At 35.3% G+C, this 57,671-nt stretch carries 60 protein-coding genes (1 of these 60 running past the window's edge); 7 read left to right on the forward strand and 53 right to left on the reverse strand.

Annotation, left to right across the window (positions count from 1 at the left end; translation table 11 throughout):
• From DWY01_RS02715 to DWY01_RS02810, 20 genes are all read right to left on the reverse strand, one after another.
• Positions 1 to 5,363 (reverse strand): InlB B-repeat-containing protein (locus DWY01_RS02715; RefSeq protein ID WP_199519846.1); only part of this gene is annotated, 5,363 nt, incomplete at its 3' end.
• 167 nt (positions 5,364 to 5,530) lie between these two features.
• A complete protein-coding gene (locus DWY01_RS02720) occupies positions 5,531 to 6,013 on the reverse strand; it encodes a dUTP diphosphatase (RefSeq protein WP_117992830.1) in 483 nt (160 codons plus the stop codon).
• On the reverse strand, positions 6,006 to 6,467 hold the full coding sequence (locus tag DWY01_RS02725) for a DNA-deoxyinosine glycosylase (protein ID WP_117992832.1): 462 nt from the start codon (positions 6,465 to 6,467) through the stop codon (positions 6,006 to 6,008). The genes DWY01_RS02720 and DWY01_RS02725 overlap by 8 nt, the downstream gene beginning before the upstream one ends.
• Entirely contained in the window at positions 6,452 to 7,750 is a 1,299-nt protein-coding gene (gene rimO, locus DWY01_RS02730) for a 30S ribosomal protein S12 methylthiotransferase RimO (protein WP_117992835.1), read from the reverse strand. Before rimO ends, DWY01_RS02725 begins: the two co-directional genes overlap by 16 nt.
• Positions 7,747 to 8,685, reverse strand: a complete 939-nt coding sequence (locus tag DWY01_RS02735) for a 3'-5' exoribonuclease YhaM family protein (RefSeq protein WP_117992837.1) — start codon at positions 8,683 to 8,685, stop codon at positions 7,747 to 7,749. The genes rimO and DWY01_RS02735 overlap by 4 nt, the downstream gene beginning before the upstream one ends.
• Positions 8,682 to 10,649, reverse strand: coding sequence for a glycosyltransferase (locus DWY01_RS02740; protein WP_117992840.1), 1,968 nt, complete (start codon positions 10,647 to 10,649; stop codon positions 8,682 to 8,684). The genes DWY01_RS02735 and DWY01_RS02740 overlap by 4 nt, the downstream gene beginning before the upstream one ends.
• Positions 10,650 to 10,652: 3 nt before the next feature.
• Positions 10,653 to 11,693, reverse strand: a complete 1,041-nt coding sequence (locus DWY01_RS02745; protein ID WP_117992842.1) for a lysylphosphatidylglycerol synthase transmembrane domain-containing protein — start codon at positions 11,691 to 11,693, stop codon at positions 10,653 to 10,655.
• A gap of 8 nt (positions 11,694 to 11,701) precedes the next feature.
• Positions 11,702 to 12,760, reverse strand: a complete 1,059-nt coding sequence (locus DWY01_RS02750) for a glycosyltransferase family 4 protein (protein ID WP_117992845.1) — start codon at positions 12,758 to 12,760, stop codon at positions 11,702 to 11,704.
• A 283-nt stretch (positions 12,761 to 13,043) separates the two neighbouring features.
• Positions 13,044 to 13,361, reverse strand: coding sequence for a hypothetical protein (locus tag DWY01_RS02755; protein WP_117992847.1), 318 nt, complete (start codon positions 13,359 to 13,361; stop codon positions 13,044 to 13,046).
• Between the two features lie 90 nt (positions 13,362 to 13,451).
• Entirely contained in the window at positions 13,452 to 14,282 is an 831-nt protein-coding gene (locus DWY01_RS02760) for a PTS system mannose/fructose/sorbose family transporter subunit IID (RefSeq protein WP_117992850.1), read from the reverse strand.
• A gap of 2 nt (positions 14,283 to 14,284) precedes the next feature.
• A complete protein-coding gene (locus DWY01_RS02765; protein ID WP_117992852.1) occupies positions 14,285 to 15,124 on the reverse strand; it encodes a PTS sugar transporter subunit IIC in 840 nt (279 codons plus the stop codon).
• 56 nt (positions 15,125 to 15,180) lie between these two features.
• On the reverse strand, positions 15,181 to 15,672 hold the full coding sequence (locus tag DWY01_RS02770; protein WP_117572206.1) for a PTS sugar transporter subunit IIB: 492 nt from the start codon (positions 15,670 to 15,672) through the stop codon (positions 15,181 to 15,183).
• 55 nt (positions 15,673 to 15,727) lie between these two features.
• On the reverse strand, positions 15,728 to 16,156 hold the full coding sequence (locus DWY01_RS02775) for a PTS sugar transporter subunit IIA (protein WP_117992854.1): 429 nt from the start codon (positions 16,154 to 16,156) through the stop codon (positions 15,728 to 15,730).
• Between the two features lie 237 nt (positions 16,157 to 16,393).
• Complete coding sequence (locus DWY01_RS02780) at positions 16,394 to 17,698, reverse strand: sugar ABC transporter substrate-binding protein (RefSeq protein WP_243001948.1); 1,305 nt, start codon at positions 17,696 to 17,698, stop codon at positions 16,394 to 16,396.
• Positions 17,698 to 18,357 (reverse strand): response regulator transcription factor, encoded by a 660-nt coding sequence (locus DWY01_RS02785; protein WP_117992857.1) that lies wholly within the window; start codon positions 18,355 to 18,357, stop codon positions 17,698 to 17,700. The genes DWY01_RS02780 and DWY01_RS02785 overlap by 1 nt, the downstream gene beginning before the upstream one ends.
• Positions 18,350 to 19,660, reverse strand: coding sequence for a sensor histidine kinase (locus tag DWY01_RS02790; protein ID WP_117992859.1), 1,311 nt, complete (start codon positions 19,658 to 19,660; stop codon positions 18,350 to 18,352). Before DWY01_RS02790 ends, DWY01_RS02785 begins: the two co-directional genes overlap by 8 nt.
• Positions 19,657 to 20,637, reverse strand: a complete 981-nt coding sequence (locus DWY01_RS02795) for a sugar ABC transporter substrate-binding protein (protein ID WP_117992861.1) — start codon at positions 20,635 to 20,637, stop codon at positions 19,657 to 19,659. The genes DWY01_RS02790 and DWY01_RS02795 overlap by 4 nt, the downstream gene beginning before the upstream one ends.
• Positions 20,638 to 20,685: 48 nt before the next feature.
• Positions 20,686 to 21,015, reverse strand: coding sequence for a hypothetical protein (locus tag DWY01_RS02800; protein WP_117992864.1), 330 nt, complete (start codon positions 21,013 to 21,015; stop codon positions 20,686 to 20,688).
• Complete coding sequence (locus tag DWY01_RS02805) at positions 21,008 to 21,781, reverse strand: HAD-IIB family hydrolase (RefSeq protein WP_117992867.1); 774 nt, start codon at positions 21,779 to 21,781, stop codon at positions 21,008 to 21,010. Before DWY01_RS02805 ends, DWY01_RS02800 begins: the two co-directional genes overlap by 8 nt.
• Entirely contained in the window at positions 21,781 to 22,323 is a 543-nt protein-coding gene (locus tag DWY01_RS02810; RefSeq protein WP_117992870.1) for a hypothetical protein, read from the reverse strand. Before DWY01_RS02810 ends, DWY01_RS02805 begins: the two co-directional genes overlap by 1 nt.
• A gap of 79 nt (positions 22,324 to 22,402) precedes the next feature.
• Here DWY01_RS02810 and DWY01_RS02815 point away from each other — a divergent pair, with 79 nt between their 5' ends.
• The gene (locus DWY01_RS02815) at positions 22,403 to 22,837 is read left to right on the forward strand and encodes a PaaI family thioesterase (protein ID WP_117992872.1); all 435 of its coding nucleotides are present in this window, start codon (positions 22,403 to 22,405) and stop codon (positions 22,835 to 22,837) included.
• Positions 22,838 to 22,863: 26 nt separating this feature from the next.
• On the opposite strand, the gene dnaJ is transcribed toward DWY01_RS02815, so the two are convergent.
• From dnaJ to DWY01_RS11485, 7 genes are all read right to left on the reverse strand, one after another.
• Complete coding sequence (dnaJ, locus tag DWY01_RS02820) at positions 22,864 to 23,976, reverse strand: molecular chaperone DnaJ (protein ID WP_117992874.1); 1,113 nt, start codon at positions 23,974 to 23,976, stop codon at positions 22,864 to 22,866.
• A 67-nt stretch (positions 23,977 to 24,043) separates the two neighbouring features.
• The gene (dnaK, locus tag DWY01_RS02825) at positions 24,044 to 25,849 is read right to left on the reverse strand and encodes a molecular chaperone DnaK (protein WP_117992877.1); all 1,806 of its coding nucleotides are present in this window, start codon (positions 25,847 to 25,849) and stop codon (positions 24,044 to 24,046) included.
• A 13-nt stretch (positions 25,850 to 25,862) separates the two neighbouring features.
• Positions 25,863 to 26,429, reverse strand: coding sequence for a nucleotide exchange factor GrpE (gene grpE / locus DWY01_RS02830; RefSeq protein WP_243001949.1), 567 nt, complete (start codon positions 26,427 to 26,429; stop codon positions 25,863 to 25,865).
• Positions 26,407 to 27,459 (reverse strand): heat-inducible transcriptional repressor HrcA, encoded by a 1,053-nt coding sequence (gene hrcA / locus DWY01_RS02835; protein ID WP_117992882.1) that lies wholly within the window; start codon positions 27,457 to 27,459, stop codon positions 26,407 to 26,409. Before hrcA ends, grpE begins: the two co-directional genes overlap by 23 nt.
• 124 nt (positions 27,460 to 27,583) lie before the next feature.
• Complete coding sequence (locus DWY01_RS02840; protein WP_147332151.1) at positions 27,584 to 27,844, reverse strand: hypothetical protein; 261 nt, start codon at positions 27,842 to 27,844, stop codon at positions 27,584 to 27,586.
• A gap of 118 nt (positions 27,845 to 27,962) precedes the next feature.
• Positions 27,963 to 28,124: an Rpn family recombination-promoting nuclease/putative transposase gene (locus tag DWY01_RS02845; RefSeq protein WP_117992887.1), complete on the reverse strand. Its 162-nt coding sequence runs from the start codon at positions 28,122 to 28,124 to the stop codon at positions 27,963 to 27,965.
• Between the two features lie 51 nt (positions 28,125 to 28,175).
• On the reverse strand, positions 28,176 to 28,319 hold the full coding sequence (locus DWY01_RS11485) for a hypothetical protein (RefSeq protein WP_158553642.1): 144 nt from the start codon (positions 28,317 to 28,319) through the stop codon (positions 28,176 to 28,178).
• Between the two features lie 503 nt (positions 28,320 to 28,822).
• On the opposite strand from DWY01_RS11485, the gene DWY01_RS02855 reads away from it, so the two are divergent.
• From DWY01_RS02855 to DWY01_RS02865, 3 genes are read left to right on the forward strand one after another with little or no spacing between them, the layout of a single operon-like run.
• The gene (locus DWY01_RS02855; RefSeq protein ID WP_117992889.1) at positions 28,823 to 29,509 is read left to right on the forward strand and encodes a DUF975 family protein; all 687 of its coding nucleotides are present in this window, start codon (positions 28,823 to 28,825) and stop codon (positions 29,507 to 29,509) included.
• Between the two features lie 12 nt (positions 29,510 to 29,521).
• Positions 29,522 to 30,022, forward strand: a complete 501-nt coding sequence (locus tag DWY01_RS02860) for a flavin reductase (protein ID WP_117992891.1) — start codon at positions 29,522 to 29,524, stop codon at positions 30,020 to 30,022.
• Positions 30,003 to 30,776: a polyphenol oxidase family protein gene (locus tag DWY01_RS02865; protein ID WP_199519848.1), complete on the forward strand. Its 774-nt coding sequence runs from the start codon at positions 30,003 to 30,005 to the stop codon at positions 30,774 to 30,776. The genes DWY01_RS02860 and DWY01_RS02865 overlap by 20 nt, the downstream gene beginning before the upstream one ends.
• A gap of 7 nt (positions 30,777 to 30,783) precedes the next feature.
• Here the strand turns inward: DWY01_RS02865 and DWY01_RS02870 are convergent, their stop codons facing one another.
• Both DWY01_RS02870 and DWY01_RS02875 read right to left on the reverse strand, forming a co-directional pair.
• Positions 30,784 to 31,068, reverse strand: a complete 285-nt coding sequence (locus DWY01_RS02870) for a hypothetical protein (RefSeq protein ID WP_117992894.1) — start codon at positions 31,066 to 31,068, stop codon at positions 30,784 to 30,786.
• 113 nt (positions 31,069 to 31,181) lie between these two features.
• Positions 31,182 to 31,439 carry a hypothetical protein gene (locus DWY01_RS02875; RefSeq protein WP_117992896.1) on the reverse strand — a complete coding sequence of 86 codons (258 nt, stop codon included), beginning with the start codon at positions 31,437 to 31,439 and terminating at the stop codon, positions 31,182 to 31,184.
• A 157-nt stretch (positions 31,440 to 31,596) separates the two neighbouring features.
• Between DWY01_RS02875 and DWY01_RS02880 the strand changes: the two genes are divergently transcribed.
• Positions 31,597 to 32,364, forward strand: coding sequence for a DeoR/GlpR family DNA-binding transcription regulator (locus tag DWY01_RS02880; RefSeq protein WP_117992899.1), 768 nt, complete (start codon positions 31,597 to 31,599; stop codon positions 32,362 to 32,364).
• Between the two features lie 3 nt (positions 32,365 to 32,367).
• On the forward strand, positions 32,368 to 33,126 hold the full coding sequence (locus DWY01_RS02885) for a DeoR/GlpR family DNA-binding transcription regulator (RefSeq protein ID WP_117992902.1): 759 nt from the start codon (positions 32,368 to 32,370) through the stop codon (positions 33,124 to 33,126).
• Between the two features lie 11 nt (positions 33,127 to 33,137).
• Here DWY01_RS02885 and DWY01_RS02890 read toward each other — a convergent pair whose 3' ends face one another.
• On the reverse strand, positions 33,138 to 34,298 hold the full coding sequence (locus DWY01_RS02890; protein ID WP_117992905.1) for a cation diffusion facilitator family transporter: 1,161 nt from the start codon (positions 34,296 to 34,298) through the stop codon (positions 33,138 to 33,140).
• A 136-nt stretch (positions 34,299 to 34,434) separates the two neighbouring features.
• Between DWY01_RS02890 and DWY01_RS02895 the strand changes: the two genes are divergently transcribed.
• Positions 34,435 to 35,286: an HAD-IIB family hydrolase gene (locus tag DWY01_RS02895; RefSeq protein ID WP_117992907.1), complete on the forward strand. Its 852-nt coding sequence runs from the start codon at positions 34,435 to 34,437 to the stop codon at positions 35,284 to 35,286.
• Between the two features lie 149 nt (positions 35,287 to 35,435).
• Here DWY01_RS02895 and DWY01_RS02900 read toward each other — a convergent pair whose 3' ends face one another.
• From DWY01_RS02900 to DWY01_RS03010, 23 genes are all read right to left on the reverse strand, one after another.
• Positions 35,436 to 35,822 (reverse strand): DUF956 family protein, encoded by a 387-nt coding sequence (locus DWY01_RS02900; RefSeq protein ID WP_117992910.1) that lies wholly within the window; start codon positions 35,820 to 35,822, stop codon positions 35,436 to 35,438.
• 18 nt (positions 35,823 to 35,840) lie between these two features.
• Positions 35,841 to 36,758 carry a PTS system mannose/fructose/sorbose family transporter subunit IID gene (locus DWY01_RS02905; RefSeq protein WP_117992912.1) on the reverse strand — a complete coding sequence of 306 codons (918 nt, stop codon included), beginning with the start codon at positions 36,756 to 36,758 and terminating at the stop codon, positions 35,841 to 35,843.
• A 23-nt stretch (positions 36,759 to 36,781) separates the two neighbouring features.
• Positions 36,782 to 37,600, reverse strand: coding sequence for a PTS mannose/fructose/sorbose transporter subunit IIC (locus tag DWY01_RS02910; protein WP_117992915.1), 819 nt, complete (start codon positions 37,598 to 37,600; stop codon positions 36,782 to 36,784).
• A gap of 18 nt (positions 37,601 to 37,618) precedes the next feature.
• Positions 37,619 to 38,599 carry a PTS sugar transporter subunit IIB gene (locus DWY01_RS02915; RefSeq protein WP_117992918.1) on the reverse strand — a complete coding sequence of 327 codons (981 nt, stop codon included), beginning with the start codon at positions 38,597 to 38,599 and terminating at the stop codon, positions 37,619 to 37,621.
• 199 nt (positions 38,600 to 38,798) lie between these two features.
• A complete protein-coding gene (locus DWY01_RS02920; protein ID WP_117993074.1) occupies positions 38,799 to 39,632 on the reverse strand; it encodes a PRD domain-containing protein in 834 nt (277 codons plus the stop codon).
• 5 nt (positions 39,633 to 39,637) lie between these two features.
• On the reverse strand, positions 39,638 to 41,677 hold the full coding sequence (locus DWY01_RS02925; protein ID WP_243001950.1) for a PTS transporter subunit IIABC: 2,040 nt from the start codon (positions 41,675 to 41,677) through the stop codon (positions 39,638 to 39,640).
• A 131-nt stretch (positions 41,678 to 41,808) separates the two neighbouring features.
• Entirely contained in the window at positions 41,809 to 42,393 is a 585-nt protein-coding gene (locus DWY01_RS02930; protein WP_117992922.1) for a class I SAM-dependent methyltransferase, read from the reverse strand.
• A 1-nt stretch (position 42,394) separates the two neighbouring features.
• Entirely contained in the window at positions 42,395 to 43,312 is a 918-nt protein-coding gene (locus tag DWY01_RS02935; RefSeq protein WP_243001953.1) for a transketolase family protein, read from the reverse strand.
• On the reverse strand, positions 43,309 to 44,157 hold the full coding sequence (locus DWY01_RS02940) for a transketolase (RefSeq protein ID WP_256268606.1): 849 nt from the start codon (positions 44,155 to 44,157) through the stop codon (positions 43,309 to 43,311). Before DWY01_RS02940 ends, DWY01_RS02935 begins: the two co-directional genes overlap by 4 nt.
• Positions 44,158 to 44,254: 97 nt before the next feature.
• Positions 44,255 to 46,081 (reverse strand): 1,4-alpha-glucan branching protein GlgB, encoded by a 1,827-nt coding sequence (gene glgB, locus DWY01_RS02945; RefSeq protein ID WP_117992928.1) that lies wholly within the window; start codon positions 46,079 to 46,081, stop codon positions 44,255 to 44,257.
• Between the two features lie 103 nt (positions 46,082 to 46,184).
• Positions 46,185 to 47,150 (reverse strand): tRNA dihydrouridine synthase DusB, encoded by a 966-nt coding sequence (gene dusB, locus DWY01_RS02950; protein WP_117992930.1) that lies wholly within the window; start codon positions 47,148 to 47,150, stop codon positions 46,185 to 46,187.
• Positions 47,143 to 48,027, reverse strand: coding sequence for an Hsp33 family molecular chaperone HslO (gene hslO, locus DWY01_RS02955; protein WP_117992933.1), 885 nt, complete (start codon positions 48,025 to 48,027; stop codon positions 47,143 to 47,145). Before hslO ends, dusB begins: the two co-directional genes overlap by 8 nt.
• Positions 48,028 to 48,125: 98 nt before the next feature.
• The gene (ftsH, locus tag DWY01_RS02960; protein WP_117992935.1) at positions 48,126 to 50,078 is read right to left on the reverse strand and encodes an ATP-dependent zinc metalloprotease FtsH; all 1,953 of its coding nucleotides are present in this window, start codon (positions 50,076 to 50,078) and stop codon (positions 48,126 to 48,128) included.
• Positions 50,079 to 50,088: 10 nt separating this feature from the next.
• Positions 50,089 to 50,628: a hypoxanthine phosphoribosyltransferase gene (hpt, locus tag DWY01_RS02965; protein ID WP_117993080.1), complete on the reverse strand. Its 540-nt coding sequence runs from the start codon at positions 50,626 to 50,628 to the stop codon at positions 50,089 to 50,091.
• Between the two features lie 49 nt (positions 50,629 to 50,677).
• On the reverse strand, positions 50,678 to 51,862 hold the full coding sequence (gene tilS, locus DWY01_RS02970) for a tRNA lysidine(34) synthetase TilS (protein WP_117992938.1): 1,185 nt from the start codon (positions 51,860 to 51,862) through the stop codon (positions 50,678 to 50,680).
• Between the two features lie 7 nt (positions 51,863 to 51,869).
• The gene (locus DWY01_RS02975) at positions 51,870 to 52,418 is read right to left on the reverse strand and encodes a hypothetical protein (protein WP_117992941.1); all 549 of its coding nucleotides are present in this window, start codon (positions 52,416 to 52,418) and stop codon (positions 51,870 to 51,872) included.
• A 49-nt stretch (positions 52,419 to 52,467) separates the two neighbouring features.
• Positions 52,468 to 53,535, reverse strand: coding sequence for an MraY family glycosyltransferase (locus DWY01_RS02980; protein WP_243001951.1), 1,068 nt, complete (start codon positions 53,533 to 53,535; stop codon positions 52,468 to 52,470).
• The gene (locus DWY01_RS02985; protein ID WP_117992943.1) at positions 53,532 to 54,470 is read right to left on the reverse strand and encodes a rod shape-determining protein; all 939 of its coding nucleotides are present in this window, start codon (positions 54,468 to 54,470) and stop codon (positions 53,532 to 53,534) included. Before DWY01_RS02985 ends, DWY01_RS02980 begins: the two co-directional genes overlap by 4 nt.
• Positions 54,457 to 54,663, reverse strand: a complete 207-nt coding sequence (locus DWY01_RS02990) for a DUF1146 domain-containing protein (RefSeq protein WP_117992946.1) — start codon at positions 54,661 to 54,663, stop codon at positions 54,457 to 54,459. The genes DWY01_RS02985 and DWY01_RS02990 overlap by 14 nt, the downstream gene beginning before the upstream one ends.
• A gap of 3 nt (positions 54,664 to 54,666) precedes the next feature.
• Complete coding sequence (gene ispE / locus DWY01_RS02995) at positions 54,667 to 55,500, reverse strand: 4-(cytidine 5'-diphospho)-2-C-methyl-D-erythritol kinase (protein ID WP_117992948.1); 834 nt, start codon at positions 55,498 to 55,500, stop codon at positions 54,667 to 54,669.
• Positions 55,472 to 56,341 carry a 16S rRNA (adenine(1518)-N(6)/adenine(1519)-N(6))-dimethyltransferase RsmA gene (gene rsmA / locus DWY01_RS03000; protein ID WP_117992950.1) on the reverse strand — a complete coding sequence of 290 codons (870 nt, stop codon included), beginning with the start codon at positions 56,339 to 56,341 and terminating at the stop codon, positions 55,472 to 55,474. Before rsmA ends, ispE begins: the two co-directional genes overlap by 29 nt.
• Complete coding sequence (rnmV, locus tag DWY01_RS03005; RefSeq protein ID WP_117992953.1) at positions 56,338 to 56,862, reverse strand: ribonuclease M5; 525 nt, start codon at positions 56,860 to 56,862, stop codon at positions 56,338 to 56,340. The genes rsmA and rnmV overlap by 4 nt, the downstream gene beginning before the upstream one ends.
• On the reverse strand, positions 56,846 to 57,671 hold the 3' portion of the coding sequence (locus DWY01_RS03010; RefSeq protein ID WP_117992955.1) for a YitT family protein. 59 nt of this gene lie beyond the right edge of the window; 826 of the gene's 885 nt are visible here — the last part of the coding sequence; the start codon falls outside the window, past its right edge — the gene reads right to left on this strand; the stop codon is at positions 56,846 to 56,848. The genes rnmV and DWY01_RS03010 overlap by 17 nt, the downstream gene beginning before the upstream one ends.

Genomic DNA, 57,671 nt, shown 5'->3' on the forward strand with positions numbered 1-57,671 from the left:
ATTGACTTAGGAGTGATTGTTAACTTTCCATCCTCTACTCTGAATGTTACATTGCCATAGTTTTCATTGTTGTTTGTGAAATCTTCTGGCTTCAATCCCATATAGTATGTACCAGCTTCTGTACCCTTCACTTCATCATTTCCACTGAATGTGAAATCAGATTCTGTATATGTACTTCCTTCAGTAATAGATACATCATAACCTTTGACGCTCTTTTCAGTTCCAGTATATTCAAATGTATCTTTACGTCCAGTAATTACGACTACAACCTCACCATCTTCAGCTGTGACTGTCAATTTACCAAATTCTTTAGTAATAATGTAGTTAGAAGCTTTTGTATTTGACTTCAATTCATAAGTAAATGTGTTATTACTTGTACCTTTTTCAGTCTGGCTTCCAGTTACATTGTAAGTAGCACCTTCTTCTTTAACAAATCCATCACCACCAATAGTTACATTACTATTTGTCAATGGAGTCTTATCATAAGGCTTAGAATCATTTGCACTTGTCAATGTTACATTACGTTTAGTGATTTCATAAGAAGTCCTTGCTGTTCCTGTATAGTTTCCAATACCTGTGATTGTTACTTCAACTGTACCTGCGTTGACTGCTGCTGTATAAGACAATGTGTAATCTACATTTTCAACAAGTGTTGCACCTGTCTTTGTATCTTCTACAGTTGGCTTGTTCTTCTGCTCTTCGCCATTGTACATTGTATCGCTAGGCTTAGTTACCTTAATACCCGTCTTCTCATCTTCTGGATCAATTGACTTAGGAGTTACCTTCAACCAACCATCTGTTACTCTAAATGTTACATTTGTGAAGTTAGCACTTGTGTTATTGAATTGAGTTGCATTCAATCCCATATAAGAAGTTCCTTCTTCTTTACGAGATGCCTTGGCAGTTCCTTCAAAATGAATTGCTTCTTCTGGATATAATGCATTCGAAATATTTGTATACTCGTAGCCTTCTACTTCATGTGTGTTTCCATTATAAGTTTCAGTCTTTGTCTTACCTTTGATTTCAACTAGGACATTATCTGTCACTGGAGTAATGCTTAACTTTCCTTCTTTTACAACGATTGAATAGTTATCTGGATTGAACTTATTCTCTGTTTTATAAGTAATTGTATTTGTCACTGAACCTTCTTCGACATTTGTAACAGATCCAGTTGCCTTTACATCACTTACTTCACCATTCACAAAGCTTCCTGTCATCTTTACATCCGGTCTAGTTAATGGAGTTCCATCATAAGGTTTAGATTTTGTTTCACTCTCTAATGTAACACTTCGCTTATCAATAACTAATTGACCTTCTTCAGCAATTACAAATTCAACATTCGCAAAGTTTGTATTCTTGTTTTCAAAGTCTGCCACATTGATTTGCATATCATATGTACCAGCATTTGTTCCACTTACTTTTGCCGTTCCATTAAATTTGAAATCATCTGCTGTATACAGAGGATTACTAATAGATTTTACATCATAACCTTCTACCGTCTTCTTATTACCATCATAAGTAAATGTTCCACTATGTTCCTTAATATTAACAGTTACTTTTTCTGTAGAAGCATCAATACTTAATTTACCTTCATCTTTAACGATAGTATAGTTATTAGGATTGAACTTATCTGATGTTTTATAAGTAATTGTATTTGTTACTTTACCTTCACTAACATTTGTGACAGATCCAGTTGCCTTAATATCACTTACTTCACCATTCACAAAGCTTCCTGTCATCTTTACATCAGGTCTTGTTAATGGAGTTCCATCATAAGGCTTAGAAGCTGTTTCACTCGTTAATTTAACTTCACGCTTAGAAATTGTTAATTGTCCAGGCACTACATTGACAACAACTTTTTCTGTAACGTCCTTACCATCTTTTGTAACCTTAGCAGTACCCTTGATTTCAGTTTTATATTCGCCAAAATCAGTACCAGTAGCTTTTGCAGATAAACCAGTAATAGTATAGCCATCAGTTACATCTTTAAAGCCTTCAATCGATTGAGCTTCACCATTGTATGTAACTGTATTACTATTCGCAACTAATGTAATGACTGTCTTTTCAATCCAAGTCGCATATAGAACATTTTCACCATCTACATCTACATGTACGCTCTGTCCAGCTGCATAAGTAGCTTTACCATTATCCGCATCATCCTTAGATGTTGCCCAACCTGCAAAGTAATATTCTTTACCTTCTGTTTCTGGAGCTTGATAGCCTAAATCTTTTTCAGATTTTAATGTAACACTTTCGTTATTCTTAACTGGTACTGTCTGAACACTACCACGACCATTACCTGGATTATAACTCATTGTTGTTGAGGATTCTTCATTACCCCAAATAGCTTTCAATGTAATAATGTTATCATCATTTGCCAAATCCTTATTTACTTCAAATGCATCTCCAGGATGATATAAATTTCCATTTAACTTCCATCCTAAGAATTTCTTTTTTGAAGTTGTTGTCGCATTCTTAGCTACGGTAACCTTAGCTCCACCCGCATAGATATTACTATCCGTTGGAACTGTTGCCTTTGATCCTTCTGTACCAGGATCATAAACAACTTTTAATTCACCATTGTATAGCCACTTACCAATAACACTTGTATCCTTTGTGATTGCTTCATTTGTGTTATATGCATCACTCGTAATATTTCCATTACCATCTGCATAATACCATCCGGCAAATGAGTAATCACTTGTCGTTGTTGCACTTGGCAATACTGTATTGGCAATTGTACCAGCCGCAACTTTTTTAGTACCCTTATCTACTGTACCTTCAGGATTATTCAAGTTATAAGTTAAGCTGATCTTCTTAGCTGTCCATTTTGCGTATAGAGTCACATTTTGTGCTGGCATCTTCTTACCATTAAAATCAAATGCTTCCCCTTCACAAAGTTCATTATCATGCCAACCATCAAATTCATAATAATCCGGCAATGAGCCAGGTCTTACAGGAGTATAGTTCTCACTTGAAATACTTTGTTCATACTTCTTAGAAACAGTCTTATCTTGTTTACCATTGTTAATAAACTTTAAGTTATAAGAATTACGAGTATAGTAGAACTTAGCTCCATCATATCTTTTACCTATCTTTGTACTTGGCCCTTCATTGAAAGTATAACCTTTTAACGGATACTGATCTTCTTCAGTTACAGTAGTACCATAATAACTACCAGGAGAAGCATCTTTATGATCCAATTTATATTGAATACCATCCATTTGAACTGTGCCTGTTTCTCCAGGTAAGACTTGTACATAGTAAGATGCAGTTTCAGTACCATAACCTGTTTTAGGACCATAGAACTTTGCTCCATATAAAGGCATTGTAGCTATGTTTGCTTGGAATGTACTTCCATTTGGCTTAGTAAGCCAAGACGAACTTTCATTCTTTGTAGGCCATTGTTTACTAATATCCTGACCGTATTTAGCTTCAATAGTTAAATCTTTATATTGAGTCCTTCCTCTCACATCGAAGAATTCCACTTTATAAATATTTCTCTTATAGTAAACACTAACGATTGTAGATCCATCACCCTTGATTGTCTTTTTAGTTACTGGCTGTGCTGTAAATCCATCATAAGATTTTGTCTTTGCGTTTGCTTCTTTACCAGTCGTACCAGTTTTGTTTTCAGATTCATGGAATGAATATCCATCATCATCTGCATTTTCCCACCAGTGAATAACTGTATAGCTAACTTGTGCTTCTTTCCAACGTGCCTTTAATGTCATTGGAGACGTCACTGTTGCACCATTCTCTACTTTAGATAATCCATTGTACCAACCATCAAATGAATAACCAGGTTTTGTAGGTGTTGTAGATTTATTCAAAGTAAGCTTGTCACCATGTAATACGAATTGAGAATCAACAATAGATCCACCATCTGAATCAAATGAAATCCAATAACCTTCTTTAATGATTGCGTATACATTAATAGATGTTTTGTCTGTTGGAACTGCAATACTATCTGCAATATTTGCAGTACCATTCTTTTTGGCTGCCCAACCAACGATTTTATGCGTTGCATCTACTTCATAAGAAATATTCGTAAAATCATGTGCTTCATGATCGGATACTTTTTCAGTACGCATGATCTGTGTTCCAGCTGGATTATAGAAGTAAACATATAATGCATCTTCATATTTTGCTGTAATTTCACGAGTTGTTGTCTCAGTGATTGTTAATGCTGTATTGAAATCTTCAAACTTTGTTTCACCATCATACCAGCCAACAAATACTTTTCCATCCATATCTGGAGCTGTTGGAGTAATCAGTGTATCACCTGTTTTAACAGTCTGTGTACTTACGATGTTTCCATTCGCAACAAAATTAAATGTTGTTAGTGGAACTTCATTTTCACCCGTAATAACATAAATTGAGAAGTGATTTGTATTAAAGCTTTGTGTATTTGTCGCAACCTCAGTGACTGCACTCGCATCATCTGATACGTGATAAACATTGATTTCATCACCATTGACAGCTGCATTTTCAAAGCTAATATTTACAACACCATTTGGTTGAATTTCAACACCATCTTTATTAACGATAATTACATCTAAAGCAATTGCTGAATCAACCTCTTTATTCTTTTCAGAAACAGTTTCCTTAACTGCATTTAAAATAGCCTTTCTTGCAACATTCTTAACTACAAGCTTTGAGTCTCTTGGTAAAACACCCTCAGCTGCAGTTGCATGTACTGTTACATTTCCAGCTGTAGCACTTTCATCAAATGCAGGATACTCCGGCAATTCCTCTTTTACTTCCGTTTCCGGATCCGGGTCTGCCTCAGCATCATCTTCACTTGCTTCTTCCGTCTTTGTTTCTTCTGTCTTAGTTTCAGGTTCATCTACTTTTTCAACATTATTATTTTCAACTACTTTAGCCCTGTAAATGAACTTAACACTATTTAAAGCAGAAGTCGCATCAAGATTTACTTGATTTGCTGCCACTGTCTGTGAATTATTAATGACTACATCCTTTAATGTATAACCATCAAAATTCAACATTACACTTGTATCTGTATTTAAATTATGATTTAAATCAAAATCACGCAATGCAGCCGTCTTTAAGATGGTTCCATCTTCAGCTACATAACTTAATTCTACAGATTGAGTTTCAGCTTCAACAGGTGTAGCTACAGCATCCGACTGTGTATTTTCAGTCGTTACTGCTTCAGGTTCTGGTGCTTCCTCTTGTGGTGTACTTGTTTCTACAGTTTCATTCGTGTTAGCGCTTTCAACAATAGTTGAATCCGTCGCTTCTTCCACTGCATTTACACGGTAAGAGTCTGCTAGTCCAAACTGAATAGCCATCGCAAATGATAATGCGATTGATGCCGCTCTTTTCAAATTCTTTAGCATATAAAGCCCTCCTTTTCTAATTTATTAGGTAATGTTTCCTTTCCATCATCTGATTTTAGTATAGGCTTCATAAGGTTATAGACCGGTTATATAATCCGAAAATCATCTTTTTTTATAACAAATTTTAAACAAAAAAAGATCTATTGTCTTTAGGACAATAGACCTCATTATTTTCCTGAACTACCTAACTTTCCGGCCATTCTTTCAGACTCCATAGATTGAAGTTTTTCGAAAGAAATTTCTTCACTTTCTAACTGAGGCATTCTTAATAAAACGCCCTGACAAATAGCCTTTTCATAAGGATATATGATTGCTTCTTCGTTATATTCAGCATCTGCCTTTTTAATGACCACTCTTTTTGTATTCAAGTTTGTGACAGGCGCCATATATTCTCCACGATAACCAGAATCAATGACACCACTTCTCTGTGCAATTCCCTTTGTTCCTGTCGAACCACGCTCTTTTAAAATCATAACGAACTCTGGATCAAACGCACTCGCAACACCTAATGGAACTAACTTTGTTTCATGAGGCTCGATTACCATATAATCCTCGTCGAAGCATGGATATAAATCATAGCCTGCATCTTCATAGCGTTTTTGTGGCACCTTAGCCTCTGGCTTTACTTTTGCCCAATATAATTTATTCATAAATCTCCTTCTTGTATATTTTTACTAAGTCTTCTAAAGAAAACCTGGCATTTGCGCTGGAAGTCGAAGGACAATACACTGTTTTAATATCTGGAAAATATTTTTTCATAGTATTGTAGCTTGTTCTTCCATTACAAATAATCTTATCTATATTCTTATATGTTTCCAATAATCCTTGTATATCATTTGGCTCAATATCCTTAATTTCACTATCCGCACTTGTCTTTCTAATACAAGAATGACAAATATCCCAAAGTGCAATATGCGATGTTTTTAATAATTTTATCTTATCACTTTCCTGATAAAGCTCTTCTAAGACTTTCCAAAACCTATTTGTCTTATTCGCATAATACATCTGTTCCTTTAGACTAATGACACTTGGCATGGAACCCACGATCAATATTTTTGAATCCTCAAAGACAATGGGATCCAATCCAACTATTCGCTTACACATGTACCATAAACATCGTAAGATTTGGCATCTGTGATCTTAACCTTCACAAAAGTACCTAGCTCTAATGGCTCTTCACTTGTGAAGATAACCTGACCATCCACTTCATCCGGTGCATCCGCAGCACTTCTTCCACGATAACGATCCACCAAGCCTTCTTTTTCTTCAACCAAGACCTCAATGATATTACCAATCTTTTCCTCATTTTTCTCTTTAGAAATTTCTTCCTGCACAGCCATCAATCTTGCCAAGCGCTCATTTTGAACAGCCTCATCAATCTGTCCATCCATATCATAAGCTGGCGTATCCTCTTCTTGAGAATAAGTAAAAGCGCCCATACGATCCCATTTAATTTCCTTAATAAAATCTACAAGTTCTTCAAATTCCTCTTCCGTTTCTGTAGGGAAACCAACAATCATAGTTGTACGCAAAGTTGCGTTTGGAAACATTGTATGAATCTTATCTACAACCTTTAATACATCCTCTTTTGGACCTCTACGATTCATTAATTTCAACAAACGATTATTCGCATGCTGCATTGGAATATCAAAATAAGGAACGATTTTTTCACTCTCACTCATTGCCTGCAAGACATCATCCACAATTTCATCGGGATACATGTATAGAACACGAATCCAATGTAAACCTTCTACCTTTGATACTTGTCTCAATAATTCAGGAAGCATCAATTCTCCATAATTATCCAAACCATATTTTGTCGTATCCTGCGCAATCAATGTTAACTCCTTAACACCAATACTTGCCAAATGATTGACTTCTTCCATAATATCCTCAATTGTACGTGACTTTTGATCTCCACGAATCAAAGGAATCGCACAATAAGCACAACGATTTGAACAACCATCACTAATTTTCACATATGCCTGCCAAGGATTTCCTGTAATCACTCTTTCGGCCTTATCCAATAATGTATCTGAACCTAAGATTTTTTGTAGTTGACTCGCCAAAGTATTATATTCACGAATTGGGATAACCGCATCAATTTCAGGAATTTCTTCCCTTAAAGTATCCGTATATCTTTGTGCTAAACAACCACACACAATCAGCTTCTCTAAATTCTTCTCTTTATACTGTGCCATTTTGAAAATCGTATTGATACTCTCTTCTTTAGCACTTTCAATAAATCCACAAGTATTCACAATAATGGCTTGGGCATCCTTTGGATTGGCAACAATCTCATGACCACCCCTCTTGATCATACCCATGATTTGTTCAGAATCCACTAAGTTTTTACAACATCCCAATGATACAAAACCTATTTTCATTCTTCGTTATCTCCTTTTCGATGATAAATCATACGACCTTCTAACGCAAAGACACGAGGTCCAAAATGACCTGGCTGCGTTGTATCTAAACTTTGTTTCATCATATACATACGCGCATCTAAGTTATCTAACAAAGTTAAAACTTCTGCTTCTGGAATCATTGGCAGAACTGGAGAACCAAACTCCATCTTTCCATGATGGGATAAAACCATATGTTTCAATAATAAAATATTCTCTTTATCATTGACTCCAAGCTTTTCAGCCACACGATCCAAGCGATTATTCATAATACTGATATGCCCCAATAAATTTCCCTCATTTGTATATTCAGGTAGTACAGGACCGCTCAACTCATCAATTTTTCCAATATCATGCATCAAAACACCTGAAATCAACAAGCCTTTGTCTAACCATGGATATTGTTTACAAATATCTAAAGCAACACGCGCCATACTAATAGAATGGTAAGCAAGTCCACCTACAAAATTGTGATGATTTCTTGTTGCGGCTGGATATGTATAGAATAGATCCTTTGTTTCTTCTAATACTTGTTCAACAACACAATATAAATTTGAGTCTGTGATTTCTTCCATCAAAGACTTCACTTCTTCTTCCATCTCTTTACGAGTCATAGGAGCAAGTCTTACATAGTTTGAAATGTCTTCATCTTCTAAGACAGTCATCTTTCTAACTCTTAACTGAACTGCATTTCTATGAATAATTGAATCTCCAAATACATGCACGATCTGTCCTGCCTTATACTGTTCAATCTGTTCATTTGTCAAATTCCAGAATTTTGCATCTAGAACACCCGTTGCATCCTCTAAAATCAAAGATAAATAAGGTGTATCCTTAACTGTTTTACCCTTATCACACTTTGAAATCAAACATTTAATTTCTACTTTTTGTTCCTGAGTAATCTCATTAATTCTCATTCACTTTCCCCTTCCAAAACCTCTTTTATTGCTGATATACTAAAACCTTTTCTTACACAATACGTCTGAATCTTCTGATTTCGTTTTGGCTGATCAAAAGACGCATATAAACGCTTAGCCTTCGAAATCGTTTTTAATAAAGCCTCATCATCATTTTCATCTAATTCAATAGATTCTGATACTTGTTTGGCAATCTCCAATGAATACCCTTTTGTGACTAGCTTATTCACCAATGTCTGTCTTTGCATACGCAAAGATTGTTCCTTAATGGAATGTGTTAAGCGACGTGCTAATTTTACCGCATTGCTACGCTCCGTTTCTTCATCCAAGCTATCCAACGCTTCATCAATTAAGCTATCTTCAACACCTGCTTTTTTTAACTTTTGATAAATCTGCATTCTAGGCTGTCCATAAGAATGCCATACCTGTGCCTTATCAAATGCATATTCACGATCATCAATCCAATGACGTTCCATAAATTCATTCACGATTTCTTCAGCCTGATCTTCATCTAGACTCAAATATTTCTTGCCATATTGAACCATTTGATAAGAAGTATAATCATTGGAAAGCACGCGCTTCTTCATTAATTCAAACGCCTTATAGAATAACTGCATATCCAAATAATTGTCAATCATATATGCATCTAACATTGTATCCTTTGTGATTTTCAAGTCAAAGAAATCATCTGTAGGAATCATAACTTTAACCGGTTCTTTATCACAATCTCGAACAACTGTTAAGCGAACAAAATCATCCACCATACGAATACGCTCTACATGATAAGCACGTTTATAATCATCAATTGCCTGATTATAAACACTTAATGCTTTGTGCGCAAACATACTCTCTGTATATGGTGCTGTTTTAGAAACACAATAATCTCTTAATGCATCTCTTTCTTCTTTTGATTTACTGAAGAAACTATCCCACTTCTGACTCAATTCATTCGCATCATCAAAATAATAGCCTGACCTTCCTTCATCTACTAACTCTTTTAATACTTCATCACGACGACCAAACACTAAAAGGCCACTCGCTAAAGCTTCAATATAAGTCATACCTTGTGTTTCAGATAAGCTAGCCGATACAAAACAATCAAAGGCGGCATAATAATAAGCGATATTCTCCTTAGGAATCCTACCTGTAAAATGCACTCGATCTGTAACATTATACTTTTCAGCAAGATTCTGATAATACTCCATATCTGTACCACCACCTACAATCACTAAATGTAGATGTGGATCTGCATTCTTGCTAATCGCTTCAATCGGAATCTCGATTGCCTTCTCCTTGGCAATACGTCCTACAAAGACAACAATATGGTCTTCTTGACTAAAGCCTAATTCTTTACGAATACTTTGAACTCTATTTTCATCCAAATTCTTACGATCATATTCCGATAAATCTAAGCCTGTTGGCACAATATAGATTGGTGCTATGACACCATATTGTAGTAAAGCCTGCTTCGTCTTATCACTCGGTGCAATCACTGCCTGAGAACCATTCGCCATCACACGTGAAAAAGTACGAATCATACTCTTTCCTAATTTTTCCACCGAGTCAAATTCAAGCGGATTAAAATAATGCGTATAATCCTCGTACATCGTATGATATGTATAAACAATTGGAATATGTAATGCCTTCGCCATCTGACGACCAAACATACCTACTCCCGCTTCCGTTTGAATATGAATCACATCTAGATCCATCTTTTCAATATAGGCATCGGCACTGAACTGTAAAGGACTCGACATTTTATATCCATAAAACTTTTTAATTTCAAGACCCGGCAAACGAAGAATATGACCATCCTCATCCTCCACAATTTTTGAACCCTTATGATTCGTAATCACAAATACAGTATGCCCTAATTCTTCTAAAGCGTGTTTAAGGGTTGCCACACTTGAAACAACCCCATTAATATCTGGTAAATATGCATCTGTAAATAATCCAATTCGCATATACTACATCCCTTCTAAATCTATCTTGTTTTCTTTTCTTGCGTAATAATTCTTAACAAACACAAACAAAATTCCACCAATAATCAAAACAATATGATACGTAGAAAAACGCCACAAAACAAGTACTGCACCCGTTAGATTCTTCATCAAGTTATTAAATAAGAGTGAGAAAACAACTTCTGTACCACCACTTGCTCCTGGAATCGGAATAAAGCTATTGGCCATTGTGACAAAGCTTGATAAAGCCATGACATCAATAAACTCATTCATTTTAAGTGGAATGTGCAAGGCAATCGCAATCACAAAAGGTAAAGAATAATATAAGGATAAACGCACAACATTTATACATACACAAAGAAAAATACTTTTTTTATCTTTTGCGAGAACCTTAATCTCACGTGTAAAGCTTGTGACTTGTAAAGTCCATGAATCCAACGTTTTCTCTGGATTCTTTAAAATATGTATTTTAGAAAGTATTTTAACTAAACTACGCGAAAGCTTAATATAAATATTTGGAAATAACGCAATCGTATAAAGTGCAATGACAACGATCGCATTAATAATATATCCTAATAATATGATATTGAACCATGCGGACTGTGCGCTATAATAGGCAAATCGCAAAAGAAACAAAATCGAGACATAAACCATCATTGTCGTCTGATAAATAATAAAGTCAGCCCATAATAAGCTTGCTCCATCACTCACTTTAATTCCTTGTTTTTTCATAATATAAGCTTGAACAAATTGTCCACCCGTACTACTCGGTGTTATACCCGAAAAAAAGGAACCAATAAAAGCCACAAGAACACCTTTTCCCGGTGTATAGTGATCCGTATATTTTCTTCCAAGCACATAATATACTAGACCCCAGACCGCAGTAAAAAGAACTCCCCATAATAAAACAATGACAAGGCTTAACAGATTCATTTGTGAAATGCACTTTAAAACCTGATCAAAATTATCCTTTAGGGCAAACCATAGGGCAAAACCCGTCAAAGCAAGAATAAGTAACAGATTTAGTACGTATTTCTGTTTTTTCATAAAAACCCCTATTTTTTCTTACTTAACAATTCCTCTTGTTTATCCTTATAAGCACTTAAATAGAATTCACGCCACATATTCAATACATGTTCCTTCGAATAGAACTCACTCAACATGCGACTCTCATTTTGATACTTCGCATACACATCTGGATTTTCCTTTAACTCTTGTAAGCATTGTTTAAATCCATTATTATCATCTGCATGCATATAACGATCAAATAAAATATCTTTATATAAATCTAAATCACGAAGCACTAATGGCACATGTAAATTCACAGCTTCTAAAATAGTCATTGGAAATAATTCATTATAGCTTGGCACAAAAAGTACATCCGCCATATTATATAGATCCACCATTTCTTCTCTAGGAACAATACCCAAGAATTTACAATTTTCAGGTGGATTTTCCTGTAGCTTCTTCAATTCTTCATACCCATCCGTAATACGACCAAATGAGAATCCTCCTGCCCATACAAATTGAACATCTGGCATTTCTTTTGCGACATTCACAAAATCAAGAACACCCTTACGCGTTTGTACCTGTCCAGCTCCCAATACAACAAAGGCATCTTTAGCTACACCATATTTTTCACGAATAGAAGCGCATTCCTCATCGGATTTACGATAGAATTTCTCCTTAGATACATAATTAGGAATATAATAAATTTTTTCTCGATCAATACCATATTCTACTAATGCATCAATAAAACTAGGATTTACAACTACCAAACGATCCGCACTCTTATAGAATTGAATCAAATAAGAACGGAATACATTTAATAAAGGTGCTGGAATTTTTAGACTTCCTTCTAGTGTATCCGGTAAGAAATGGCAATATGCCACATTCACTGCTTTATGATTTTGCATCTTTACATAGAAAGTAGGGTCTACTGTATGGAAATGCTGAATATCTGGTGTTTTAATCCAGTTATTGATTCCAACTTCGAAAATGTCACTAGCTCCTTCTTTAATCAGATTCACCTGTTCTTCGTAGGCACTGCCTACGCCTTGGCCATCTACTTTATCTGCACTTGAATACATTATAATTCGTATTTTATCTTCCATAAAAATTACACTTCTTTCATCCTTATTATTATATCGCATCTACTATTTGTATGTCCAACTTTCAAGAAAGCAAATGAAAAGCCCCTTCAGCGGGGCTTCTCAAGAAAGTTTTAAGAAAGGGAATTTGATTATGAAGTGAGCCACTAACTTTGGCTCAACTGTATGTTACTAAACAATAAAGTGATAGATACGGTTATATTATGTGAAATTATGTGTCTAGATAACACAATAATTGTTGTTTTTAGTTAATAGCAACATTTTATAAACTAAAACAGATAAATCTCTATTTTTTTTCGTATAAATCAATCTTCTTTAATACACTCTTTTTCCCATTTCTATGAGAAATAAATCCTAAAACTGTAAATAAACCCGATAAAATCAAACCAATCAAAGCAATCCATTTAGCTACATTACGTACACTCATAGGAATATTAGGAAACATTGGATCTGTCATTCCTGACCATCCCCAATATGTAACGGCACCAAAAGCAAGTGTTAGAATAAATGCATTTCTGACCATTCTTCCCACTTTTAATACCATTTCATTTTCTCTTTGAATTACCTCAGCAAGCTGATCTCTTTCTTTGCGGCTCAAACTCATAATAAACGCTCCTTTTTCAAATATACACATTATTATAAGAAAAAAAGACAGGCCCAACAAGTTAAGCCCGTCTTTAATTGTCTTAAGTGATTATCCTAAGAATCCTACAACAGATCCTACGAATCCGATAACTACGAACAATAACAATACTTTAATTGGAGTAATGTTTTTCTTAGCCATCAACCACCAAGCAAACAATACGAATAACATTGTTAAGATCTTAGGGAAAGCTCCATCTAATTTAGATCCTAATGTTACGTCTGTTAATTTACCAGTTTCTGCATCATAAGATTGTGCAATTACTAAGTTAGTTGAAATTGATACCCAAGAAGCTGCCATCGCACCAACGATAACTTGTCCCATAACCAATACTGATTCACGGAACGCAGTTGCTTTTTGTCCTACTAACAATTCAACAGCACTACCACCTAATTCATAACCTTTGAAGTATACGAATTTTTGGAACCAAATTGAAGTTGCGTTCCATACGATGATATAGAATAAAGGTCCTAAAGGTGATCCACCTTCTGCGAAACCTAATGCGATACCTAATAAGATAGGAATGTAAGTACCAACGATCAATGAGTCACCAATACCTGCCAAAGGTCCCATTAGACCTGCACGGATACCGTTGATCATTTCATCATCGATTCCTTCAGCTCCGTTTGCACGAGCTTCTTCCAAACCAGCTGTGATACCAACTACGATAGATCCAATCTGAGGTTCAGTATTGAAGAATGGGTAGTAAGTAGTCATTTTTTCTGATTGTTCTTCGCGAGTAGGATATAATTCCTTAATAATTGGAAGCATTGACCACATGTAACCAAATGTCTGCATGTGTTCGTGTGAGAAACATGTTAAGTTTCCATACCACCAACGCCAGAAAGAACTATTTAATGTTTTCTTAGAAATCTTTTTCATAATTAAATGTCCTCCTCGTCATCATAGTCTGCAGATGCACCACCAACAGCACCTGTAGCTTTCATCATTGTCATTTGGTAGTTAATCAATGCGAATACACCACCAACAACTGTAGCAGCAATTAATGTTAATCCCATAGAAGCAGCTAAAGCGAATCCGAACATGAAGTAAATCAAGTCAGAAGTCTTAGATACTACTGATTTTAACAAGATACCAATACCTACGGCAGGAAGTACTGATCCTACTGATAAGATGGCTTTTACATACCATACTTCAGTATTCAAGCTCTGGAACAATTCAGCTACAGCTCCAGATCCATAGTAGCAAAGTAAAGTAACTGGCAAGAATGATAATACAAAGTGTGAAATTAGTGGGAGAACAACATCAACTTTTCCTAAACAATCTAAGTTTCCTTTATCCAATTGAGCCCAGCCCCAGTGTTGCCAAATAAGGTTCATCATAGCTGTTCCATAGAATAAAGTAATACCGATTACACCAGTCATGGCTGAGATACTAGATGCTAAACCTTGAGCATCAGTTCCTCCAAAATCCATACCGGCAGCTTTTGCTCCAACATAAGCCAATGGAATACCAATATAACTTACGGCACGTAAGTCAGATGCGACTGTTCCACCAGGTGTTACCAATGCGATCCACATAACCTGCATTGGAATACCAATTTGAATACATCCTGAAACATCACCTAGGATTAAACCTACGAATAATGATGCAACAAGAGGACGGTTCAACGTGTAGTTACCTACTGTTGTACCTAAGCAAGCAATTGTACTAGCAGCTGTACAACTCATAAGTCCAATTAAAATTGCTTGTAACCAACTCATTATTAATCTCTCCTTTTTTCTCTCTATTTATCTTAATTTGTTTACTATTCCCACTATTAGTAACCAAATTTAGATCTAAATTTGTCCCAAGTACCGATTGCAGTTTCTTTTAATAATGCAAACAATACTGTATAACCAGCATTTGTTAAAGCTTCACATGCGTCAGCTTCTTCTTGTGTAATTGACTGGTTTTGTCCTAATTTTGTAGCTCCTGGACGGTCATTACATGGTCCAATAACTACTGTTTTAACATCGTTAGGTACGAATCCATCGTCTACTAACAATTCTTTCATATCCACTGGGTTTTTAGTAATTAAGAAATATTTCTTGTTAGAGTTCTTAACTGTTTCTGCTTTTTCTCTCCAGTGTTCCTTTGTCCATACGAATACTTTCTTGTCTGTACTAGCCTTGAATGATTGTGTCAATACAGGAGTAGTTGCAGCTTTGTCGTTAACTGCGATAATTCCATCACAAGGGTATTCTTTAGACCATCTTGTAACAATCTGACCGTGAATAATACGATCATCAACACGAATAAAACTAATCATTATATGTCCTCCTTTATTCTGTTTATGCCTTCGCTATATGCGTTATAGCCAAATCCTATAGATCTTCGTCGTCATCATCAGAAGCAACAGTGAAATCTGTCAATCCTGTACGACCTTCGCTTAATAATGTATCTTTCAAATCTTGAACATTATCGAAGTTATCTTTCATCAATACAGCAGTAATCGCAAGAGGCATATTCATACCAGCAATAACTAATGTATTTCCAAGTAATCCTCTTTGATCCAAAACGTTCAATGCGTTTGTGAATGGAGAACCACTCAAGATGTCAGCTAATAAAATAACTTGATCATCTGCTTTGAAATCTTTAACCAATTCAGCAAAGTTAGATGCAAATTCGTCTGCGCTCATTCCGTCCTTTAAGCTTGTAGACAATACATCTTCACGATCTCCCGTCATCATTTTAACGGCACTGTGTAATCCAGGGGCGAATTCGCCATGGCTTACCATAACTACATATTTCATTATTTTTTCCTCCGCGTTTTCTTATACTCACATTTTATAATAAATATATTAGCGTTTTCAAGTGCTTTAGCACACAATTTCACATATTTTAGCGACTTTCAAACATGAGTATCACATAGAATACACATTTATTATAATCTCTTTGAAAACCTTTTCAATTTTCATATGTCACTACTTTTATGTGACAAATGTCATTTTCGAAATCAAACAAGAAAAAAACAGCAGAAATTTAACTTCCTACTGCTTCTCCAATAATATATTCAATTCATCATTCAAATTTTGCATTGCACTCTCAATATCTTCATTTGTATCAACGACTCTTCGAATTTCACTATCTGCCATCGAATACAATTGATCATAGCCATCCAGTTTTTTTATTGTGATTGCTCGTTCCATCATGTCATCAAAAAAATCTAAATTATAACTCGAATCCAATGGTGCGTCCTCCTGAATATACTTTGTCACATTTTTAGATGTCGAAACATTCTTCAATACTGAAACACCCTGCGAATATTTAAACAAGCTCTCCTGTGTTGTTTCATCGTAACAAAGTAACTTTAAAAATTCCCAAGCCATCTTTTTCTTAGAAGACATTTTACTAATGCCACATAATAAGCTATCCATTTGCGAAACATTATAACCACTTGGGCCTGCCGGCATTGGAAGACAATCCCATTCAAAGTTTGAATACTTTTTTACACTCCAAGGATATGGTTTATATGTTCTATACTCACTAAACATCATCGGACAAAAGGCGATTTTCCCATTATCAAACAATTCACTGGTCACGTTTTGTCCATAATTCAAGCGATTTAGCTTACGAACAAATTCAATAGCTGAATATACATCCGCATTCTGCAAAGTACCCTTCATACTTTTTTCATCATATAACGCCTGTCCATTCGAGCTTAATGCATTCTGCCAAGTGTAGCCATACTCGCCAAACTGATCGATTTCTCCATCGTCATCCGTATCCACAGTCAACTTTTCACAAATCGCATAGAAGTCATCCCACGTCCAATTGACATTCGGTATTTCAATTCCATTCTCTTCTAATAATGTTTTATTCACAAACATCAAAGTCGGTGAACTCTCATAAGGAAGTGCATACTGCTGATCATAAATATTACCCGCATTGAGTGTCGTTGAAAAATATCGCATTTTATTAAAATCAGGATCCGTCTGCATATATGTATCTAGTGATTCTAACATGCCTACTTTGGCATAAGTTGAAAGATCATCACTCAACACCATGAAAACATCGGGAAGCTTTCCATCTAGAGCCTCCTTTGAAAGCCAAGCCGAATAGTCATCTTTCAAGATACCACTGACATATTTCACTTGAACATTCGGATGTGTTTTCTCAAACCGTTTGATCGCATTATCAATGATCTTACCACTATCTGGACTTGGCACATTCCAATTACTACCCGCAAATACGCCAATCGTTAAAACAACGGGTTTTTGCGTATAATAAAATGTCCCTGCCAAACAACACACCAACATGGCTATCAAAAAAGTTCTTAATCTTTTTTTCACCATTATTTATTTCCCCTAGACAAATACCAAATAGCTAATTGTGTACGATCTCTTAAATCTAGTTTATCCAGAATCACACTTAAATAGTTACGAATCGTCCCTTCACTAAAACCTAATTTTTGTGCAATTTCCTTATTTGAATAACCATGACCAATTTGGGCAATAATCTTACATTCTGTATCACTCAAATCGATATGTTCATCTTCTTCATGTTCAAAATTAAATTTCCCATTCGAATTTGCCATCTGAGAAAAGAACTGTGTCACTTTACCCGCCACATTCGGGTTGAAACATGCTCCTCCCGCTAGAACATTATGAATAGCCGTACTTAACTCTTCTAAGGAACATCCCTTCAAAAGATATCCACTCGCTCCATATTTTAATGCATCATAAATATACTCATCATCATCAAAAGTCGTTAATATTATGACTTTTACATTTGGATTCTTCTTTTTCACTAAACGAGTACACTCTACGCCACTCATATTTGGCATACGCACATCCATCAAGATAACATCTATACTTTCTGTTTCCAATGTATCCAATACTTCTTGTCCACTGCCAACTACTTTTACTACTTCAAAATTCGGATCTGAATCTAAGATGATCTTTAAGCTTTCTCGAATGAGCTGCTGATCATCCGCAATCATAATTTTAACCATTATTCTCTCCTCTTCTCATCGGTATTTCTACAATCAATTCAAAACCTTTATCCCCATAATAACGTATTTTCCCCTGAAGTAAGTCAATACGTTCTGTCAAATGATGAATGCCAAATCCAGGTTTAACATCCTTACAACCCTGACCATTATCTTCTATAATTATAATCAAATTATTATCTGCCTGTGCAATTGAAACGTAAATTTTTGTCGCATGCCCATGCCTTACTGAATTGGTCATTCCTTCTTGAACAACACGATACACAATTTCTTCTTCGTCCGCATTCAAATTCACCAAAGGCAAATGACATAAATAAAGAATAGTCACATCGGTCAATTTCTGATAATCCATGATCATCATATCCAATGCTTCTTTTAAAGAATACCGCTCTAATGCATCTGGCTTCAACTTATCCACCGAACGCCTGACATCGGTTAAACCGCGTTTTGCGCTCTCTTCCAAAATACCCAATTGTGCTTTTGTGACATTGACATCCCTATCAATCATCACCTTACACGCTTCAAGACCAACACTTAACCCCGTTAAAGTATGCCCTAATGTATCATGAATCTCACGAGCAAGACGGTTCCTTTCTTTAGTTTCACCCATTTTTTCTCGCAAATTCGCATAGCCTTTTAATTGATTATTTAAACGTTTTAATTCGACATTTAAAGCCGCGAATTTCTGCGTTTCATCCATTTGTTTCTGTAAATACAAGAATATATAGGCAATAAACAACACAATATTTGAATTGCTAAAAGTCACTTCAATCCCCAGCAACAAGCCTTGTGTCTTTGAATTATACACCGACAAATATTCCTGGAATGAAATCATAGGAATATAGTTGGATAAATATCCATAATTGGATAGCATGTAAGCTAAAAAGACGAGTATGATGCAAATTGAACGATCAACTGGTTTATCCACATAGAGTAGGCTATCCGCAATAATCAAAAATAAAATACACGTTGTACTAAACGATATATTCTTCATGATCAATAGGCTCAATCCAAGTTCAATTAAAATCGGAATAATTTGATGACGATTAAAGAATCGAATTTTTTTACGCATGCTCACGAAACAAAACAATCCAATAAAGCCAAATACCGCTACATAGAAGGATCGAATGGGAACATTAGAAAGTGTGGAAATATTCTTAATAAAATCTGAGGCATAGCCACTTTGTGTAACATGCACCAATGTATAATACATCACAATCGCTATGTACCAAACGGTAAAAAAACTAAAGATCCACATACAGACGTAGACAATCCATACATTATATTTTTTTATATCTTGTATCATTGCCAGCCCTCCGTAGAATAATCATGAACATTGTCTTTTGTGATAATTTGCACAGGACTCACTTCATTTTTATTCTTGATTGTCTCTTGCGAAAACATCTTATAAATAGCTTCTGACGCCTTCTTTCCAAATGTTTTGGGAGATTGAGCGACCGTTGCCTCCATTTTACCTTCTAACACCATTTTTCTAGCTTCTGACGTTCCATCTATGCCATACACATACTTGCCTTCCAACATATTGTTCGATGAAAGTGCGGCCATTGCGCCCATTGCGCTTGGATCATTCAAACACATCACTACATCAAATTCTATTCCTTTCTCAATAAAAGACTCCATTTTTGGCATGGCCTTCTCTAATTGTCCCTCGCATTCCATTCTCTGAACCACTTTATAATTTGAGTTGGACTGAATCGTATCCTCAAATCCCTTAATTCGTAAATAGCCAGAACGAGTTGTCGAATGTTGAAGCAAGACAATATTGGCATGATCCAACTTACTCATCATATCTTTAGCACATTGTACGCCCGCATCATAGTTATCACTGACAATACTATAGGTCACATATTTATTATGTTTAACTTCCGTATCCACTACAATTACAGGAATACATTTCTTATAGGCAAGCTTTAAAGAATCTTTTAATCCTTCATAATCCACCGGCGTAATCACTAAGGCATCCACTTGTTGGTCCATTAAGTATTGGATTTGTTCCTTCTGCTTCTTTAAACTCATGGCCGAATCCAAAGTAATCAACTGATCTCCATGCTCTTTGACCACTTTTGAAATTTCCTCATTCACCACCGAATAGAACGTATTGTTGTAGGTCATATATGTTGCGCCAATCTTACGTGGCTCATTCGAATTGTATATCATATTCGATTGCGTAGTCGTATTGATCAAATAGTTGCTTCCAATCGCAAAAGTTAAACAAATTGTTAAGCAGAAGATGATATACACAAACGATTTTGGCTTCTCCATTCAAATCTCCTTTCCTTACAGAAAATGTCGCATTACTGCGACACTCTTTTATAATAATACTTTTTGTAGAACATAAACAAGGATCGCAATGACAATAGGAACAATAAAAATCATTGAATAACCACGTACAAACTTTGTTTCTAAAGCTTTAAATCCTAAATCATCATAATAGAATTTATCATCCTGCGTTTTTCCAACAACGCCCTCTTCCATCAAATTGGAAATTGTATAACTAATTGTTGAAGATGCATAAGGAAGATTTTTAAATGCACTTACATCTACTGCGTGCGCCTCATCAATTGCCCCTCTTTTTTTCAATGTATCCATTACCATAGAGGCTGCTGTCGCCTTTGCACCTTTTCTTCTCTTTCTAGACATGTTCTTTCCTACTTTCTATATTAATTGCTTGTGCTACACTCATTACACCTACACCATACGCCTTAACTATATCTGGTGCATGATTCATTACATAGGTATCTTTCAAATTTTTTAATATACACAAATCATTTTCTCCATCCCCAATAAAAATCGCATCATCTATAGGTAAATGGCAAAAGGCCTCCCACTTATTTGTGTCTTTTCTTGTAATTTCAATATAATCCCTAGAAGTTGCCATCACTTCATAATCTTTAAACAATCTTTTAAAGTGATCCAACAATAATTCTAAATCTGCTTCAACATACATACTAATTTTAGCCAAGCCCACAGTACGATTCTTTAAATATTCTAGGATGTCTATATTTGAAAATGTACCTAAAGATGGTTGTTTCTTTTCAAAAACATGTAATCGATCCACTCCATACGCTTGAATTGGATAATATCGATTCCCTTTTTCATCTGTATAGAATACATCTACTTTAGAATCCAAAATCTTTTTGCACATCTGCATTCCATCATCTAAATCAATTAGGGACGAATATACATTTTCTTGTTTATAAAACGCATTTGCCCCATTATCCGTAATCATACAATCGCATGTCAATTGATATTTTTGAGCTAATTTATCACAAAAAGCCTTATCTCTACCTGTTACAAAGCCAAAGGCATGTTTTTGCGTCCAACGACGGATGGCTTCAACATCTTCGATTGTAATTTCACCTTTTGAATTCATTAAAGTTCCATCTAAATCCGATAAAAAAATCATTATTTACGACGTTCTTTCTTCGCTTTTTTAAATTCTTTTTGTTTTGTCTGTAACAATTCACCAATCTTTTTTGTGACAACAATTTTATCACGATTACTCATTAACACGCTGCAATTGTGTGCAATAATACCATTTTTAAATTCAAAATTGGCAACCATTCGATAACGATAATACGTATCTTCAAAAAAGAATCCTTCTTCTGTTAAATAAACACGACGATGTGTATATGAATCAATAGCTAATCCCAAGAATACCAATCCGATACATCCGTATGCTAGGTAGTAGTAATATGTTTGATCATTTTGAGCTAATTTTGGTGCCATAAACATCAACACAAAAGCCAAGACTGCCATCGCAACCATGATCCATACCCAATATCCGCCATCAACTACTGTTTCATAATGCTTATGTGAATTCTTAAAATTTTCGAATTCCTTTTTATAGGCAATTCCACCTTTTAAGCTTTGATAGAATATGAATGCCATATATCCAACCAATATAACACCCACAATGACTTTAAACCATATATTATTTGAATCCATAAATCATTCTCCTTCTTAATCACAATAAGCATTATAACATCATTTCATGTTATAATAAAAGCATTGTTGGAGGGTGTTTATGGAAGAAAACATGCAGGCTTTAATGGAACGTCTTAATAGTTCGAGTCAATTTCTACAAAGCAATGATATGCGCGTTACGGAGGTACGACATGGTTTTGCGAAAGTAGAAATGATTATTGATGAACAAATTTTAAATATACATGGCTTTGTCCATGGTGGTGCCCTTTTCTCTTTAGCCGATACAGTAGCAGGAGCTGCAAGCTTTGCGACAGGAAGAGATAGCGTCACACTTACAGGAACAATCAATTATATCAAGCCTGGTCGTGGCGGTAAATTAATTGGAATTGCCCAAGAGATTTCAAGTGGAAGAACAACGGGAGTGTATGAAGTGTTTATCTTCAATGATGAAAATGTACTTCTTTCTCGTGCTACATTTACAATGTTCTTCTTGGATTCTGACAAGATGAAGAAAAAGAAAGAGCAGAAAGCTTAAACCATTTTAAACTTCTGCTCTTTTTTCTATTTAAATGCTCTTTTAAATCTTTCGAAAGGAGATTCAGATTGTCCTGATTTTAATTCTTCATATAGTTCTCTTTCTCTACGAGATACTTTACGAGGAATTTCTACCTGTACTTCTACAAATTCATCCCCTTGACCTGAACGAGCTTTTACACCTTTTCCTTTTAAACGGAACTTCGTATTTGGTTGTGTTCCTTCAGGAATCTTCAATTCAACATCACCATAAACGGTTGGCACTTGAATTGTGCATCCAATTGTCGCATCAATTGAACTAATTGGAACTTTAATAAAGATGTTGTTGTTTTCACGTTTGAAAGTTGGATGTGGTGTAACCATAATTTCGATATATAAATCGCCATTAGGTCCTCCATTTGTTCCTCTTTCACCTTTTCCTGGAATACGAATCTGTTGACCAGATTGAATTCCTGCTGGAATCTTAATATCTAGTTTTACACGACGGTGCTCATAGCCTTTACCATGACAATGTGAGCATGCACGCGTAACCTTTTTACCTGTACCATGACAATCTGGACATACACTTTGTTGCTGAATCACACCAAATGGTGTTCTTTGTTGAGACATAACATATCCAGAACCATGGCATGTAGGACATGTTTGTACATCACTAGGGCTTTCTGCTCCAGATCCATTACAATGTTTACATGTTTCATCTACATCCAATGAAATCGTTTCTGTTTTACCAAAAATTGAATCCATGAAATCAATGCGCATCTGCATGTAACGGTCTTGTCCTTGTCGAGGCTGGTTACTTGAACGACGGGATCCTCCACCGCCAAATCCTCCACCAAAGAACGAACCGAAGATGTCTCCTAAATCGCCAAAGTCTGTGAATCCTCCAGAGAATCCACCACCCTGTCCAAAGGCTCCATCCATACCTGCATGACCAAATTGATCATAGGTAGCGCGCTTTTTCTCATCGCTTAATACTTCATAAGCTTCATTGATTTCCTTGAACTTATCTTCAGCTCCAGGTTCATGATTTCGATCGGGGTGATATTTCATGGCCAATTTTCGATAGGCCTTTTTAATTTCATCTGGTGTCGCACTTTTACTAACACCAAGCACTTCATAATAGTCACGTTTTTCTGCCATGTGAATCCCTCCATACGATACGAAGAAGTTCTAGCAAGGCTAGAACTTCAAATGTTGCTTATTTATTTTACTTCTCAGTGTATTCACCGTCAACTACATCATCACCTGAATGAGTTTGTGTTGATTGTGAAGCTGCATCACCATTTGGCTGATTGTACATTGCTTGACCTGCCTGCATTGCTGCTTTTTCAAGCATATCTAATTTAGACTTCACTTCTTCCATGTTATTTTCGTCTAAAGATTTTTGTAGATCATCACGCAATTTCTTAGTTTCTTCAGCTTGTTTTGGATCAATCTTATCTTTGTTATCTTCTAACATACCATCGATTTGTGCAATGAAGCCTTCTGCTTTGTTACGTAAATCGATTTCTTCTTTACGTTTTTCATCTTCAGCCTTGTTATCTTCAGCTTCACGAACCATACGATCGATTTCTTCATCACTTAATCCACTAGAGTTTTGAATTGTGATGTGTTGTTCTTTACCAGTACCCTTATCTGTAGCACTTACATGTACGATACCGTTGGCATCAATATCGAATTTAACTTCGATTTGAGGAACGCCACGACGAGCAGGTGCAATTCCATTTAATTGGAAGTTACCTAATTCTTTGTTGTCGTTAGCCATTGGACGTTCACCTTGTAATACACGGATATCTACAGCTGGCTGGTTATCTGCAGCTGTTGAGAAAATTTGTGATTTACTTGTAGGAATTGTAGTGTTACGAGGAATCAATACTGTCATAACTCCACCCATAGTTTCAATACCTAATGAAAGTGGTGTAACATCTAGTAATAATACATCGTTAACATCACCTGAGATAACTCCACCTTGGATAGCAGCACCCATAGCTACAGCTTCATCTGGGTTAACTGAGTGGTTAGGATCTTTTCCTAATGCTCTACGTACAGCTTCTTGAACAGCTGGAATACGAGTAGATCCACCAACTAATAATACTTCGTCGATGTCTGATTTAGACAATTTAGCATCTCTTAATGCATTGTCAATTGGAATTAATGTACGTTCTACTAAATGCTTAGTCATATCATCAAATTTAGCACGTGTTAATGTTGCATCAAAGTGCAATGGACCAGCAGGACCTGCTGAGATAAATGGTAAGCTGATTTGTGTCTGCATTACACCACTTAAATCTTTTTTCGCTTTTTCAGCAGCTTCTTTTAAACGTTGCATAGCCATTGGATCTTTTGACAAGTCAATTGCGTTATCTTTCTTGAATGTATCAACCATCCAGTCTACTAATACGTTATCGAAGTCATCTCCACCTAAGTGAGTATCTCCGTTTGTTGATAATACTTCGAATGTTCCATCCGCTAAGTCAAGGATACTAACATCGAATGTACCTCCACCTAAGTCATAGATCAATACTTTTTCTTCTTTATCTGTTTTATCAATACCATAAGCCAATGCTGCAGCTGTTGGTTCGTTAATAATACGTTCTACTTCTAATCCGGCAATCTTACCAGCATCTTTAGTTGCTTGACGTTGAGCATCGTTGAAGTATGCAGGAACTGTGATAACAGCCTTTGTTACTTTTTCTCCTAAGTAGTCTTCTGCATATGATTTCAAATATTGAAGAATCATTGCACTAATTTCTTGTGGTGTATATGATTTTCCTTCTGCTTCTACTTTTTCACTAGTTCCCATTAAACGTTTAATTGAACTAATTGTATTTTTGTTTGTGACTGCCTGACGTTTTGCAGCATCACCAATAATACGTTCTCCATCTTTGAACGCAACAACACTTGGTGTTGTACGATTTCCTTCTGGGTTAGGAATTACTTTACTATCTTTACCTTCCATAACCGCAACACAGCTATTTGTTGTACCTAAGTCAATACCAATAATTTTACTCATGATAATTACCTCCCTATTCGCTAACTTTTACTAATGCTGGTCGTAAAATACGATCCTTCAACATATATCCTTTCTGTAATACTTCAATAACCATTCCACTTTCAACACCTTCTTTTTTCTCTTGCATTAAAGCCTGCATCGTGTTGTGGTCAAATGGTTTATCCGTTGCATCTATTTCCTGTACGCCTTCTTTTTCCAGCACACCTTTCAATTGCTTATGAATCATCTCAAAACCTTTGACATAATTCTTAATTGTTTCATCCTCGGTTTGTACTTTCAAAGCCATTTCCATTGAATCAAGAATTGGCAAGATTTCCGTTGCTGGCTGTTGGAAGCGATATTTTCTTGTTGCATCTGCATCTTTCTGTAGACGTTTCTTCATGTTTTCTGTATCTGCATAAGCACGTGCTACATCATTTTTTGCCTTATCAAGTTCTGCCTTCAAGCCTTCAATGATTTCATCTGAACTTGGTTCTTTTTTTTCTTCAACTACATCTTCAGTTGTTTCTTCAGTTACTTCTTCAGCAACTTCTTCTTTTACTTCTTCTTTTACTTCTTTATTTTCTTCTTTGCTCATCATTGGCACCTCCTTCATTTTTGTCTGTTCCAAAGACGTCTTCGATGACATTTGACATATAATCCATCAAGGCCACGACCTTGGAATATTGCATTCGATTTGGACCAACAACCATTAATTGTCCTTCCTCATCGCTGTTATAATGGAATTTTGTCGTTAATACCGAACAATCTCCAATTTGTAACAACTCGTTTCTTTCACCAATCTGGATTGCAACATTTCCTTCTTGATCCGTCCATTGATGGAATAAATTTCCATTTTCTAATATACGCATCATTTGTTTTAATTTGTTGATATCACTAAATTCTGGTTGATACAACATATTGCTTCGTCCAGAAACCGCAACTTTTTCTGTCGCAAATCGCATAAAGGCTGAAACGAACGCTTCAAACAAAACTTCATGTCGAACAAGCTTAGCCGCCATCATCGGTTCAATTTCTTTCATCTTATCAACGACATCTTCAATCGGCGTTCCCACTAACTGGTCATTCAACAAATCTGTACAATTTTGAATATCTTGCATAGAAACATCTGTGCCAAACTGGAATACCTTATTTTCTGTATGCCCTTGATCAGTCACAATAATCGCAACCGCACTTTGATTATTGATAGGAATCAACTGTACATGTTGTAAAGTCTGATGCCTGCTATCAGGTCCTAGAACAACACTGGTCAAATTTGTCATATGTGACAAAATATCACAGCTTTTTTGAACAACCTCTTCTAACGAATAATGTCTTTCACTAAAGACTTGCTGCAAAGCATTCTTTGTAGAAGAATCCAAATCCGCTTCCATAAGATGTTCAACATAGTACCTATAGCCTTTTTGACTTGGAATACGACCACTCGAAGTATGGGTTTTCTCTAATAACCCGAGTTTTTCAAGCGTTGCCATCTCATTACGAATAGTTGCTGATGAAACCGGGAAATCTAGAAGCTCCATCAAAGTCTTCGAACCAACTGGTTCTGCACAACGAGTAAACTCCTCAACTATCGTTTTAAAGATTATCTTTTGACGTTGTGTGATTTCCATTGTGAAGACCTCCTTCTAGCACTCATTTTCCTTGTCTGCTATTAGTATATCACAATTTTTAGCACCGTCAACAGTTGAGTGCTAAATTTCAAATAAAAAAATAAGGACACGAACATCCGTACCCCTATTGCTTATCTTTCACCAATAGCTTTTCAATTAATTCTTCACTCACTGAAAAAATCGATGCGATAGCTTTAACACTAAATCCTTTATCTAACATAGTTTGGTATACTTCTAATCGATTTAGTTCAATACCTTGTTTGATACCTAACTGGATTCCTCTGTTTGTCGATTCTTCAAACATTTCATCTAATGCTCTGCACACTTTTACATCACTCTTTTCACTTTTCTGATAAATATTCAATAACTCTTTGTTCTTAGTCACTACATACGCAAAATACAATGCATCACGATTAAACTTTCAATCTAGAAATCTGCCTTCTATAGATCATACGCAATAGATCAAAAAAGTCCTGCGTTGCCTTTTCACCTGTATTTTAGTTTCAATTTGTGTTTAGCTCAATCATATTCAGTTTAAACTCATTGAACATATCTTCAAACCCAAGATGAATGATTTCTAGTTCACTCAATCTTTTAGCAACATTCCACTTGGATTCACCCACATATAGGACGACTGTTAAAATCATCGGGAGTCTTGTATGCATGGGTACATGCTTTTTAAAGTTTTGACGAATTATAACTCTTGCGACCCTGGACTAATCGACATAGCTTTGGCTTTCAATCACGAACAAATCCAAATATGTACCATCGTCATACCGCTTGATGATATCCACATGCTTACTAGAAACATTCATGACAAGTTCACTGCTTTCATCCTTAAGATATTCAGACTTTAACACTTGTTGACCATCAAATAAAAGTAGACAAAGTTTTTGGGTTATTCTAAAAACTTCTTAGACTCCATATCAATCGAATTCAAGATAACTCCTCCTTCCCTCTCTCTAATACGAATAAAAAGAAGGATTTTCTAAATTTTGATAATTTCACATAATTATTTCTGATTTCACAATATTTACCAAAGTTATACTAAATTTATGACAACATGGAATGGTATTCTATAGATGTCTTAAAGATAAGACAAATGAATATAGAAAATAAACCAATATTCATATCTCTTTCCTAAAAATAATAATAAACAAAAAAGAAGCCATTCTAGATGCCAACACTAGAATGGCTTTCTTTACTATGCGAATGCATTACATACTTTAATCACAAAACGCATCAATACATATAAATCTTTGTAACTCTCTTTTTCAATACGAACTGTACAATCATCCATCTTTTCTACATTATTCATTTTCTTATGTGATAAAATTTAAATACAGGAAAGAAGGTGACCACTATGTGGAATCGACAACAAGTTAAAGAACAAGCTAAAATAATCATGAAAAGAAACTATTGGAAAATGTTTGTAGTTACGCTACTTGCAGGATTGCTAACTGGTGAAAAAACAACGATCATTGAAAGAGTGCAGAACTTTGCGTCAACCAACATATCTTACGATACTTCACCTATATTTTATTCATCTAATTTCCAATATATATTTTATTCATTCATTTCAATCGCAAGTATTCTAGGAATACTCTATACAATATTTATTGGTAATGTCATCGTGGTTGGAAACAAAGGATATTTTCTTAAGAATCATGATGAAAATCCAGAACTTAATGAAATATTTAAAGGCTTTAAAGGTAACTATTTAAATGTTGTAAAAATCATGTTTTTAATGAATTTAAAAATACTACTATGGCTATTTCTATTTATAGTACCTGGAATTATTAAAGCTTATGAATATTCTATGATTCCATATTTATTGGCAGAAAACCCAAACCTTTCTGCTTCCCAAGCCTTCTCTTTGTCTAAACAAATGACTACTGGACAAAAGATGGATTTATTTGTCTTAGATTTATCTTTTCTAGGATGGATCATTCTAGGTTTAATTTGTTGCGGAATTGGCATTCTATTTCTGCAACCATATCCAGAAGCTACAAGAGCTGAAGTATATTTGATTTTAAAACAACAAGTATAGGAGGAATTATATATGTTTAAAAAAGTTGATATTCATAGTCTAAGTTTCAATCCTTTTGATAAGATTGGAAAAGACTGGCTACTAATCAGTGCTACAAAAAATGGTAAAACAAACACTATGACCGCATCATGGGGAACTCTTGGTCATTTATGGAATAAAGATGTTGCGATTATCTTTATTCGACCACAAAGATACACAAAAGAATTCGTTGATGAGAGTGATACATTTACCCTATCCTTCTTTAATGATAAACATAACGAATTATCTTACTTAGGTACAAAATCAGGTAAGGACGAGGATAAGGTTTCGAACGTGAACTTCCACGTTGAAATGGTAGATGGAAATCCTACATTTAAAGAAGCTAAAGAAGTCTTTATCTGTAAAAAAATCTATGTTGGAAAATTAGAAAAAGAACATTTCTTATTGCCTGAAATCTACAAAAAGAATTACCCACTTGATGATTTACATTATGTATATATAGGAGAAATTACGGATGTCTATGCGAACAAATAAAATTATTTATATCAATAACGAACACATATTCGGTGCTACTACACTAAAAGATATTGCACTTCCTGAAAAGAACAATACCGCACTACATGTATGTATCGATTCAGAAGCTGTTATGAGCAATCGCAAAAGATTGGCCGAAGAATTAAATATGCCCCTAGATAACTGGGCACTTCCTTGGCAAAAACACACAAACAACATGGCTCATGTTACAGCAGGTGATAAAGGTAAGGGTGCTTACGATAAAGATACGAGCATTATGAATGTAGATGCCGTATATACGACAGAGCCAAATATTCTAATCGGTGTATTTACAGCCGACTGTTTAGGCATTCTAGTCGTCGATGAAACAACACCATGTATTTGTGCGATTCATTCTGGATGGAAAGGTACAACCCTAGAAATCACAAAAAAATGCTTGAACGAATTAATTGAGAAAGAGTTAATTCACCCCGAATCATGTCACGTGTATTTTTCTCCAAGCATCCAATATGATTCTTTAGAAGTAGGCATGGAAGTTGTTGAACAAATGAAACAAATCAGTATAGACACAACGCCATTCATTCGTTATATGCCAAATGAAAAAGCTTATATTGATAATCAAGGTATTAATATTGCGATGTGTAAAGATTTAGGTATTCCAGATAAAAACATTCATCCAAGTAAATATGACACAAAAAAAGAGCTCGACATTTGTTTCAGTTATCGTAATGATAAACAAACAGGCGAACACTTTACTTTTGGATACATTAAATAAACCCAAGTTAGCAGCTTGGGTTCTTTTGTCTTTCTCGAAGACGATTATCTAAATTGACCTTGCGATAGATTTCGGCATGCAGTTCATAGAAATCCATAGATTTCAGCATATCCTTTTTTTCCTTCGAACAATCCGGCCTGTCCAAGTAGTATAGGAAATGTGAATCTTGACACATATAGACGACCACGGCAAGTCCACAATCGAGGACATACGTTCTGGCATAAACATTTTTTTGATTATGAACTAATTCTCTTGCGAAATCTTCTGGTTCAAGATGGACGACAGTACACATTTCTTACACCCCCTTTGACACTTGCATTATGTATGAATTATAGATTCTTCTCAATAGTCTAGTTTAAACATTTAGCTTTCCAATTTTTTATTTACGATTCAAAAGATTTTGTTTCAATTTGAGTTGGCTACAAAAATTTTAATCTTTAACGCTATTTCTTGTCTCAATTCCATTACATTCATTTTTCTTAATTCTTCTTTTTTATAAACATCGACATCAAGTCGATCCAAATAATAAAAATCCTCACCTTCATAATATCCATACACAATGCCAGCAATGCCATTATCTAAAACAATCGGCGTGGGAATCAATTGTTCCTTCTTTTTCATCATTGCCTTCGCAAAATCAACCGGATTTAATCGAACTACCATATCAATCACACACTTTCTTTAGACAATCTCATTATGTGCAAAAACAATATTGAATTCATTACCAACTTTCAAATTATTTGTATTCCCACTTTTTTATTCTGTTTTCAAATAAATTCATCTATAATTTAATTGGATTCAAAAGGAAAAAGGTGAAAATATGTCAAAAAAGAAAGAAGAAAGACAACTTCAAATTCGTAAAATTATTGAAGAAAAAGAAAAAATAAAAGTCGCAGAACTCGCTAAATTACTTTCTGTTACTCCAGAAACACTACGTAAAGATTTAGATGAACTACAAGAAAGAAAAATATTAGTTCGAGAACATGGCTACGCCAAGATTCAAAGTTCTTCTGTCGAAACATTTGTCGAATTAAAAGCACAAAAAAATAAAGAAATGAAAAAAATTGTGGCTCTAGAAGCATTTAACCGAATTGAAAATGGCATGACCATATATTTAGATTCGGGAAGCACGATTTTAACTGCCATAAGCGCCTTACGAAACAAAAGCGACATCACTATTGTCACCAATTCTATACTTGTCGCTTATGAATGTGCCAACATGAATTTAAATATCATTATGGCTGGCGGTTTATTATTTAATATAGGGAAAAGAACCTATGGACATTTCGCAACCGAAATCATTGACCATTTAAACATTGATTTAGCCATCATGGGAACAGATGCTTTCACTGAAAAGAGTCATGGATTTACCACCATTTCTGCCGATGAACTTGGTTTTAAACGTCACGTTATGAATCAATCCGCAAAAAAAATCATGATCAGTGATGCAAGTAAAGTCAATAATAAAGCAGATATTGCGCCTTATGCCTTTTGTAAATTTAATGAGTTTGATGAATTCATCACAAACCATTTAACACCAGAACAATATGATGTTGTAAAAACGGTCAAGAAAGTCACACAGGTGTAGTTTATGTCAAAAAAGAAAGATGAAAGACAATTCAAAATTCGTCAACTGCTACAAGAACACCCAAAAATCAAGATATCTGATTTAGCTGATTGCTTTCAAACTTCAAGTGAAACCATTCGTAAAGATATTATTGAACTCGAAGATTCTAAAATCATTAAAAAAGAGCATGGCTATGTCCTGCTCTTAGAAGAGCCTGATGAAATGCCCATTTCACTAAGAAATCAAGAATATATTGAGGAAAAGAAACAAATTATGAAACAAGCCTGCACCTTTATCAAAGAAGGAATGGTTGTCTATTTAGATGCCGGTAGTACATGTCAAGCAGGCATTCCTTTTCTTCAATCTATCCAAAATATTACGATTGTGACAAACTCCATCTTTGTAGCCTATAAATGCGCAAGACTTGATATGCATGTCATTTTAATTGGTGGAAACATTTCAAACAATGCTTACCGATCTTATGGAAGCCTTGCTAGTGAAACTATAGACTATATTCATATTGATGTTGCGATTTTAGGAACCAAAGGAATCAAAGACAACGATGGATTTACTACCTATGAAAATGAATATGAATTGAAACGACATATTCTTCAACAAAGCGAACAAATTATAGTAGTATCTGATGAAAATAAATTTAATGCACCGGCTGAATACACGTATAGTAAATTCAAAGAAGTGGATGTATTTATTTCAAACGCATTAACTAAAGAAGAAAAATCTCAAATCCAAGTTATCCCAGAAATAATTGAGGCAGAAGTTTAAATACTTCTGCCTTATGCGTATGGATGATCAATTGTGAGTACTAAATAAATCTTTTTATCCGATTGAATATGCTTTAGAAGCATTGCTTCAATTTCTTCCTGCGTATACTTTTCTTCAAATGGAATGACCAAATCAAACACCAAATTCACATGTGTAGGACCAGACACAATTCTAAAGTCATGAAATCCCCATTTTGGATCAATTTGATGAATGGCTTCCACCACTTTTGCACGATACAATTCAGTTTCCGGATCATTTACCTTTACTGGATCCATATGTAATACTAAATCAATATTCATATTCTCCTTGACTTCACGTTCAATATTATCAATATGATCATGCGTTTCAAAAATATCTTTTGAAGAATCCACTTCTACGTGGGCACTCGCAAAAATCTTATTTGGACCATAATTATGCAGCATCATATCATGTACACCTAAAATTGCTGGATGGGCCATGATCATATCTACAATATTATGTACAAGTTCAGGATCTGGGGCTTCTCCAATTAAAGAATTAATCATATCTCTTAATAAACCATAAGCTCCATAAAGGATAATTCCTGAAACTACAATACCCATATATCCATCTAGATTGAAGTGAAGAACTGGAGACAACAATGTCGATACTAGAACGGCTGTTGTTCCACATACATCACTAATTGAGTCCAATGCCGTTGCTTCTAATAGACTTGAATCATATGTTTTAGAAAGTTTCTTATTATATGTATACATCCAGAATTTAACTATGATAGAAACCAAAAGAATAATGACCGATGCCAATCTGAAATCAATACTTCCAGGATGAATCACTTTAGAAATACTTTCTTTTGCGGTTTCAAAGCCTAAAACCAAAATCAATATTCCTACAAATAGAGATGCGATTGTTTCCGTTCTTTCATGTCCGAAAGGATGATCTTTATCTGCTGGTTTATTTGAGAGATGGAACGATAAGATTGAAATAATATTTGAGCCAGCATCTGTCAAGTTATTGACGCCATCCGCTTGAATAGATACTGAGTGAACAATTGTACCAATCACAAATTTAATTACAAATAAAAACAAGTTATTCAATATACCAACAATTCCAGATAGTTTCCCAACACTCGTTCTGACATTTGCATCCTTTGTATCTTGATAATTTTTTATAAATCTACGTACTAAAAAATCCATTATAAATCACCTTCACGTTTTTAAAGTATATCTCACACAAAGATAAAATACAAAGCGAAACAGGTAGTATAATTTAACTTTACAGTTGCACCTTTCATTAAAATCAGATACATTTTAAATAACGGAGGAACATATTATGATTAAGAAAATTGACATCTTGGCTGCCGATGTAGATATGACACTCAGCGCCAAAAGTAGTCCCTTACCTGAAATCACAATACAAGCTTTAAAAGAACTCCATAATAAAAATGTAAAAATTGGTCTTGCGACAGGTAGAGAAATCACTGAAATGGAAAAGACTAAAGGAATATTTTGGAAACTAGGCTTTGAATTTGATTTTATTATCGGTCTAAATGGCGGTATGTTGTATGATCGCAATCTTGATAAAATGTACACAATGGACATGTTAAGTATCGAAGAAATGAAAGAAATTCTAACTTTCTTAATGCCCATCATTGAAGAAAAGAAAGTATCTGTAAATGTAGAAGGAAATCAGCTTCGCAATGTTATGAATATCAGTGAAGATTTATTGGATATGTCAAAACGCAGGAATATTCCACTCATCGATAAAACAGGCGATATTGATAGTTTCTGTGAAAAACCTGTATATAAGTTCTTATTTAGGACAGACCCAGAAACAACGCAACTTATCCGTGATCAAGTAGAAGAACAATATAAAGGGAAATACCAAACTATTGAAACATTCCCAGGCACTATCGAATTAATGTATAGTGGTTTCTCTAAAGGTAGAGGTTTAGAAATGTATTGCGAATGGAATCAGATTCACTTAGGAAATACAATTGCGTTTGGTGATAATGAAAACGATAATTCTTTACTACTCACAAGTGGATGGGGAGTCTGCCTAAAAGATGGCAATCCAAACACAAAGGCATTGGCCGATGATATCACAGACTATGATTGTCTTGATGGGGGTGTTGGGCATTATATATTTGATCATATATTAAACAACAAGGATGTGGAATTCTAGAAATCCACATCCTTTTTCATTAAGAAAGACTTTTTCTGTGAAAAAGTCACACGTCATATTATTTTTCTCCTGTATTCTTTAAAATTAGTGTACACCAATTTAAAAGAAAGAAAACCCAATCAACATAATGTGGATTGGGTTAACAATACTTAGTTATTAGAATGTAGTAATTTATTTGGAATATACATTAAACCTCGTTTAAACACATCCCAAAAGCTTAATGATCGAAGCATTCGATCTGCAGGTACATACTCTCTTATAGCACGCAGTGTTTTTTTGTTGTCTTTTGTAGAGAAAGTAAAGTATGTTTTCTCATTTATGAAAATCACAAATCGAGAAATACTTTTATTAAATAAGACACTTGCTTCTACTCGATCAATTGTATCCCATGGAATTTGAATACAATCTTCAACATTTCTTTCATTATAGAATTCAAACGCTTTATTTCCAACCATGACATTTCCATTTGCACTTAATCCTGCAAAAGATGTTGCCTTAATTGTTAAATCTACTTTTGAATTTAATGATTGTGCCATATGTACCTCCTTAAGCTATTACATAATTCCAATTACACGACCAACAATACCAACTACGAATAATGCGATGATAATTGTGATTGGAGAAACTTTTTTCTTCAATAATTTGCAGCATAATAAAGTTAATAATAAAGCTGCAAGTCCTGGAATCAATGAATCTAAGTTTTGTTGTAAAGTTGTAACTTTGATTTGATTTAAACCAGTAGCTCCTAATGAAGAATATTGTTCTAATGCACTCTTAATTCCGTCAGCGTTTCCTTGAATTTGTGACCAATCAATATATGCACCTTCAGATTGAGTAACACTTGATACAACTGGAGTAAATGAAATACTTACCCAACGTTGAACCAAGGAACCGATGATAAACATACCTAAAATACTTGCACCTTGAGTGATTTTTCCAAGAAGTCCACCTGACATATCTTTAGCAATTTTGGTACCTACATTGTAACCAAATTCTTGTGTATACCACATGAATGCTAAACGAATTACGTTCCATAATACGAAGAATAAGATTGGTCCTAAAATGTTTCCACTTAATGCCAAAGAAGCACCTAATGCTCCTAAAATTGGACGCATTGTGAACCAGAATACTGGGTCACCAACACCAGCTAAAGGACCCATCATACCAACTTTAACGCCTTGGATTGCAGTATCATCTACGTTTTCACCATTTGCTTTTTCTTCTTCCAAAGCAAGTGTAACACCCATTACTGGACTTGACACATAAGGGTGAGTGTTATAGAACTCCATGTGACGTTTTAAAGCAGCAATTTGATCTTCCTTGTTAGAATATAATTTCTTGATCGCAGGAATGATTGAATAGCACCATCCACCATTTTGCATACGTTCATAGTTCCAAGAACCCTGAAGGAATTGATGACGCCACCAAACTTTTTTACGATCTTGTTTAGTTAATGTAATTTTTTCAGCCATTTTCATTTACCTCCCTCAAAATCCTAGTAGTCATTCAAGATATCGCCTAATGGATCACCAGAACCAGTATTTGATCCTCCACCATTATTTTTAGCAGCATCTTTCAAACCTAAATAAACGATTGCGATAACAACACCAATAACACCTAAAGCAATTAGTGTGAATTCACTTACACAAGCAAATACGAAACCTAAAGCGAAGAATGGCCAAGTTTCCTTTGTAGCCATCATGTTGATAACCATTGCATAACCAACAGCGGCAACCATTCCTCCACCAACTGTCATACCACCTGATAACCAAGCAGGCATTGCATTTAATACACTTGTTACAACTGAACTAGGTACGAAACATAATGCAGCAGCAGGAATCGCAATACGAACACCTTGTAAACAAATACCTACAATTTGCCAACGTTCAATTGCTCCAAAATCACCTTTTTCAGCAGCAGCATCCATGAAGTGAACAATTGGAATTGCAATTGTACGGCAAATCATAGTTAAGAATAAACCAGCTACTGATAATGGAATAGCTACGGCAATTGCTGTAGAAATAGCAGTTGTAGTATCTGTTGTTCCACCATTTAAACCTAAAACCATGATAATTGCAGAAGCAACTGAAGCTAGTGCAGCATCGGGTGCAACAGCTGCACCAATGTTTGCCCAACCTAAAGCCATCAACTGCAAAGAACCACCTAACATAACACCTTCTTTTAAGTGACCAGTAACCAAACCAATTAATGTACATGCTACTAATGGTTGGTGGAATTCAAATTGGTCAAGAATTCCTTCCATACCGGCTAAGAAGGCAACAATTATAACTAAAATAATGCTAATCGCTGACATAATAATCTCCCTCTAAAATTACTTTAATTCTGTTTTTGCTTTTTTAAGAATTTCATTGAAGTTTTCAGGTGAATCTGTTGGCACCTTACGAACATCAATCTTAATTCCCATTGCTAATAATTCATCAAATGTTTTTACATCATCACTTCCCATAGAAACGGCCTTTGTACAAACTACCTTTCCTTGAGAGTGTGCCATGGAACCTAAGTTCAATTCTTTAATATCCACTCCACCTTTGATGGCTCTTAATGCATCCTGTGGTGTTTCAAACAATAACATTGCTTTTGTTGCTCCAAATCGAGGATCCTTCGCAACCTGGATCATCTTATCGATTGGAACGACATTCGCTTTTACTCCTGGAGGAGCTGCCTGTTCGATCATGCTCTTTCTTAATTCGTCATGAGCTACATTGTCACTAACAACAATAATACGATTTGGTCCAACTGTCTTTGTCCAAGCTGTCGCTACCTGACCATGAAGCAAACGTGTATCAATACGTGCCAAACCATATTTGATATGTCCATCTCCAAGGACTGTTCCTTCTGGAATCGCTCCTTGAGGGGCTGCACTTACTTCCGCTTTCTTTTCTTCTTTTGGTTCTAATTCTTTTGGATTGATCTGTACACCCTCTTGTGCCGTCTGCATTACGTGTGCTGCAATTTCATGTGCTTTCTCCATTGAGAATCTTGATGCATACGTTTCAATCAACATAGGCAAGTTCAATCCTGTGACAATTGCCCATTTGTCTTCGTGACCATCTAACAAGGCACTTGCCTGATTGAATGGAGTTCCTCCCCATAGGTCAACTAAGAACAATACTTCTTCTTGATTTTCAAAAGAAGCAATCGCATCTTCCATCTTCTTTCGAATGTCTTCAGGTCCTTCGCTAGGCATCAAAGTACAAGGCTTAACATTGGCTTGTTCACCAAAAATCATAGCACCTGACTGGAAAATACCATTCGCAAATTCACCATGACTTGCAAGAATAATTCCTACCATATATTTTCATCCTTTCTTAGAACTTCAATACGCAAAAAAAGACAGACATATACATTTAAACTGAAGATATACAATAAACCAATAAAGATTATATCTTCAATCAAAATAGTAAATGCCTGCCTAACCAGTTACACGCTATTGAATATTCACTTTTTACAGTTGAAAATGTACCACTATCTGAAAGCGTTGTCAACTTTTTTTATGAAATACTCGTACTTGATAAAATTCTTTCCAAGTGCAAAGCCAAATAACCCAACTCTGAATCCGGCAAATTTTTATGTAAAACACGGCTCAATTGCTCACATAAAACACGGGCTTGTTCATAAGCAAATGGAAATTTTTCTTTTGTGAACTCTGTAATATCCATTTGTAATTCCTCATCATTATTTAATCTCAATAATAAAAACTTAATATGATTCATCAAACGAATATATGACAATGAATTCGCATCAATACGAACATTTAAATCAGCTTGTAATTTTTTGAAGAATTCACGAATCACACGCATAACTTCCATCGAATCTCCTACTTTATTTACTGACACAGCCGAGTGAATATGTAATGTAATAAACGCAATTTCATCTTCATTAATTTCTTCATGCGTATATTTTTCAATAACATCCTTTGCCTTTAATGCCACTGAATACTCATCAGGAAATACAAGTTGAATATCCATATTAAACGGATTCGATGGAAAATCTTTCTCTTTAATTCTTTTTATCGCAAAATAAATATGATCCGCCAATGACAATAATATATCATGTTCTACTTTACCAAATTTCTCTTTTGTCAAAGTAATAATTTCAGATGAAATTTCAATATACATCGGGTCAATGTAATCAAAAATATTATTCGACTTCTGCTTTGCCTGATATGACTTTTGCATCTTATACTGCTTTGCGTTACGAGGAATCTCCACATTTTCCCCTTGCTTTTTACCAAATCCGATTCCTTTAGACATCACAATTATTTCTTCATTTTCTTTTAAAACCAAGATTGTATTATGATTCAAAACTTTTACAATTTCACACATATTCATTAACCCTTTACCCTTAACATCATATCATGACATTGCATTTTTCCATACTTCTTTTCTAATTCTGCACCATCTTTTATCTTTGTGAATACAACTATGATATTTTCATCCAATGTATTCTCTTTGATATACATAAGATCTGCATTCCATAAAACATCTCCAGCATTCACTTTCTGATTTGCTCTTACCAACAACTCAAATCCCTTACCATTAAGCTTTGCCGAATCCGTACCAAAATGAATTAAGATTTGTGTATTGTCATCAATTGTAATACCAATCGCATGTTTCGTAGGATAAATCATTGAAATAACACCATCACACGGTGCTACAACAACACCATCACATGGACGAATCATAATGCCATCACCCATCAACTTATGTGCAAACATGGAATCGGATGCATCCTCTATAGGCATAACCTCACCATTTACAGGGCATTCAAGTTCCAGCTTTGTTTTTGTTTCTAAAACAACTTCTTTATCCTCAAAATCATAACTTTCCGGCACATTCAACATATACTCATCCAGTTTTGTCTTTATATTCGAAGCCTGAGGACCATAAATAATTTGAATCGCATTTGGCTGACACATAATAGCTGCAGCCCCCGATTTTTTTAACAACCTTTCATTTATTAAAGTATCATCTTTGATTGTCGCTCTTAATCTTGTGATACAACAATCCAAATCCGTAAAGTTACTTCGTCCACCTAAGCCTTGAACAATCATCTGACTTCTTGGATCAATCAACGATTTATCAAAACTAAAATCATACTTTTTCTTATCAAACACCTTAATACTTTCGTCTCTTCCTGGCGTTTTTAAATCATATTTCACAATCAAGAACTTAAACACACCGTAATACACAAAGAAATAGACAAAGCCAAGCACAACTACAACTATCCAATTTGTCTTCGCATTTCCTTGTAATATTCCAAACAATGTAAAATCAAGCAATCCAGCTGAAAAAGTAAATCCAATCGCAACCTGTAAAGCTTGTGCAACCACAAAACATGTGGCAGCTAAGAATACATGAACAACATATAACAATGGTGCCACAAACAAGAAAGAGAATTCAATCGGCTCTGTAATTCCTGTTAATGCACTCGTTAAAGCTGCCGAAAGTAATAAGCTTGCCGTCTTTTTTTTAGCTTCTGGATTTGCACACTGATACATGGCTAAAGCTGCTCCTGGCAAGCCAAAAATCATAAATATAAATTCTCCCGAGAAAAATTTAGTTGCGTTCACACTAAAATGAGTCACACTTGGATCGGATAATTGCGCAAAGAAAATATTCTGCGCTCCAGATACCATTGAACCATTCACCATTTGTACACCACCTAAGGCACTCTGATAGAATGGCATATACCAAACATGATGCAAGCCAAAAGGAACTAAACTACGCTTAATAACTCCATAAATAAAAGTTCCAAAATATCCTGAATTCGATATCAATCGTCCTAAATTATAAACGCCCTGTTGTAATGGTGGCCAAACAAAATACATAAGCACACCAACAAACACATATGTAACGGCACAAACAATCGGAACAAATCGTTCTCCTTCATAAAAAGAAATTACATTCGGTAATTGAATCTGGTAAAAACGATTATGCAAATAACTAACACCTAGTCCGACTATAATTCCGCCAAACACACCCATTTCAAGCGATAACATACCGCATACCGAAGTAATGGATCCATCTAAAGCCTGGCCTGAAACTACACCATTCACTATACTTCCATCTAAACAAAGTAACGCATTAATTGTGGCATGCATCACAAAAAAAGCAATAATAGCTGCAAGCGCAGCCACTTCTTTTCTTCTTTTCGACATTCCTAAAGCGATAGAAACCGCAAAAATTAATGGTAGATTATCAAATAAAATTTTGCCCACTTGTTTTAATAAAATTAAAACACTATATAAAAAGGTTCCTTGCCCTAATACTGAATCTAGATGTAATGCCATTATAGTTGTTTCATTGGTCAAAGAACTTCCTACACCCAAAAAAATACCTGCAACAGGAAGTACTGCAATAGGCAACATAAAGGATTTTCCCATCCTTTGCAAAAAGCTAAAAACATGATGTTGTTTCATTTATTAACACCTCTACTGTATTTATGATGATAAATGACATTTGTCAAAAAGTCCATAAGAAAAAAGGTAATGAAGATTCATTATCTTGAAATCTTCATTACCCAATAGCCCTTATCTCGAGCCATTTTTTCTACTTCATATCCTTTTTCCTGTAAATAATTGATTGCACTTTGTGCACCATGCTGCTTACGCATAACAATCCAGAAATGGCCATCTTCCTTTAAATGTTCTAAACACTGATCAAACAATGAATAAATCATAGTCTTTCCCGTACGAATCGGTGGATTTAAAAGAATACATGCATATTGGCCTTCACTTACACCTGACTGACATAATATCTTTGCCTTACGACGATACTTTTTCATATTTGAGTCCGCAAGCTGACAAGCTCTTTGATTCACATCAATCATTGTCATTGTGGTATGTTTCCAATATTCCATTAAAATCAAGGCAATCGGACCAATTCCACAACCTAGATCCAATGTACTTTCTGGTTCTGATTCATTGTTTAGGACTGTTTCTAAAAGAATGCGTGTACCTTCATCCAATTTATCTTTGCTGAAAACACCAGCATTGGAATTTAATTTATATGTAAAATCACGGAAATGTATCGTAATTTCTTCTGGTGCATCTTTTACAATATCATTTGTGAAATAGTGTGCCATACTACTTTGTAGCAGCTTCTACAATCGCATCTGCATCAATTTTGTATTTTGCGAATAATTCAGCTGGTTTTCCACTTTCACCAAATACATCCTGAACACCGACACGAACAAGTTTACATGCTGCTCCTGCTTCAGCTAAAACTTCAGCAACAGCACTTCCTAAACCACCAATAATTGAGTGTTCTTCACAAGTCACGATTGCATCGTGAGTTTTTGCAAGTTCGATAATCAATTCTTTATCGATTGGTTTAATTGTATGGATATTTACTACAGTTGGAGCTGTTTCCATTTTCTTAGCAGCTTCTAAAGCTTCCTGAACCATTAATCCAGTCGCTACTAAAGCCACTTTTTCACCTTTTTGAAGGACAACACCTTTTCCAAGTTCAAATTTATAGTCATCGCCATTTACACTTTCAACACCACTACGACCTAAACGAACGTAGCAAGGTCCATCGATTTCAGCTACAGCCTTGCAAGCTTGTTTAGCTTCATTGTAGTCACATGGAACGATAACTTTCATGCCTGGAATTCCACGCATTAAGCTAATATCTTCAATACATTGGTGGCTTGCACCATCTTCTCCTACACTAATACCAGCGTGAGATGCACAAATTTTAACGTTTAATTGTGGATAGCCGATACTGTTACGAATTTGTTCGAATCCACGTCCTGTCGCAAACATTGCGAAAGTAGATGCATACGCAATCTTTCCACTAGCCGCAAGACCTGCCGCAACACTCATCATATTTCCTTCGGCAATTCCCATGTCAAAGTGACGAGAAGGGTCAACTTTTTTAGCTTCTCCACTCTTTGTACTGCCCGCTAAGTCAGCATCTAATACAACGACATTTTTATTTTCAACCATTAATTCTTTTAAAGCATCACCATAAGCGACACGTGTAGCTACTTTTGCCATTATTCTGCCTCCAATTCTTTCATTGCAGCATGGTATTGTTCTTCGTTTGGTGCTACTCCATGCCATCCCTGTTGATCTTCCATAAATGAAACACCTTTACCTTTAATTGTCTTCGCAACAATTACAGTTGGCATTCCCTTTGTTTCACGAGCTTCTTTTAATGCAGCACGCAATTGATCATAATCATGACCATCAACATTAATTACGTGGCAGTTGAAAGCTTCGAATTTTTTATCCAAAGGATATACGCTCATAACTTCATCTACGTGACCATCGATTTGAAGGTTGTTGTTGTCAACAATAATACATAAGTTGTCTAACTTATAATGAGCTGCTGACATTGTAGCTTCCCATACTTGACCTTCTTGACATTCACCATCTCCAAGTACCGTATAGATACGGTGATCGTTTTTATCTAATTTATTAGCTAATGCCATACCCACAGCACAAGAAATACCTTGTCCTAAAGATCCTGTTGACATATCTACACCTTCTACATAATTCATATTAGGGTGTCCTTGTAAACGTGAATTGATAGCTCTAAAAGTAGTCAATTCTTCTTCAGGAAGGAATCCTTTTTCAGCAAGTACTGCATATAAAGCTGGACTTGCATGTCCCTTACTCAATACAAAACGATCACGATCTAATGTATTTAAGTTTTCCTCATTAATATCCATTTCTTCAAAGTATAACTCTGTTAAAATGTCAGTTGCACCTAAACTTCCACCCGGGTGTCCACTTTGGGCACTATACACTTCTTTCACAATATTTCTACGAATATTTTTTGCGTGCAATGCAAGTTCCTTGTTTTCCATAATATTTACGCTATCTCCTTTTTGCGCATACATTATAACAAACTTTTTGCCACAATACACCCCCTTCAAAAAATCAATTATTTCACAAGTTTACACTTTATCCAATCACAAAAAAAGTGAGAAACTAATCTCACTTTTCAACTTCATAAATCATAGCACCAAAACTAGGAACATTCACTTCAATCATATAAGGCTGATTATGTCTAGGCAAACGCATTGCCTGTACTTCCTGAGGTGTGTGATTTTTTAGATTTCCATTATATTCGTCCCACTCTGTATTTAAGATTTCCTTATATTTACCTTTACAAGGAACACCAAATTGTTGGTGATCATATGGATTTGTCGAGAAATTCATAATAATGACACAATCCTTCTTTGATCCTCTACGAATAAATGAGAATGTATTTTGTCCTACGTTATCTGCGTCAATCCAACAGAAACGACTTGGATCATAATCTTGATCATAGAATGCATCATTTTCTGTATAAATCTTACCTAAGTCTTCACATAAATGTTTAAACGCATCATGCATTGGATAATCCAATAAGAACCAGTCACAGCTCTTTTGTTCATCCCATTCACGCAATTGTCCAATTTCATTTCCCATGAAATTCAATTTTTTACCAGGGTGCGCAAACATATATACATATAAAGCCCTTGCCTGGGCAAACTTATCTTCATAGCTTCCCCACATCTTATCTACGATTGTTGCTTTTCCATGAACTACTTCATCATGACTAAATGGTAAAATAAATCTTTCTGAATAGAAATAAGCCATCGAGAAAGTAATATCGTGGTGATGCCACTTACGATAAATTGGATCTCTTTTTAAATAAGATAATGTATCATTCATCCAACCAAGATCCCATTTATAGTCAAATCCTAAGCCACCCGCATAACTTGGCTTTGTGACATTAGGAAAATCACTTGAATCTTCCGCAATCAACATGATTTTTCCTTGATGCGCCTCATTCAACAAGTGATTCATACGTTTCATGAAATCACATGCACCTTCATTCACACCATTATTCTTGTTTCCATGCCAGAAGATCGCATTACTGATCGCATCCATTCTTAAACCATCCACATGATAAACATCTACCCAGAAATTTGCTGCGGACATTAAGAACGAACGAACTTCTTCTTTCCATAAATCAAAGTTAGCCGTTCCCCATTCACTATTCGCATCTTCTGGTTTTGAATATTCATATAGAGGAGTGCCATCAAACATTCCTAAAGCATAATTATCCTTTACAAAGTGCACAGGAACAAAGTCCATAATCACACCAATACCCGCTTCATGAAGTGCATTCACAAAATGCATCAATTCATGATTTGTTCCATAACGAGAAGTACTTGAAAAGTAACCTGTACATTGATATCCCCATGAACCATCAAATGGATATTCACAAAGTGGCATTACTTCTACATGTGTAAAATGATGCTTCTTACAGTGTTCAATCAATTCCTTTTCAATTTCATGATATTGTACAAATTCTTCATTCTCATCATCTTTTTTCCATGAACCAACATGCATTTCATAAATATTCACTGGAGAATCAAATCCCTTATTTCTTTTATCCAACCACTCTTTATCTGTCCATCCATCGTAGCTTAAATCTGAAATAATACTTGCCGTATTCGGTCTTAGTTCACTATAAAAGGCATATGGATCCATTTTATCTACTAATTCACCATTTGCCTGCCACACACGATATTTGTAAGAATCCTGATTCTTTGCACCTTCTACAAAGCATTCCCAAATACCACGTTTATCTTTTTTCATTTTACTTGCTTTTTCATCCCAATCATTGAATGTACCAATAACTGAAATATTTTTTGCGTTTGGAGCATATACTCTGAAGCGAACACCATTTTCTTCTAGATGTGCACCAAATATATTATATGCATGTATATCACGCCCTTCGAAAAAGGCTTTTGTCTTTCTTTGATCCATAATGATATAACCTCCGTATATATATTTTATACCGGAACGCAAGAAACTTAAAGTGTATTTTAAAGATTTTGAAAACGCTTACTAGAAGACAAAAAAGATGCAACTATCGTTGCACCTCCAGAAATTGATGTAATATTGTTTCTAAATCTTCCAACGTATTCATTTGTGACATTTCATTTTTAAAGATTCTTGAGCTTGGAAGCCCTTTTAAATACCAGCTAGCCAATCCTCGCATTTCTCGAATTGCCACCTTTTCACCTTTTGTATCTGCCAAGCCACGAGCGTGATCCATACAAATTTCGATACGATCCTCCATTGAGAATTCATGTTTTTGCCCTGTAATTGAATCTACACACTCTTGAATTAAGAATGGATTTCCTACAATTCCACGTCCTAGCATAACAGCATCGCAACCCGTTTCATTCATCATACGATGAAAATCTTCAACACTACGAACATCTCCATTGCCAATAACAGGAATTGAAACTGCATCTTTAACTTGTTTAATATACGACCAGTCTGCTTTTCCTTCATACATCTGATTGCGTGTACGTCCATGTACAGCTACGGCACTAACGCCTATACTCTCCATAGCCTTAGCCATTTCAACACAATTAATATGATTTGTATCAAAACCTAATCGCATCTTTACAGTTACAGGTTTATTCACATTTTGAATAATATTTGATACAAGCTCTTTGGCATAGTCAATATCCTTCATCAAGAAACTTCCAGCTTGTGCTTTAATAACCTTATTTACAGGACATCCCATGTTAAAATCAATAATGTCACAATTAGTTTGTGTATCTAAATATTTAGCAGCATAAACAACCGTATCAATATCATGACCAAATAACTGAAAAGAGACAGGATGTTCATTTTTATCAATAGCACACATTTGTTTCGTCTTTAAAGAATCATAGTATAATGCCTTATCACTAACCATTTCATTACATACCAAGCCTGCTCCAAAGCGCTTTGCGATTCTTCTAAATGCGATATTGCTGATGCCGGCCATCGGCGCAATCACAACTGGATTTTCGATTTCTACATTTCCAATCTTAATCATGCATCTTACTCGCAATCGCTCTTAACTCTTCTTCTGTGAAATGATAACTTTCATTACAGAAATTACATGTAATATCGCAACCATGCTCTTTATCCGCCATCTCTAGAACATCGGATTTTTTGATTGTTCCTAAAGCTCTAGCCATTCTAACCTTTGAGCAAGGGCAATCATATGCCACTGGCTGTGTAGTTAATATCTTGGCATCTTCAAACATATCGTTTGCCAAATCTTCTAAGCTTGCATCATCATACTCCTGAATCAAAGTACTCATTGGTTTCAAGCCCTCAAGTACATGTTCACAAATTGAAATATCCGTTTCTGTAGCATCTGGAAGCATTTGTAGAATCATTGCGCCAGCACTTGCCACACGGCCATCTGTTCCAATCAACACACCACATGATACAGCAGTTGGTGTTTGTTCAGATAAAGTAAAGTAATAGGCAAAATCATCACCGATTTCTCCACTTTGTAGTTCTACAGAACCAGAAAAGTTTTCTTCCATGTTCAAATCTTTTGTGACTGTTAACGTTCCATCCGTACCGACAACAGCTCCAACGTTTAATTTACCCGGACGAATCAAGACATCCTCTACATGTGGATTAGACACAAAGCCACGCACATTTCCATTCGCATACGCATCTACCACAATAGAACCAATTGGGCCATGACCATTGATAGTAATTGACAACATTTCTTCTTCTGATTTCAACATAGCTCCCATCATGGTAGCTACAGACAAGGTTCTTCCTAATGCTGCACAAGCACATGGATGTAAATCAAAACGATCCTGTGCTTCTTGTACTAAATCAGTCGTACGAACAATATATAAACGAACATGCTCATTTAAAACAAGCGCTTTTAATAATTGATCTTTCATAATTTCCTCCGAATTCGAAATTCACTAGCACCATTCTACTTAATTCTTGTACCCATTTCAAGCCAAATTAAAAGCCACCAAACGATGGCTTTAGGTACTTAATCCTTTTTCTTTGTTAATTCGTTGAACGCATCATCCAAATCCTTTTGATCAACACCATTTACAGCTTCTGGAATTTCTGGAACTTGTACTGTATCTTGTTCTTTTTCCTCTACTTCAACTGTTTCAGCATTTGGATCTGTTAATTGTCCAAAATTCATTAAGTTAGTGATTTCTTCATTTGTTAATGTTTCATGTTCATACAAATTATTCGCAATCAAATCTAACAAATCTTTATTTTCTGTTAAAATCTTACGACAATTTGCATGACACTCATCAACAATAGCACGAACTTCCTTATCGATTTCTGCTGCTACACCTGCTGAATAATCACTACCCTTTGTATAATCTCTTCCTAAGAAGACATTTCCTTGTGGGTCGGCATATTGAATAGGTCCTAAACTAGACATACCATATACACGAACCATATTCTTAGCAATCTCAGTCAATTTTTCAATATCATTTACTGCACCCGCACTGATTTCTCCAAATTGAATTTCTTCAGCTGTACGACCACCAAGCAATCCGGTAATCTGTGCAATAAATTCTGATTTTCTATGGAAATACTTTTCTTCACGAGGCGTCATCAAGTTATATCCTCCCGCATCTCCACGAGGGATGATTGTAACTTTTTGAACCATGTCTGCATCTTCTAATTTTAGACCGATAACCGCATGTCCAGCCTCATGATAAGCCACAAGAATCTTATCTTTTTCAGTATATTTCTTACTTTTCTTAGCAGGTCCCATCATGACACGGTCAATCGCTTCATCTAAATCTGTCATTGTGACCTTTGCTTCATTTTTACGAACCGCTAAAATAGCACCTTCATTTAACACGTTTGCCAAATCAGCCCCTGAGAAGCCAGGTGTACGTTTTGCCAAATTTGCCAATGAAACATCACTCGCCAATTTCTTATTACGAGCATGTACATGTAAAATAGCTTCACGACCTTTAATATCTGGTAAGCTAACTGTTACACGACGATCGAAACGACCACTACGTAATAAAGCAGGGTCTAAGACATCTGGACGGTTTGTTGCCGCAATCACAACGATTCCCGCATTATCTGTCATACCATCCATTTCAACCAACAATTGGTTCAACGTCTGTTCACGCTCATCATTTCCGCCGCCCATACCAGCACCACGCTGACGACCAACAGCATCGATTTCATCAATGAAAATAATACAAGGTGCACTCTTTTGTGCAGTTTTGAACATATCACGAACACGACTTGCACCTGTACCAACAAACATTTCAACAAAATCTGAACCAGAAATCGAGAAGAATGGAACATTCGCTTCTCCAGCTACAGCTTTAGCAAGTAAAGTTTTACCTGTTCCAGGAGGACCCACCATCAAGATTCCCTTAGGAATATGTGCACCCATGTCTGTAAATTTCTTTGGTGAACGCAAATAATCAATAATTTCTTTAACTTCTTCTTTTTCTTCTTCACAACCCGCAACATCTTTAAAACGAACCTTAACATTCGATTCAACACGAGCTTTCGATTTTGCGAATTCAAAGGCTTTATTATTGCCTCCGCCTCCCATTTTAGCGAACATGAAATAGAAGAATACTGCAATAATCAAGAATGGAATAATTTGAGAAAGAATCGAAACCCATACACTACCATGATTTGGATCTTCTACATTTAATTTTCCACCATTACGCTGTAAAGCCTTCTCTAACTTTTCAATATTCTTTTCGGTTCTTGGAACAATAACCTTGTATCCAACTGTTTTTGAGTTCTGCTCATACGTACCCTCTAATTGGATTACTGTTGAGCTAATTGTCATTGAACTCTTTTTAAAATCAACTTCATCTACAATTTTCTCAAATTGTGTATAATTCATTTGTACAGTACTGCCCTGTGAACTATAAAAAACTAATGATAATACAATTGATAAAATGAAGATGGTTGGTAAATAATTTAACCATTTCTTCATAATCTTCCTCCTACTGATAAATTTCTGGTTTCAAAACACCAATAAATGGTAGGTTACGATATTTCTGATTGTAATCCAATCCATATCCAACTACGAATTCATTTGGTACTTCAAAACCTACATAATCCGCCTCAATTTCACAAACACGACGGCTTGGTTTATCTAATAATGTAACACAACGTACATCTAGACATCCCTTATTTTTAAACATTTTTTTAACTTCTACTAATGTTCTACCTGTATCAATAATATCTTCTACAACTAAAATTGAACGGTTTTTACAAGATAGATCCATATCCTTCAAAATACGAACATCTCCAATTGATTCAGTTCCATCATATGAACTAACGGACATAAAGTCGATTTCGCAAGGAAAAGTGAAACGTTTGATTAATTCAGCCATAAAAGGAACACTTCCCTTTAACAACCCAACTACAATAGGAACATCTCCAGATTCTTTATAATCTTCCTCTATTTGATGTGCTAGTTCAACACAGCGTTTTTCAATTTCTTCTTCACTTAATAAAACTTTTTCAATATCTTGACTTATCATACGGCGTTTTTCTCCTTAAGTTACTTAAACATTGTAACATAAACATTTAATCTAGACCATTTATTTTAAAGTAGAACTGTTGATTTTGTGAATAATGTTCAACATCACATCCAAGTCCTGGCACAAAAATGACATGACCCAATTTATTTTCCACAATCAACCAATATTTTCGTTGAATCTTACTGATTTTTCGATCTACAAAAAAGCGATGAACATTCTTATTTCCAAAACGCATTTTTATTGAATCATTCGCCCTGACTCTTCGTATAATCAAAGGAAAATCAGATGCTTCTACACTAAATCCTTCAATCCTATTTCCTTGAGATAAAATTGTAAAATCCTCATACTCTCCAACTCTCAAAGCATTCAATTTATAATTTACATCTTTTGGTTTGGGCAAAAAATACAATTTGTTATTATGCCTTTCCAACAAATAATTCTCAATCTCAATTAAAACATTACTCTTTAATTGAATGCATAATTCTTCCATATATTTACGCGAAAAATGATGATGCAAAGTATTAAACAAAAAACTATCTAAGTAGAGCCATGCATTTTCTTGATTCAATAGAAGTTGAATATCATAATTCCAACCTTTTAAAAACAAGTTGATTTGATTTCTCTGCTTTTTCCATACCGCATTTTCTTCTTCTATTTTTAAAATCCATTCTTCCTTCTCTTTACGACTCATCTTTTCAATTTGTGTATGACGAATCACATTTCGCGTATAATGATTCGTTAAATTGGACTCATCGATTCCAAATGAAACACCATTCTCAACACAATACATTTGTAATTCAACTTTTGTATAAGACAATAAAGGACGGATAATTTTATATCCATGTCTAGAACTTTCTTGTTTCAAGCCATAATAATCACAAATCATATTTCGCTTTTTCTGAAAGAAATATGTTTCAATCACATCATCCATCTGATGGGCTACATAAAGTAATTTTGTATCAAATTCATCTGCCACCTCTTCAAAAAAGGCATAGCGAACATCTCTTGCCCAAGCTTGAAAATTCCCCTTTTCATGAATTGGATAACACACACGAACAGGAATACCATATTTTTGACAATACTCCTTTACTATATTCTCATCCCTATCGGCTGTATCACGATGTTTATAATTTACATGTGCAACAACAATATCTCTTCCCTGCTTATTTAATTGATCTAATAAAGCCATACTATCAGGTCCACCTGAACAGGCTACAACACATTTTAACATGTTCCTATTATAGCATCATTTGTAAAACTCTTTTCTTTATTTTCTCAAACAATACTGAATCAGGAGAGATGTGTGCCTTCACATCAATCACTCGAGCTGAATTGATCCATTTCGCATCATTTAAAAACAATACACTCGATTTATTTAACCCATCAATCTCGGGTAAACGCATCAAATGACGCTTACCCATATGGGACACAGGATCATATGCCCTATTATAAGCATTTTTATTCCCACTCATAGGTACTACAAATATTTTCCCGTTTTTCATTGCCAAAACTAAACCAAAATGTTGATAACCAACTTCACTTAGATATGCCAAGCCAAAATCCGCAAAACATATATCGCCCACCTTTACATATACCTTGGCTTCTAAGCTTGAATACATTTGTTTTCTCTGACAAAAATTCAATTTTGAAAGCATATAATCATACACTTCACTTTCGTTTAATCCTGACAACAATTCTTCTTCGGCTATACGGGCCTGCGACGTAATTTTCTGAGTATACTCCGTCGTCTTATTATTTTTCTTTTTTTGCCATTCATTCGGTTCCATAGTTTAATTGTAGCAACCCTATGTGAAAACAACATTAAAAGTAGGCATTTTAGCCTACTTTCCTTAAAATTTTTTTATATTTTCTCTGAATACGATGCCATAATCCAATTAATGGATGAAATTTTTCACTGATCATAGCCGACTTTTCAATAAAAAGCTCAACCGACAACAATATTATAATCATGACTATAAAGCCAATGTTTCGATTGATCATATATGCGAAAGCACTCAATCCAAATAAAGAAGTCAGTCCACACATAATAATCACGGTATTACGATGTCCAAATTGACGCATTAATAAATGGTGAATATGGCTTTTGTCAGCCTCCATAAACTTCATACCTTTTAAAGTACGTCTTAAAATAGCAGAAAGCGTATCAATGATAGGCAGCATCAACAATAGTATAGGTAAGGCCAACGTAAGAATGGTACTTGATTTAAAGCCCAATAAAGAGATGGCTGAAATCATAAAGCCCAAAAACAAAGAACCACAATCGCCCATAAAAATACTAGCTGGATGCGCATTATAAATCAAAAAACCAAGTGTTCCAGATGCTAAAATAAAAGCAATACTTAATAAATCCGAACGTCTTTCAATAATCGCAATAGAACCAATCACAACAAGAACAATAACACTCATTCCTCCGGCAAGTCCATCTAACCCATCAATTAGATTTACTGCATTGGTGATTCCTGCCACCCAGATAATAGTAAAAATAAAAGAAATGATACCTGTATCAATTTGAATGCCCAAAGGTAAACGTATCACATCGACAGAAATTCCAAAATAAATCAGAACCAATGCCGCAATAACCTCTAATGTCAATTTTACTGGTGGTTTAATATCGATAAGATCATCGATCAAACCAGTAAAAAACATAATACTACTTCCAATAACTAATCCTTTGATTTGCCGATCCGCCTTCACAAAAATAGCCATCGTTATAATAAAAGCCAAGTAAATGGCAACACCACCAATACGCGAAATTTTTCCATGATGAACCGTTCGCTTATTTTCCTTGGCATAAGCACCGCAATAAATTGAATATTGCTTCACAATCGGTGTTAAAATCAATGAAATGAAAAATGGCAATAAAATCATTTTATAATCAATCATGCTGACTTTACCCCCTTTAACGCCTCTATCATATCGTATTGTCCGCTTTTTGTACAAAGAACTGGACAAGATATATTTTGAGAAATAAACTGCGAAGTACCAAAACAATCTGCCAAGCCACCACTCAATTCAATTCCATGCAATAAAAAATATTCTTGAGCCGAAGCTGGCAATCCATCAAAGCAATGCTTAACCCACAATGCGATTTGTGATTGCACCCTTTCAAAGGCAGGCCATAGTAGACTCGATTCAATTTGAATCTGATGCAAAATTTGTCTTGAATCAAAACCATAACACATCAATGAACTATTCTTTTGTTGCCAAAAAGCTAGACTTGCCAATTCCTTCAAATGTGCAGCATCCACCTTTGTGATAAAGCAACCCGTTTTCATATAAACGATTTTTTGTATCTGCTCATCAATCTGTGCACCCGCATAATTGATTGTCTTAGACACCAATACTTTATCATACACAACAACATTAATTTCTGTATAAGAATGTCCACTATGCACTAAAAAACAAGACCCCTCTGTCTGTAGTGCTTCTAAATTTGAAATAAACTCCACTTTACGCACACCACACTTCAAAAATGTCTGTTGCCAAAGCTCACGCTGTCTTTGGGATAATTCCGTTGGCACACTCACAAGTACACTTGGCCTTAAAAAACCATCATGAACATGTAGCTGTTCAAAGCCTTCCTGAATCAAAGATTCAATTGAATGAAGAATTTGACCATGTGCTATAGGATATTGAATTTGAACTTCATCTAAATCTTTATATAAATAAGTCAGTGCCTCATCCGACACACCTACTATTTTGGAACCTTTTTTTGCGATTATTGTTTTTAATGCAACCTGATTCTGTGTAGAAAAATCATAAAAACGAGCTAAGTAAGCCCCGATATCAAGGGCAATCCACTTTTCAAGCAAAGCCATTATATATTGTTAGCTGCAAAACAGCCTGACTTGTTATATAAGCAAGTGCAAGCGACAACAAAAACATTAATATCTGCACTTTTTTAGGATTTTTTACACTACACACCTTTTCAAATTGAATACTTGAAATCGCATAAAAGCTTAAGCCAAAACACGCAAAAAAAACAAAATACTGAATCACTGAAGCTACCATAAATTAGCCTCCCACATGCACAATTTGAACAAAGCTATACTTTTCTTTTAATCGTTCATATGCACTTTGAATAACATCTTCATCCACACTAAAACCTAACATACTTGAACCAGACCCAGACATCAAGATACGAACCAATCCTGCATCTTCCATATCCATCTTAACTTGATTCAATTCAGGCTCAATCTCAAATGCGATTGGCTCTAACGCATTCGCCATTGTCTGATATAAAAGATCCATATTCTTTTCTCGAATACTCGATTCAACTAGATCTACATCTGGATGAAATGGGCGAGACTCTTTCCATTTTGAAAAAGCATTGGCCGTTGAAATACCAAAATCCGGTTTTACAACTATAATATTAAACTGCCAATCACTTTCAATGGGAGTAATTTTTTCCCCAATACCCTTGACTCTTGCCCACTTGTCATGGATGCAAAAAGGCACATCTGCCCCTACTTGCTTGGTAATTTCGTATAGGTTTTCTTCTGTTTCCTCGATACCTTCCATTTGTAGAATTGCTTTACACACAGCAGCTGCATCGGCACTTCCGCCACCAAGCCCTGCCTGAGCTGGAATATGTTTTTTAATCGATATTTTATAATTTGAGCTTAAGTGATAAAGCTCTTTTAAGACCTGAACCATTTTTGAAACTGTATTATTTTCAGGTAATTTCATACCTTCACACGTCACTTCATCACATGCACTTTTTTCAATTTCAATCTCATCACAAATTGAAATAGGTGCCATGATCATGTCCAAAGAATGATAACCATTATCCATTCTTTCCACGACATCCAATGCCAAATTAATTTTTGCCCTTGCCTGTACCTTCATACGTCACCTCATATAATCGAATAAAATCCTCTAACGTACATTGCTGCGCACGCGTACTCGGTTCTATATTCGCTTTTTCTAATAACTCTTTTGCCAAATTCTTATCTTTAACAAACCCTTGGAAATTATTGTAGATTGTTTTTCTTCTCTGTGTAAAGCATGCCTTTACCAAACCAAAGAAATACGCTTCATCATCCAAATGATACCTATGATGGAATGAAAACTGAACAACCATTGAATCTACATTTGGACTAGGCCAAAATACTCTTCTTGAAACATCCATCACTTTTTTCACATCACAACGATATTGTGTAATCACACTCAATGCATTGTATTCCTTATCGTTCTCACGAGCTAAAAAGCGTTCTCCCACTTCCTTTTGCATCATAACTGTGATTCTTTCAATCTCTTCTTTTGCCTCAAATAATTTAAATAAAATAGGCGTTGTTATGTAATAAGGAAGATTCGATGCGAAAACGACTTTTTGTCCAGGCTTTCTAAATTCACGAATCTTTTCATCAATATCCACCTTTAGGATATCTTCTAAAACAATCTGAAGATGATCAAATCCAATTTCATTTTCCAAAACAACTGGTAATCTTTCATCAATTTCAAAAGCTATGACCTGATTGCTTTTTTCACATAGAAACTGTGTTAAAGCACCTATTCCAGGACCAATCTCAAATACAAGCCCATCCTTAGATTGAATGGCGGCATTCGCAATTTTTTCAACAACCCCCGGCTCAATAATAAAATTTTGTCCGAAGCTTTTTTTCGTGAACACCTTATATTTTTCTTGAATCTCTTTCGTCTTCTTTACTGTCGCAATCGCCTGTTTCATGAAAGACTCCTTTCTATTATATCTTTTTTTGTGATATTCATTTGATTCAAACGCTTAAAACACGTTTTTGCGTTACAAGGACCGATATGAAATGCTTCACATACCTGAAAGCGCAATTCTTTATTACCTACCAAGCCTAAATCAATAAAATCTTGCCAACTCAAGACTTCTTCTTTATTTTCAAAAGTCACATAATTACATAAAGCATCCCATAAATCTTCTTTGCTCGCATGCTCCACACCTACTTTTTTGGGTGTTTTTGCCTTTTCCTTATTTATAAACGCATGCTTACATCCACTCACATTGCTTCCTATCAATCTTCGAATATGCTCCCCTGGCGTATCCGGATCCGTAAATATAATCACGCCTCTGGTCTTTTGAGCTTGTCTTACACGCTCAATTGTTTTCTCATTTACTTGATCTCCACCTGTTTCAATTGTGTCACAATCAAAAAAGGATTGTAACGTATTTGTATCGTTTTTGCCTTCAACGACAATAATTTCTTTAATATGTTGTTTCATCTGTTTCCACCACATGTTTCGATGTGAATCCTGCACCATGAACCTGGTGTACATCATTCACAATAATAAAAGCCTTAGGATCGATTTCTAAAACACTAGACTCCAATAATGGATATTGTTTCTGCTTGATTACACACATCAATACAGGCTTAGGTGCCTGTGTATAGCCCCCACTTCCATCTAGAATCGTCACACCACGATCCACTGTCTCTAACAGAATACGACGAATCTGTTTCCATTCCGTCGATATAATCATAACATTTTTTGCCGATTGCATTCCAAGCATGACTGTTTTGTCGATTGCCACACCACAAACAAATACAGACATAATACCGATTAATGCAGGTGTTAATCCATGTGTAATCACACCTAATAAAACAGTTAAGCCATCAACAATCATAACACTTGTTCCTTCTGGAATTTTTAAATATTTATGTAATATCAACGCTAAGATATCTATTCCACCTGTACTTGAATTCACTCTGAAAACCAAGCCCAAACCTATTCCTACAAGAACTCCAGCATAAATCGTAGCTACGTATGGAGGCATCACAAATGTATCCTTAGGAAACATTGTAGCAATACGCGATAAACTAGTAACGAAAATTGGATATACAATTGTTGAAATCACAGACTTCATCGCAAACGACTTACCAAGTAATAAAGCTCCTAGAATAAACAAACCAATTGTCAAACCATCAATCATCAAAACTGTATCAACAGGAAGAATCGGATGTAATGCGACAGCCACACCGGCTACACCTCCCGTTAATATATTATTAGGAAGTATAAAAAAGGAAACTGAACAA

Origin of the sequence: Eubacterium sp. AF22-8LB, assembly GCF_003458715.1 — a bacterium.
Taxonomy (GTDB): Bacteria; Bacillota_I; Bacilli_A; order Erysipelotrichales; family Erysipelotrichaceae; genus Holdemanella.

What these genes read in the sequence shown, in the direction of transcription:
- DWY01_RS02720 (WP_117992830.1), bottom strand. Translation starts at nt 6,013, where the DNA reads ATGAATAAATTATATTGGGCAAAAGTAAAGCCAGAGGCTAAGGTGCCA.
- DWY01_RS02725 (WP_117992832.1), bottom strand. Translation starts at nt 6,467, where the DNA reads ATGTGTAAGCGAATAGTTGGATTGGATCCCATTGTCTTTGAGGATTCA.
- rimO (WP_117992835.1), bottom strand. Translation starts at nt 7,750, where the DNA reads ATGAAAATAGGTTTTGTATCATTGGGATGTTGTAAAAACTTAGTGGAT.
- DWY01_RS02735 (WP_117992837.1), bottom strand. Translation starts at nt 8,685, where the DNA reads ATGAGAATTAATGAGATTACTCAGGAACAAAAAGTAGAAATTAAATGT.
- DWY01_RS02740 (WP_117992840.1), bottom strand. Translation starts at nt 10,649, where the DNA reads ATGCGAATTGGATTATTTACAGATGCATATTTACCAGATATTAATGGG.
- DWY01_RS02745 (WP_117992842.1), bottom strand. Translation starts at nt 11,693, where the DNA reads ATGAAAAAACAGAAATACGTACTAAATCTGTTACTTATTCTTGCTTTG.
- DWY01_RS02750 (WP_117992845.1), bottom strand. Translation starts at nt 12,760, where the DNA reads ATGGAAGATAAAATACGAATTATAATGTATTCAAGTGCAGATAAAGTA.
- DWY01_RS02755 (WP_117992847.1), bottom strand. Translation starts at nt 13,361, where the DNA reads ATGAGTTTGAGCCGCAAAGAAAGAGATCAGCTTGCTGAGGTAATTCAA.
- DWY01_RS02760 (WP_117992850.1), bottom strand. Translation starts at nt 14,282, where the DNA reads ATGAAAAAGATTTCTAAGAAAACATTAAATAGTTCTTTCTGGCGTTGG.
- DWY01_RS02765 (WP_117992852.1), bottom strand. Translation starts at nt 15,124, where the DNA reads ATGAGTTGGTTACAAGCAATTTTAATTGGACTTATGAGTTGTACAGCT.
- DWY01_RS02770 (WP_117572206.1), bottom strand. Translation starts at nt 15,672, where the DNA reads ATGATTAGTTTTATTCGTGTTGATGATCGTATTATTCACGGTCAGATT.
- DWY01_RS02775 (WP_117992854.1), bottom strand. Translation starts at nt 16,156, where the DNA reads ATGAAATATGTAGTTATGGTAAGCCATGGCGAATTCGCCCCTGGATTA.
- DWY01_RS02780 (WP_243001948.1), bottom strand. Translation starts at nt 17,698, where the DNA reads ATGGTGAAAAAAAGATTAAGAACTTTTTTGATAGCCATGTTGGTGTGT.
- DWY01_RS02785 (WP_117992857.1), bottom strand. Translation starts at nt 18,357, where the DNA reads ATGGTTAAAATTATGATTGCGGATGATCAGCAGCTCATTCGAGAAAGC.
- DWY01_RS02790 (WP_117992859.1), bottom strand. Translation starts at nt 19,660, where the DNA reads ATGATACAAGATATAAAAAAATATAATGTATGGATTGTCTACGTCTGT.
- DWY01_RS02795 (WP_117992861.1), bottom strand. Translation starts at nt 20,637, where the DNA reads ATGGAGAAGCCAAAATCGTTTGTGTATATCATCTTCTGCTTAACAATT.
- DWY01_RS02800 (WP_117992864.1), bottom strand. Translation starts at nt 21,015, where the DNA reads ATGTCTAGAAAGAGAAGAAAAGGTGCAAAGGCGACAGCAGCCTCTATG.
- DWY01_RS02805 (WP_117992867.1), bottom strand. Translation starts at nt 21,781, where the DNA reads ATGATTTTTTTATCGGATTTAGATGGAACTTTAATGAATTCAAAAGGT.
- DWY01_RS02810 (WP_117992870.1), bottom strand. Translation starts at nt 22,323, where the DNA reads ATGGATTCAAATAATATATGGTTTAAAGTCATTGTGGGTGTTATATTG.
- DWY01_RS02815 (WP_117992872.1), top strand. Translation starts at nt 22,403, where the DNA reads ATGGAAGAAAACATGCAGGCTTTAATGGAACGTCTTAATAGTTCGAGT.
- dnaJ (WP_117992874.1), bottom strand. Translation starts at nt 23,976, where the DNA reads ATGGCAGAAAAACGTGACTATTATGAAGTGCTTGGTGTTAGTAAAAGT.
- dnaK (WP_117992877.1), bottom strand. Translation starts at nt 25,849, where the DNA reads ATGAGTAAAATTATTGGTATTGACTTAGGTACAACAAATAGCTGTGTT.
- grpE (WP_243001949.1), bottom strand. Translation starts at nt 26,429, where the DNA reads ATGATGAGCAAAGAAGAAAATAAAGAAGTAAAAGAAGAAGTAAAAGAA.
- hrcA (WP_117992882.1), bottom strand. Translation starts at nt 27,459, where the DNA reads ATGGAAATCACACAACGTCAAAAGATAATCTTTAAAACGATAGTTGAG.
- DWY01_RS02845 (WP_117992887.1), bottom strand. Translation starts at nt 28,124, where the DNA reads ATGCATACAAGACTCCCGATGATTTTAACAGTCGTCCTATATGTGGGT.
- DWY01_RS02855 (WP_117992889.1), top strand. Translation starts at nt 28,823, where the DNA reads ATGTGGAATCGACAACAAGTTAAAGAACAAGCTAAAATAATCATGAAA.
- DWY01_RS02860 (WP_117992891.1), top strand. Translation starts at nt 29,522, where the DNA reads ATGTTTAAAAAAGTTGATATTCATAGTCTAAGTTTCAATCCTTTTGAT.
- DWY01_RS02865 (WP_199519848.1), top strand. Translation starts at nt 30,003, where the DNA reads ATGTCTATGCGAACAAATAAAATTATTTATATCAATAACGAACACATA.
- DWY01_RS02870 (WP_117992894.1), bottom strand. Translation starts at nt 31,068, where the DNA reads ATGTGTACTGTCGTCCATCTTGAACCAGAAGATTTCGCAAGAGAATTA.
- DWY01_RS02875 (WP_117992896.1), bottom strand. Translation starts at nt 31,439, where the DNA reads ATGGTAGTTCGATTAAATCCGGTTGATTTTGCGAAGGCAATGATGAAA.
- DWY01_RS02880 (WP_117992899.1), top strand. Translation starts at nt 31,597, where the DNA reads ATGTCAAAAAAGAAAGAAGAAAGACAACTTCAAATTCGTAAAATTATT.
- DWY01_RS02885 (WP_117992902.1), top strand. Translation starts at nt 32,368, where the DNA reads ATGTCAAAAAAGAAAGATGAAAGACAATTCAAAATTCGTCAACTGCTA.
- DWY01_RS02890 (WP_117992905.1), bottom strand. Translation starts at nt 34,298, where the DNA reads ATGGATTTTTTAGTACGTAGATTTATAAAAAATTATCAAGATACAAAG.
- DWY01_RS02895 (WP_117992907.1), top strand. Translation starts at nt 34,435, where the DNA reads ATGATTAAGAAAATTGACATCTTGGCTGCCGATGTAGATATGACACTC.
- DWY01_RS02900 (WP_117992910.1), bottom strand. Translation starts at nt 35,822, where the DNA reads ATGGCACAATCATTAAATTCAAAAGTAGATTTAACAATTAAGGCAACA.
- DWY01_RS02905 (WP_117992912.1), bottom strand. Translation starts at nt 36,758, where the DNA reads ATGGCTGAAAAAATTACATTAACTAAACAAGATCGTAAAAAAGTTTGG.
- DWY01_RS02910 (WP_117992915.1), bottom strand. Translation starts at nt 37,600, where the DNA reads ATGTCAGCGATTAGCATTATTTTAGTTATAATTGTTGCCTTCTTAGCC.
- DWY01_RS02915 (WP_117992918.1), bottom strand. Translation starts at nt 38,599, where the DNA reads ATGGTAGGAATTATTCTTGCAAGTCATGGTGAATTTGCGAATGGTATT.
- DWY01_RS02920 (WP_117993074.1), bottom strand. Translation starts at nt 39,632, where the DNA reads ATGTGTGAAATTGTAAAAGTTTTGAATCATAATACAATCTTGGTTTTA.
- DWY01_RS02925 (WP_243001950.1), bottom strand. Translation starts at nt 41,677, where the DNA reads ATGTTGCCTATTGCAGTACTTCCTGTTGCAGGTATTTTTTTGGGTGTA.
- DWY01_RS02930 (WP_117992922.1), bottom strand. Translation starts at nt 42,393, where the DNA reads ATGGCACACTATTTCACAAATGATATTGTAAAAGATGCACCAGAAGAA.
- DWY01_RS02940 (WP_256268606.1), bottom strand. Translation starts at nt 44,157, where the DNA reads ATGTATGCGCAAAAAGGAGATAGCGTAAATATTATGGAAAACAAGGAA.
- glgB (WP_117992928.1), bottom strand. Translation starts at nt 46,081, where the DNA reads ATGGATCAAAGAAAGACAAAAGCCTTTTTCGAAGGGCGTGATATACAT.
- dusB (WP_117992930.1), bottom strand. Translation starts at nt 47,150, where the DNA reads ATGATTAAGATTGGAAATGTAGAAATCGAAAATCCAGTTGTGATTGCG.
- hslO (WP_117992933.1), bottom strand. Translation starts at nt 48,027, where the DNA reads ATGAAAGATCAATTATTAAAAGCGCTTGTTTTAAATGAGCATGTTCGT.
- ftsH (WP_117992935.1), bottom strand. Translation starts at nt 50,078, where the DNA reads ATGAAGAAATGGTTAAATTATTTACCAACCATCTTCATTTTATCAATT.
- tilS (WP_117992938.1), bottom strand. Translation starts at nt 51,862, where the DNA reads ATGTTAAAATGTGTTGTAGCCTGTTCAGGTGGACCTGATAGTATGGCT.
- DWY01_RS02975 (WP_117992941.1), bottom strand. Translation starts at nt 52,418, where the DNA reads ATGGAACCGAATGAATGGCAAAAAAAGAAAAATAATAAGACGACGGAG.
- DWY01_RS02980 (WP_243001951.1), bottom strand. Translation starts at nt 53,535, where the DNA reads ATGATTGATTATAAAATGATTTTATTGCCATTTTTCATTTCATTGATT.
- DWY01_RS02985 (WP_117992943.1), bottom strand. Translation starts at nt 54,470, where the DNA reads ATGGCTTTGCTTGAAAAGTGGATTGCCCTTGATATCGGGGCTTACTTA.
- DWY01_RS02990 (WP_117992946.1), bottom strand. Translation starts at nt 54,663, where the DNA reads ATGGTAGCTTCAGTGATTCAGTATTTTGTTTTTTTTGCGTGTTTTGGC.
- ispE (WP_117992948.1), bottom strand. Translation starts at nt 55,500, where the DNA reads ATGAAGGTACAGGCAAGGGCAAAAATTAATTTGGCATTGGATGTCGTG.
- rsmA (WP_117992950.1), bottom strand. Translation starts at nt 56,341, where the DNA reads ATGAAACAGGCGATTGCGACAGTAAAGAAGACGAAAGAGATTCAAGAA.
- rnmV (WP_117992953.1), bottom strand. Translation starts at nt 56,862, where the DNA reads ATGAAACAACATATTAAAGAAATTATTGTCGTTGAAGGCAAAAACGAT.